This window comes from Paucisalibacillus globulus (genome assembly GCF_900184735.1).
GTDB lineage: Bacteria > Bacillota > Bacilli > Bacillales > Amphibacillaceae > Ornithinibacillus > Ornithinibacillus globulus_B.
This window is the reverse complement of the sequence record NZ_LT855399.1, coordinates 230,686-281,857: the sequence shown is the minus strand read 5'-3', so window position 1 is coordinate 281,857 and position 51,172 is coordinate 230,686. Positions and strand designations below refer to the sequence as shown.

Sequence of the window (51,172 nt, the reverse complement as noted above, 5' to 3'; positions counted from 1 at the left end):
CCCCGGAAGAGCTTTAGCTCTGAGGAGGCTCACCAGCCGCCCGTGGAAAGCGTAGTATATTTCCGGAGCGGGTCTATGCGCTTTTCATGTTCGTTCGGATTTTAATCAACTAAAACTCTTTTGTCCCTGCCTCTTTATATATTATTATCCTTGTTGAGAACCGTATAGTTCCTCTAAAGGCTTGGTAATGATTTGGCTTAATTCATTAATGACCATATTTAAGCGTTGTTCTTGCTCCATAAGTGAAGAAATACCTTCATGTTGTTGCACCAACTCTACAACTTTACGAGCTTTTTCAACTTCTTCTTCCGTGATATCTTGACCCTGCATTTGTTTTTGTTGCAGTTCCATTTGTGTATCTCGGAAATCCTCGAATGTTTTTTTAGCTGTAGGATCGCTCATTACTGCATCAAATGCAGCTTGTAATCCTTTAAATTCTTCACTCTCACGAATTGCCTTTTCTAAATCATAGGCACTATCATACATATTTGACAAAACAAATTCCTCCTTGGATAGGTTACTACTCACTATAACAAACGAAAAGCTTGATGTATACTGATATCTTTGTCGCTTTATAAAATAGTGATTCTATTGATATAATGAAGAAAACATTGAAAAATGGGGTCTTTCTATTGATTGATAAGCTTAAGAAGTATTTCCCGTCTCTTCAACATTATGAAACAGTTCCTACAGATATAAACCTTGATTTTAAATGGTTTCAAATGGATAATGGACAATTGGTCGGAATTCATCCATCTGAACTTGAAGAAAAAGATCTTGTACTTTTGCATACATTATTAAAACCGTATGAGAATCACTTTCCTATATTGACTGAAGACGAACAAAGATGGAAACAATGGATTAAGATGAAAGATGGGCACCCAAGACTTAACAGAAGTTATCGTTTGGTCTACTTTAAAATACCATCTAATCAAATTCAACCACAAGAGTTCAAGGAAGCGATAAATCAGTTGTTTGAAAAAGAGACAACAATATTATGGGAAAATAAATCGGAAGGTGTTATTGTCGAATACCTCCGTAGTGATTTAGAAGAAGAAATTTCCTACACTGAAATAATCGATATATTAATGAGTGATCTATATATTAATATTCAATTTTTTGTTGGTCCGTATCTTTCCACATTAGATGGAATTAAAGAACACTATGAACAACTTATTTCAGGAGCACTCACTGCATTAACATACTCTGAAAAAAGTGTTGTATCCTATATAGAAGCAATTCCCTATCTCTTAATGGAGCAAGTTAGTCCGCAATTTAAAGAAGAATTAAATCATTTAATCCTTCAAGATTTCACTGATGATGTTGAATTCATTAAAATGATAGAAGTATTTCTTGAAAGCAACTTAAATATATCCGTTGCTGCCAAAAAGTTGTACATGCATCGTAACAGCTTACAATATCGAATTGATAAATTCCACGAAAATACTGGCATTGATATCCGTGTATTTCAACAAGCACTTACCGTATATCTAGCCCTTATTTCAAGAACAAAATAGCAATTCTAGTAAACATGCACAAAGTCCCTCTTATTCTTTGTGCATGTTTACTATTTAGCCCAGTTTATGATTTCAGTATAATAAAGGTATAAATAAAACGCTTTAAAAAATCGAGGGGGAAGAATTCATGGCAGAATTACGCTTAGAACATATCCAGAAGAAATATGACAAAGATGTTGTTGCAGTTAATGATTTTAACTTGCACATCCAAGATAAGGAATTTATCGTTTTCGTAGGACCATCAGGTTGTGGTAAATCAACAACACTTCGTATGATTGCTGGTCTAGAGGAAATTACTGAGGGTGGTCTTTTCATTGATGATAAAAAGATGAACGATGTCGCCCCTAAAGACCGTGATATTGCTATGGTATTCCAAAACTATGCATTGTACCCACATATGAATGTGTATGATAACATGGCATTTGGATTAAAATTACGTAAGTTTAAAAAAGACGAAATTGATAAACGTGTTCAAAACGCGGCTAAAATATTAGGTCTTGAAGCATACCTAGATCGTAAACCGAAAGCACTTTCTGGTGGGCAACGCCAACGTGTTGCATTAGGTCGTGCCATTGTCCGTGATGCTAAAGTATTCTTAATGGATGAACCTTTATCAAACCTAGATGCTAAATTACGTGTACAAATGCGTGCTGAAATCCAAAAACTTCATAAGCGTCTTCAAACTACTACTATTTACGTAACACACGACCAGACAGAAGCGATGACCATGGCTACACGTCTTGTTGTTATGAAAGATGGAGTGATTCAACAAGTCGGTGCTCCAAAAGAGGTATATGACAACCCGAATAATGTATTTGTTGGTGGATTCATTGGATCACCAGCAATGAATTTCCTTACAGGAGCTATTAAAGATTCAGATTTTGTAATGGGTGATATCAAAGTTAGAATTCCTGAAGGGAAACTAAAGTTACTAAAAGAAAAAGGTTATACAGGTAAAGAAGTAATTCTAGGTATTCGTCCAGAAGATATTCATGATGAATTAGTATTTATCGAATCCACTCCAGATACCAAAATAACTGCCCATATTGAAGTTGCAGAATTAATGGGTGCAGAAACTTACCTTTATTCAAAAGTTGCAGATCAAGATTTCATTGCACGTATTGATTCTCGTTCTGATATACAAGGTGGAGAAACACTTGACTTAGCTTTAGATATGAACAAAGCACACTTCTTTGACGCAGAAACAGAAGAAAGAATTTACTAATTTCATCTTAGAAAGAGGGAAAAAAATCCCTCTTTTTTTAATTGCACTACATTTTTTTGTGATACAAGAAAGAAACATTTTTGTTAATTAAAGGGAATTATTTCTATAAAGTTGTAAATAATACTGATATCAATATTTTAAAAGGGAAAGCAATTAAGCTTTCCCTTTAAAGTAGCCATCCATATTCAATTATTTACCAGCAAATTGTTGTTGAGCAGCTTGAACTAGACGCTTCGTAATCTCTCCACCAACAGATCCGTTAGCACGGGAAGTTGTGTCAGCACCAAGATTTACACCAAATTCAGAAGCAATTTCATATTTCATTTGGTCTAAAGCTTGTTGTGCTCCAGGTACTAATAATTGATTTGAGTTATTTGAATTATTGTTTGCCATGTTGTATGACCTCCTGATTGATTAGAGTCTTACTCTATTGTTAGATAAGTTATTATTGAGGGACTATATCCCATGACATATACTTACTTATTTACCGTTTAACTGTTGTTGTGCTGTTTGAACTAGACGCTTCGTGATTTCTCCACCAACAGATCCATTAGAACGTGATGTGTCATCAGCACTAAGGTTTACACCAAACTCAGAAGCGATCTCATATTTCATTTGGTCTAGAGCCTGTTCTATACCAGGTACAAGCAATTGATTAGAATTTCTGCTTGCCATATTATCACCTCCTGTATGAATATTGTGAGCAGAACGAGTTGTTCTTATCACAAGAAATCATTGGTAATTCATATATTTAAAGGTTTCTCCTATTCATTCTGCATCTGCCTTAGATTAGAAGATTCACATGATCTTTATTTAGCAAAAAAGGGGACATAAAAGGGAAAGTCAAGAAGACTTTCCCTTTGTATAAGGGTTTTTTTACCCTAAGCCATCATTATTGAATTTGTCCTGACATTTGTTGTTGAGCAGTTTGAACTAGACGCTTAGTGATTTCTCCACCAACTGAACCGTTAGCACGAGAAGTTGTATCAGCACCAAGGTTTACGCCAAACTCAGAAGCGATTTCATATTTCATTTGGTCTAAAGCTTGTTGTGCACCAGGCACTACTAATTGGTTTGAATTGTTGTTGTTAGCCATGTTTTATCACCTCCTGTGATATATATTGTGAACAGAATCAAAAAACTTATCACAAAAATCTATTGGTAAATTGTGGGTAGTTTTTGAGATTACCAAACAAGGTTTAAACACTTTCTCTATATTCCTCTAATAAAAAAAAGAATCCTACAACACTGCAGGATTCTTTTAATAGTTATTTAGGATATGTCATTTCTCTAGGATTTACATATTGATCAAATTCTTCAGCCGTTAGTAACCCTAGTTCAACTGCCGTTTCTTTCAATGTAGCATTATCTGCAAATGCTTTTTTAGCAATCTTTGCAGCATTTTCATAGCCAATATGTGGGTTTAAAGCAGTAACAAGCATCAGGGAATCATTTAAGTTCTTTTCAATTTGGTCAAGATTTGGTTCAATTCCTTGTGCACAGCGTTCATCAAATGAAAGAATGCTATCTGCTAGTAACTCACATGATTGTAAAAAGTTATATGCAATTACAGGTTTAAATACGTTTAATTCAAAGTTACCTTGACTAGCCGCAAAACCAATTGCTGCATCATTACCCATTACTTGCGCCGCTACCATGGTTACAGCTTCGCTTTGAGTTGGGTTCACTTTCCCTGGCATGATAGAACTTCCTGGTTCATTCTCTGGGATTGTAATTTCACCAATTCCACAACGTGGACCACTTGCTAACCAGCGAACATCGTTGGCAATCTTCATTAAGTCAGCTGCTAGTCCTTTTAGAGCCCCATGAGCAAAGACCGTTTCATCATGGCTTGTTAAAGCATGGAACTTATTTGGTGAAGACACAAATTCTTTACCGGTGAACTCACTGATTTCTGCACATACACGGTCAGAGAACTCTGGATGTGCATTTAGTCCTGTTCCAACAGCTGTTCCCCCGATTGCTAGCTCCTTTAAATAAGGTAAGCTAGATACAATCATACTTTCCGATTTTTCTAGCATGCGATGCCATCCACTAATTTCTTGTCCAAGTGTTAGTGGTGTTGCATCTTGTAAATGCGTACGTCCAATTTTAACAATATCTTGAAAAGCGTCCATTTTCGTTTTAAAAGTATCTTTTAAAGTGCGTAAAGCAGGTAACAACACATCTTCAATTTTTAATACTTCTGCCACATGCATCGCAGTTGGGTAGGTATCATTCGAGCTTTGTGATTTGTTTACATCATCATTAGGGTGAAGTACAAGATCACTGCCTTGTTCTTTTAACCATTCATTCCCGACATATGCAATTACTTCATTAACATTCATATTAGACTGCGTACCACTTCCAGTTTGCCAAACTACTAATGGAAAATGGTCGTCTATTGTACCCTCGATAATTTGTTTAGCTGCATACTCAATAGCTTTAGCTTTTGTAGCATCCATTAATCCTAAATCACTATTTGCTTTCGCTGCACTCATCTTTAGAATTGCAAACGCTTTTATTATTTCAGTTGGCATTTTTTCATTTCCAATTGGAAAGTTTTCCTTACTGCGTTGTGTTTGTGCCCCCCAGAACTTGTCCGCTGGAACTTTTACTTCGCCAAGTGTATCATGTTCAATACGAAAATCCATATGTATTTCCTCCCCTTTGTTGATAGTAATTTCAATCCCCTTCTATTGTATCAAATTTTTATAAAATGAAAATCAAATTCAACTATTCCTCGGGCAAAATATTCCCATTTTCTAATAAAGTAAGTTAAATTCACAAAATTGTAATGCCAAGTTATATGTTTTACCATTATACTAGTATGTATCATTAGTTTGTTAGGAGGACTTTAATATGCCTAATATATGGACACATATGCTTTTTTGCGAAGATGTGGTAGACACGATTGGAATTTCAATGTCTATACCAAAGCATAGTTATATATTAAACTTAGGTGCTCAAGGTCCAGATCCATTTTTCTACTTTAATTTTTGGCCTTGGATGGAAGATGGTCCAGTTAATCATATCGGAAATTTGCTCCACACTGAAAAATGTGGGGAATTTCTTATGGATTTAATTGACGATGTTAGAGATAAATCAGATGAATTAAAATCATATGTTTTCGGCTTTGTAACACACCATATCCTTGATCGTAATGCACATCCATATATTCATTATCGTGCAGGTTATGAAGGAAATAAACACTCAAAATTGGAAATCATTATCGATACGTTGATGATGGAACGATACAAAAACCTTAAGACTTGGAAAACTCCAGTTCATAAAGAAATTCAACTTAGCCGGAAAATTAAAATTGAAATTGCAGAGTTACTACATCGAACAATCAAAAAACATTTTCCAGATATTAATCAAAACTCTTCTAAAAATATCATGAAAGCATTTAATGACATGAAGTTAGCACTAAAACTATTAGCAGATCCACATGGGTGGAAAAATAAATTATTACATTCAACGGTGTCCTCTTTTTCACATCAACCAATTGTTGACCATACAGATTATCTTAACCTGGAACATGCAACCTGGTACCACCCAGCAACTAGGGTGCCAAGTTCGAAGAGTTTTATCGATTTATATGAACAGGCAAGAATTGAAAGCATTGATATTATGAAGAATGTACTGGAATTTTGGCGTAAGGATGGAACAAATCGTAAGGAATTAGAGAAGGTACTTGGAGAAATATCTTATGATACTGGTTTACCACTTAGTTTAAATAGAAACAATAAATACAGTGAACCTATTATATAATGATCTGAAAAAGCTTAGTTATTCACTAAGCTTTTTCCGTCTATCTTTGGATTAGGATTTCAATTTCATCCTCATTTTCATCTACTAAATCATCTAATAATTGGTTAGCCCGAACAGTGTATGTATCATCACTAGTTTGTTGTTCGCCTAACTTTTGTTTAATATAAGCAACTACATAGATGCTTATTTTTTGAGTTTCTTCGTAATACTTTTCATAATACTCTTCCACTTCCATATCAAACTTTTCAGCTTGGGATTCTACAAATTCCTTTAACTGTGCAGCCATGGGATTGTTTACATCAGCATTAAGAAAATTATTGGTTAAATACTCTTTATCGACATCCATTTCTTTCAATTCCTCAGATAAATCGATATTCATTTTATTAACCTCTTGAATGGCAAGTGTTGCCTTAATGGTTCCATCTAAATTATCCAAAATCTTATTATCTGGATAGAGAAAGCGTAATTCACCTACGGTAATTTCTTCTCCACGGACAATAGCGGCGATGTCGTCGTTATCATACGATTTAGAACAACCAATCATACTTATAGTGCAAATCACAACAACTAAGAGCCGTATCTTTTTCATTTTCCTCACCCACAATTATTATAGTGCTTTTTCATTTAGAGAAATTCTAATAATAGCATTTATTACGGACTCCAATTCTTGACTATCCTTAATATGAAATAAATAATCTGCTTCCTCTTTGGTCGGGCTTTTGACATCTTCTCTTGCGTCATCTACTTGTTGACGTAGAAGAACCTGTTCAAAGTTTGTTGCACTTCTAAAAATAGTGGTTCTACGTTCACTTTGATGGACCCTAGCTTTCAGAATATAATCAGGAATATCAAAATGTACAAGGATCCGAGTGAAATCTTTAGCAGGAAATAATTCGTTTAAGAGATAATTTCGATCATGAATACTTCGATTAGAATTACAAATAATCAAATGATAATCAGTATTTTCTTTCGTATAGTCAACAATTAATCTTGATAAAGCGTGCTTTAATGTATTCGGACCTGTTTTTGGTTGTATCTTTTTATAATATGTATTAATGAATTCTGCATGATTATCTTGGTCCATTACAATAGAGTTGTCCAACTTCTTTTCTAATGCTTTTGCAAATGTTGTTTTGCCACTATGTGTTTTCCCAACAGTAATCACTACTAATCGTTTCATGCACTATAATCCTCCAGATATGTTTAAAACCGCACAGATAATTGGCTCTGTGCGGTAATTTTATTGAATAATAATTAATCTACGGTATGGTTTTTCGCAGCTTCCACACCTTTTTGTACGTTTACAAAACTTAAAATAATAATTCCAGCTATAAAGAAGAAAATCAAAGAAAGTATTCCGTATCTACTGTTTCCAGTCAATTGCCCAACAAATCCAAATAAGAACGGTCCAAACACTGCAGAGAATTTAGATGAAATTCCATAGAACCCAAAGAATTCACCTTTCTTATTTGCCGGAACCATCCTTCCATAAATGGATCTACTAAGTGCTTGAGCACCACCCTGAACAAGCCCGACTATCGTTGCTAAAATGTAAAAGTGAAGTGCAGAATTCATAAAGTACCCTATTATAACAATCCCTAAGTAGACAAACAGTGTAATCAACAATGCCCTTTTCGGTGAAATCTTGCCTGCTAACCAACCAAAGAAGAAGGTAGACGGAATTCCAACAAATTGTGTGATTAAAAGAGCAACAATTAAATCATTCTGACCAATTCCTATCTCTGTACCATATATGGTCGCCATTCGAATAATCGTAGATATACCATCATTAAATAACCAGAATGCAAATAAGAATAGGAGTAATTGCTTAAATTGTCTTATTTCCTTAAACGTATGTCCAATTCTAGAGAAACCAATTGCAATGTATGCTTTATCACGTTTAACAGGCTCTCTTTTTTCGTCATGGATGTTTTTTAATAATGGGATAGAAAAGATTAGCCACCAAATTCCAACCATTGCAAAGGAAACTTTCATTGCTCCAATTACATCTAAGCCAAACATTGCTGGTTTTAAAATCATCACAACATTAATTAATAGTAAAATTCCTCCACCAACATAGCCAAGAGCAAATCCTTTTGATGAGACTTTATCTATATCATTTTCATCTGCGACCTCAGGTAAAAATGCGTCATAGAAAATATTTGCTCCTGAAAAGCCAATGGATCCGATAATAAATAACACAGCAACAAAGATATAATCCCCTTCGCCAGTAAAAGCTAATGAGACACTCGCAACCATCCCCATAAATGCGAAGAATCGAAGAAACTTTTTCTTAGCAGCTGAGAAATCAGCAATTGCTCCAAGTATTGGTGCTAAAATAGCCACGATTAGTACAGCAATAGAGTTTGCATAGCCCCAATAACTTGTTGCTAAGCCATCATCAATATTGTTTGCAGCAACACTTGAATAAAAAATTGGAAGAATTGCGGCTAACATGGTTGTTGCAAAGGCTGAATTTCCAAAATCGTAGAGAGCCCAGCTCAATTGTGTTTTTTTATCCTTTTTCAAATACAAACACTCCCCTCATCTTTAGCATAGCAAATTAAATCAATTGAATATGTTAATTATTCGTAAATATCATTATGCTTTCTCTAAAGATGCAGCTGCTTCATTTGTAGTTTCAATAGCCTGGACTAAAATGCTCATACGGTTTACCTGCTCATCCACCATTGCTTCTAATTCTTCAATTGTTGCCGTAGTTTCCTCGATAATTGAAGCTAATTGATCTACGGATTGTTCTATATTTCCTGACGAACCTTTAATATCATTAGCTTGCTTATTTAAATACTGTAAGTACTTAATAAAGCTTTGTAATTGAGTAGTAATAATCTCAAAATTATCTCTTGATGCTATTGTATGCTCTGTACTAATTGATAATTTCTCTTTATTATTATTTACTTCAACTTGAGTACTTTTCGCATCATGCTCAATCATTTCCAGGTTTTCACGCATCTGTTTTGCAGTTATTTGAGACACTTCTGCTAATTTTCGAATTTCTGCTGCAACAACAGAAAATCCTTTTCCAAATTCACCTGCTCTTGCTGCTTCAATACTAGCATTCAATGCTAAAAGATTGGTTTGTTCCGCAATATCTTGGATTTTTTCTGTATTAGAATTATTTTCATCAATACGTTGAACTAAATTTTCCATATTCAAAGTTAACTGGTCGAAAGATGATTGGAAGTCTTGAATCGTATCAGTCAAAGTATCCATGGATACTTTGCCCTTTGTAGATAAGTCAATTAAATTCTCACCATCAGCAACACTTTTTGAGAAGGACACAATCATTTTGTCTAGTGCCTGATTAGTAGAATTAGTGGCTTCTGAAATTTCTGAAGCAGACTCAGCTTGCTGTTGGCTTGCCTTAGCAATTTCCTGAAACCCTTCTAACATTTCTTTCATTTGATGCTGATTTAAACTACTATCTTGTTCGATTATATTCATTTGGTTACGAACTTCTATCGCACCAGCTTGTACGAGTTTGGATCTCTCCGTTTCACTTTGAGACTTTTCCTCAATTTCTATAAGGCTTTGTTGCATAGTCGTGATAAAACCTCTTGAAACACGAATTTGTATAAATAACACAAGAAATATCAATGTAAAGAATACGAGTGTTATAGCTGCTGAGCGTGTATCAAATCCAACAATATCCCCTTTTATTGCGATAAAAAAGCCCAATAGTGATATCCCTAAGACCGCACCTGTCGTCAAAACTGCTTTAGAAAGCGATACAGCCGCTACAGCTAACAAAAAGAAAGTAAATAACATGTTAGTGACATAATCAGAACTTAACATGATAATAAGTGATACACCTGATAAGCAAACAATAGCAAGATAAGGAACTACATGACTTAGGATTCCTTTGTAGCTGAAGTATGCCATCAATCCCACACAAAAGACTCCACCAAATCCAATTGCCAACATATTTTCTATTGGTGCGCCAACAACAATTTCAGCACCCAAACCGAGAGCCATAGCAAATAATAATATGTAGATTAATATTCGATTCTGTCGTTTTAAGATAGCCCCATCTATTCTCATAAAATCCCCCTATTGATTCGGTAAAATCATACATGAAAATAGCCTTACCAAACATAGGCAAGGCTAAATGAAGATTGCGTACGATTATTCCCAAATATATTGTAAATATTCTTTGCGAACACTTGCAAATTCTTCTTTATTTCCCTTTTGTATGGATCGATCTATTCTTTCCTCTAACATCTTTTTATTCCAATTAAAACATATCTCATCAAGTATTAGTCGTGAAGTTAATCGAATCTCAAAGGATAATTCTCTTCTAGCGTTTAGGACCTTTCCATCATACGGATAAAAGCGGTAACTTACCTTTTCCTTTTTCATTGGGATACGCCCCTTCTGCTCCTTTATTACTATTATCCTAAATTTTGCGAATAATTGCAATGGAAATTTGATGTAATTTATTCCTTAGAACTTGCTCATATTTATTGGACACAGGAAACATACTTATAACATGTCAATTGATATTCGCTTGCGCTTCTCTTTTTCTCTAGACCCACCATATCTCACTTTGTTATAGTAATGTAGTTATCGGAAAAACTGGAGGCAATAAAATGGATCATATAAATAATATGAAACGCGGAGAAAAAGGCGCATGGATAAGTATTATTGCCTATCTCTTCCTTGCAGGATCAAAGCTAATAATAGCTTACATAGGAACATCAGATGCTTTATGGGCAGACGGGCTAAACAACTCAACCGACGTGGTTGCTTCTATAGCAATACTAATCGGACTCAGGATCTCTCAAAAGCCACCTGATCAAAACCACCGTTATGGACACTACCGAGCAGAAACCATTGCTTCCTTATTAGCTGCTTTCATCATGGTTGCTGTTGGATTACAAGTCCTATTTTCAACCATCACGAAAATGTTTGATGGGAACATAGCGAGGCCAGATATGATCACTGCATGGACGGCTCTTGGTGCTGCTTTAGTCATGTATGTGGTTCACCGCTACAACCTTTCACTATCACGCAAAATAAATAGTAGTGCCTTGTATGCTGCATCGCAAGATAATCGTTCTGATGCCCTGGTGAGTATAGGGGCATTTATTGGTATTATTGGTGCTCAGTTTGGCGTGTTCTGGTTAGACCCATTGGCAGGCTTTATCGTTGGAATCATTATTTGTAAGACAGCATGGGATATTTTTAAAGACTCCACTCTTATGTTAACGGATGGTTTTGATGAAGAACGTCTAAAGAAAATAAAAGAAGAAATTTCTAAATTCCCTGAGGTCAAACTAGTTGAGGATATTAAAGGTCGTGCTCTCGGTAACCAATCCGTGTTGGACGTAACGATTAAAGTGAACCCAGAGCTTAATGTAAGGCAGAGTCACGACATCACGGTCTATATTGAAGAAGAATTAGCAGCAAAGCATGGAATTTTGTACACCCATATTCATATTGAACCTTACAATGAATAAATGACTATCACTACATGTCCTAAAATTGCACTAACAAAAAGAGGAGCAGTCCATAGTGCACTGTTCCTCTTTATAATAAAGTAGTTAATAAAAAGACTGACAAAATGGCTCCAATTACCACAAAAATAACATTTAAACCAACATATGCAAGTATAATAGCAACAAATCCTCCAATTAACCCGATATGTGGTTTATCAGCATTAATCGAGAGAACACCAGGAAAAATAAGTGCTCCTAACGCTGCATATGGTATCGCGTTAAGCCAACGATTTACCCAATCCTTAAATTGCAATTTATCCACTATAAAGGCAGGAATTACTCTTGGAAGCATCGTCACAACAGACATCCCAATAATGATTAGTAGAATTATCATCTGCGCTCCTCCTTTAATAAAAACACTCCACTTAATCCTCCAAGAACCGTACCAGCAACAATTGCCCATCCACTACTCATAAATTGTAAACAAATAACGTTTATCAACATTGCGATTACTGCAATCAATCCCACTCGTAATTCTTTCTTCACAGATGGAACTAATAAACCGATAAACATTGCATAAAGAGCAATTCCCATGCTTTGACTTAAAGTTTCCGGAATCACTTTACCTAATACTCCACCTAAGAAGGAACCAATCACCCAGGAAAGATATGCAGTTAAGGTTAGAGCACCATAGAATAGAAAACCCTTTTCTTCTTTTGCTTCATTCGTATGTAAGGAAGAGACGGCAAACGTTTCATCTGTTAATCCTAATGAAAGTGGAAACTTCCATTTCAAATCTACTTCACGCAATCGATTCATAAAAGAAAGACTCATAACAAAATGGCGAAAGTTTAAGACAAAGGTAGCAATAATTATTTCAACTGCTCCTGCACCTAGTGCAATCATATTTGCACCCATGAATTGACTAGCTCCAGCAAATACAAGAACACTCATTAACGTAAGTTCCATAAGTGATAAACCAGCTTGCTTTGCCAGCACACCATAGGTTATGGCAATTGGAATATATCCAAGCATAATTGGAAAGCCAACCGCTAAACCACGCTTAATCATCAACATGGATGAGAAATAGTTTTTTTTATTTTCACTGACAGTATCCATATACGTCTCCCCCATCTAAATTTCTCATAATTATAACTGATTTTTAGTGTTGTGAGAATACATGAGACTTAAAATTGTTAATTTTATTTCGTTTTATGGAATGTTGGTGATGGATTTATCTACTGGGAGGATACTCCTCGATTTCAAAGGCAGTTTTTGAAATGATTGTTGCTTAGTTTTTTTACAGTTGATAGAAACTGTGCGGTAACTACTGTCAATTTTCTAAATCAATTGCAGTGTATAGTGGTACAACACCGCTCCGGCAGAATACTTCGCTTTCCGCGGGCACTGCCTCAGCCTCCTCGAGGAAAGTTCGCCTCTGCGGGGTCTTCGGACACGTGCTATTCCCGCAGGAGTCTAAGTATTCTGCCTGCGCTGGTTTAGTTTTCTAATTAATGTTAGAGGTTAAATTACGTATTTTAATAATTAAATGCTATTAAATTTATTCATTTACTTCTTACTAGCGAAGGAAATACACGGAGACTCCTGCGGGAGGATAGGCATCGGTGAGACCCCGCAAGAGCTTTAGCTCTGAGGAGGCTCACCAGCCGCCCGCGGCAAGGTAGGCACTGCGACGGTTCTTTCGAGCAGATGTCGCCCCTGTGCTGACAGTAAAAGCGGAGTGTATTTCCGTAGCGGGTATGATGCACTACCATAATGCTTAGTTACCGCGCAGTTTCTTTAAATTATGTAATTAACAACTTTCTTTAAGCAAATAACCCCAAAAAAAGAACCCGCACCTATCGTACAGATTCTTCTCTAGAACTATTTATCTTGTTCCGTTAAAATAATGGGATCCCCATCCGTAATTACAATAGTATGTTCATATTGTGCAGAGCGGCCGCCATCTACTGTTCTTGCAGTCCATTCATTACTGTCTAATTTACTACGCCAATCCCCTTCGTTCAACATTGGTTCGATGGTAATTACCATTCCAGGCTTTAAACGAAGACCTTTATTTGGTAAGCCAAAATGTGGTATATGCGGATCTTCGTGAATCGTAGGACCAATGCCATGACCAGTGAAGTCCCGTACAACAGAAAATCCTTCCCCTTCTGCATAAGTCTGTATCGCATGGCCGATATCTCCAATACGGTTACCTGCTTTTGCTTGTTCAATCCCAACATACAGTGATTTCTTAGTAACTTCCATAAGACGTAGCCCTTTTTCATCTACATTCCCCACCGCATAGGTCCAAGCAGAATCGGCTAAGCCTCCATTAAGGTTTACTACCATATCAATAGTTACAATATCTCCGTCCTTTAACTTCTCTTCTCGTGGAAAACCATGGCAAATTTCATCGTTAATAGAAGCACAAGTTGCATATGGGAAGCCATTATACCCTTTTTGTTCTGGAGTTGCGCCATGTTTTTCTAAAAAACGATCAACAAAAGTATCAATTTCCATGGTACTAATTCCAGGCTTAATTAGTTTTGCAATTTCTTTATGAATCTCAACTAATAGGTCAGCAGCCTTCTGCATTTGCTCGATTTCTCGCTTACTTTTTCTAGTAATCATATAATCGTCCTTTCTATTTATCAGCATAACTGTTAGCTATTATATAGTATTTTCCATTTCATAAGTGTACCACATTTTTACTGCACTTTCATTTAAGTAAAATACCACCGTGCTATATGTACAACTACCCATATTAAAATACCCAAATTCAAGCCAGTCCATCTGTACATTCGCCCTGTCACCTAATGAATCCACACATACATTGTAACTAGAGGAGGTGGCAATTCATGAGTAATGAATATGGATATGGTAAGGGCTTTGCTTTAATCGTTGTTCTTTTTATCCTGTTAATCATAGTAGGTGCTAGTGGATATAACAATGGTGGTGGCTATGGTTATGGATACGGTGGAGGTTGGAATTATTAATTTCCAACTTTCAATAATATAACTACATTTTAGGAGGTGATATAATGGGCCGTGGATTTGAAGGTGGATTTGCGTTAATCGTAGTTCTATTCATCCTGCTAATTATTGTTGGTGCAGGTGGTTATGGTAGAGGATACTACTAATATAAAAGAAATAAGGCCTTGAGGAGATCGTTCTCTTCAAGGTCTTAAATTATGTTTACTCAAATATTAAAAGTACTCATTAACATTATAAATTTTTCCATTCTCGATACTTGCTTCATCATTTAAAATATCAATCAAAATTCCACCAACTGTATCCGTATCACGCAATTGTTTATTTTCTTTGTACCCTTTAAATTTATCTATTTCAATAAAAGAATCTTTTGAACTAGAACGAATCGTCTGTTGCATGTTGGTATCCATTATTCCAGGATTAAATGCAACTATCTTATGTCCTGTTTTTAATGTATCTTGCTCAAGTGCTGCTGTTTTCGTATACATATTTATACTTGCCTTTGAACTGCAATAGGCCCCCCAACCATAGATTGGTCTCTCGGCTGCACCTGATGTTATATTAACTCCTATAAAGGCATTATTTGAGTTAGTGGAAAATTGAAGCATCGAATTCATTAATATGATTGGTGCTAGAGTATTTATTTGAAAATGATTTGTCAACTCTTGATTGCCAATTAGGGTGACTTGGTTTATCGGCTCGACGACAGCTGCATTATTAATCAAATAAAAAATCGTTGGACTGTACCGTTCCACATCTTCTTTTATTTTTTTAACCGTTTTTTCTATCTCACTAATATTTCCAAGGTCACACGGATAATGTTGATAATTAACATTATTTTTTTGAGCAATTTTCCCTAAGCGATTATTGGGATTCCTTGATATACCAAGAACATGGATACCAGATTCTAAGAACAATTTCGCTATAGACTCACCTAAGCCCTTCGAAACGCCAGTAATTAAAGCTATCTTCATGGTTTACCACCCTCTAGTCCTTTATGTACTCGGTACAATTGCATGATTACTTTCAATTCGTTCTTTAATTTCCTTCATTTTCTTCTGCAACCGTTCATCACGATCTTCTGGTGATATTTTTTTATTTAATGCTGCATATAAAGTTAGATCTCGAACCCTCAAGAATAATGGTATTAATGCTTTCCAACCTTTAGGAGGTGTCATCTCTTTACTATACCCTTTCATAAAGGCGTTCATAAATCGTTCTGCAAATTGTGTTTTTTCCTCTGAAGTTGTCTTGTCTGTAAATCTAGAAAAGCAAGTATAATACAGTGGAATTGCAATGTCCGATACATTCCAAAAATAGCATGCATCATCGAAATCGAAAATATAGATCGCATTTCCATCAAAAAAGAAATTTCCACTATGAACATCGTTATGGATTAACCCAAAATTATCTTTTGAAAGCTTATTCAATTCGTTCATTATTTCTTTAGCACGTTCGATTACTATTAATTCCTCAGGTACATATTTCTCCATCTCAAATAAATCATCTTCATACCAATATTTACGAGCCTGCTCCTCTGGTTGATAATTTTTAGTTATTCGATGTAACTTTCCTATTTCTTTCCCCCAACATTCAAATAACGTCTCATTAAATTCATCCTCAGTAGACCGAATTGGTTTCCCTATTACTTTTGAAAAAAGGCAAGCATAAAAGATGGTTTGGTCTGACGTGACTTGTTTTTCAACAAGGTTGTGTTGATTCGATGGGTAGACAATGGAAACATTGGCACCATGTTCATGCAAATAATTAATCCAATCTAGCTCACCTAAGATTTCATTCTCACTTCGATGGGAACTATGGGTGATTCTTAATATATATGGCTTTCCCTCTTTCGTAACCTCATACACATAATTTTCAAAGTCACCTAATAATTTATAGGATGCGTCAAGACCGTAAGCATCGAGAAATCTCTCAATAATTTCTTGATTATATACTGCTTCTACAACTTTCTCCATCGTATTCCCCCTTAACTTTCCCTGTCTATTTAATAATCTGTTCTTAAAAATGTTTGCCCGCATTTATTTCACGGTTTGTTAGAAACTGCGCGGTAACTAAGCATTATGGTAGCGCATCATACCCGCTTCGGAAATACACTCCGCTTTCCGCGGGCGGCTGGTGAGCCTCCTCAGAGCTAAAGCTCTTGCGGGGTCTCACCGATGCCTATCCTCCCGCAGGAGTCTCCGTGTATTTCCTTCGCTAGTAAGAAGTAAATGAATAAATTTAATAGCATTTAATTATTAAAATACGTAATTTAACCTCTAACATTAATTAGAAAACTAAACCAGCGCAGGCAGAATACGTAGACTCCTGCGGGAATAGCACGTGTCCGAAGACCCCGCAGAGGCGAACTTTCCTCGAGGAGGCTGAGGCCGTGCCCGCGGAAAGCGAAGTATTCTGCCGGAGCGGTGTTGTACCACTATACACTGCAATTGATTTAGAAAATTGACAGTAGTTACCGCACAGTTTCTATCAATTGTGTATTTAACAACAATTTCTTAGAGAAGCATTCATTTAAAAAATCATGACGTACTACTTTATTTCGTTCCAATAATAAACCAACGTCTCCATTCCTTTATCATAGCTATCTAATGGAAAGCTTTCATTTGGAGAATGAAGTCTATCATCTGGTGTACCAAAACCTAGTAATACAATCGGGATATTGTATATATCTTCTATCCACTCTACTACTGGAATAGAACCCCCCATCCGTACATATACAGTCTCTTTACCAAAGGCTTTAGTATAGCTATCAGCAGCTTTTTGTATGAGTGGATGGTTCGGTTCAACTTTATAAGCTTTAGCAGATAGTTTTTCTTTTTTCACTTTAACCGTAACACCTTTTGGTGCGACTTTTTTCACATGTGCTTCCAAAGCTTCTTGAATCCTATCTGGTTCTTGTCCTGGTACTAATCGACAGGTAATTTTTGCTGTTGCAGATGTTGGAATAATCGTTTTTGTCCCTTCCCCTTGATAACCACCGTATATTCCATTCACCTCAAAAGTTGGTCTGGCCATTGTATGTTCTTTTGCAGTGTACCCTTTTTCTGACACCGTTTCCGTAATGCCAGTTGCTCTTACAAAATCTTCACTTGGTACTTGTTCAATCAAATGTCTTTCCTCTTCAGTCAAATCTTCCACACCATCATAGAATCCGTCTACTGTTACTACTTCATTTTCATCTTTCATGGATGCAAGGATATGGGAAAGTGCCATGATTGGGTTTCTTACTGCCCCACCATACATACCCGAATGCAAGTCATGGTCTGGACCTGAAACCGTAATCTCAATACCTGTGAATCCTTTTAATCCATAAAGAATCGTTGGTTGATTTTTAGCCACCATACCGGAATCTGAGATGACAGCAAAATCTGCCTGGAATAATTCCTTTTTCTCCTGTAGAGTACGGTAAAGATTCTCACTACCAATCTCCTCTTCCCCTTCTAAACAAACCTTTACATTAAGAGGAAGTTTACCTTCTGTTTTCATCAATGCTTCAAATACAGCTAAATGCATGAATACTTGTCCCTTATCATCACTAGAACCTCGAGCATACAAACGTCCATCTCTTACTTCAGGCTTAAATGGTTCGCTTTTCCATAGCTCAATCGGGTCAACTGGTTGAACATCATAATGGCCATAAAGAAGTACTGTTGGGGCATTTGGTCCTGCTTTTGTATACTCCGCATAAACGATTGGGTGTTTTTTAGTCTCGATTTGTTGTACATTCTCAAAACCTGTGTCCGCTAAATATGTCTCTAGAAAACTCGCTGCATTTCTTACATCTTCTTTATGTACACTATCCGTACTAACACTTGGAATGGATAAAAAATCATTTAACTTTTCTAGTAAGCGATCTCTATTTTCAGTTAGATATGCTAATGCTTTTTCACTCATAATGTAACATCCCTTCTTTCTAATATTGTGTTTATTCTAGCATATTTTAGACTGGTTTAATATTAGTTTTTAGATAGATGGGAAAAGTGAATCATTTTCTATAGGTTCCATACTTTGAGCGATAAGACAAATGTAATATATTTGTGTATGCTTCACGCTAAAGGTAGTATTTTTCTGGTCCTCGGGCACATGATTTACAATATCGGTAGCATCTTTATGATTCTCGGGCTCATGATCCTCTCTAACGGGAGCATTCTTCTGGTCCTCGGGCTCATGATCCTCACTATTGGGAGCATCCTTCTGGTTCTCGGGCTCATGATCCCCTCCAACGGGAGCATCTTTCTGGTCCTCGGGCTCATGATCCTCACTATTGGGAGCATCCTTCTGGTTCTCGGGCTCATGATCCCCTCCAACGGGAGCATCTTTATGGTCCTCGGGCTCATGATCCTCACTATTGGGAACATCTTTATGGTTCTCGGGCTCATGATCCTCACTAACGGGAGCATCCTTCTGGTCCTCGGGCTTATGATCTACACTATTGGGAGCATCTTTCTGGTCCTCGGGCTCATGATCCTCTCTAACGGGAGCATCTTTATGGTCCTCGGGCTCATGCTCCTCACTACCAGCCATATCAATCCAACAAAAAAAGGCAGCAATCTAAGCTGCCTTTAATCAATCACCTAAAGCCTGTTCTAAGTCCTCTATTAAATCCTCTGCATCCTCTATACCAACCGAAATTCTAATCAATCCATCTGTAATTCCCAATTCTGCTCTTCTTTCTGCTGGTATCGAAGCATGTGTCATTTTTGCTGGTAGGGAAATCAGGCTTTCTACTGCTCCAAGGCTTTCTGCTAAGGTAAAATATTTAACCCGTTTTAGAACATCCTCAGCCAAATCTTCGCTACCTACATCGAATGAAATCATACCACCAAACCCATTGGATTGGCTTTTAGCAATCTGATGACCTGGATGAGTTTCTATTCCAGGATAGTAGACAGAAGATACTTTCGGATGTGAAAGTAGGTATTCCACCAATTTCTTACTATTAGCCTCAATGGCTTCCATCCGTAGTGCTAATGTCTTTATCCCACGCATCAGAAGCCACGAATCTTGTGGTCCCAATACAGCTCCAACTGAGTTTTGTAAGAAGTGAATCTTCTCCGCTAGTTCCTTTGTCTTTACTGCAACCACTCCAGCAACTACATCACTGTGTCCACCAATATACTTCGTTGCACTGTGCAATACAATGTCAGCTCCTAAATCTAATGGTTGCTGCCAATAAGATGTCGCAAACGTATTATCAACAATCAATAACAAATTATGCTTTTTTGCTATTTCTGCCATTTTATTTAAATCGGTTATTTTCAGTAATGGATTGGTTGGTGTTTCAATAAATAATGCTTTCGTATTTGATTGGATTGCATCCTCGACGTTAGCCGGTTTACTGGTGTCTACAAAAGTGTGATTTAACTCAAAGCGATTTAGGACTTTAGTCATTAAGCGGTAGGAACCGCCATAAACATCATCCGTTAAAATCACATGCTCACCTGCATGGAGTAGCATCATAACCGTTGTAATTGCTGCCATACCAGATCCAAATGCAAATCCATGTTTTCCATTTTCTAAATCTGCAATTACTGTTTCTAGTGCATGACGGGTTGGGTTTCCTGTTCGGGAGTATTCATATCCACGGAAATCACCAACACCATCTTGTTTGTAGGTACTCACTTGATAAATCGGTACAGATACAGCACCTGTCTGTTCATCACGTGTTATACCCCCATGTACCATTTTAGTTTTTGAACGCATGTTATATCTCCTCAACCTTCACTTCAGGATATATATGTTTACTTAAATAGCGATCGCTACTATCAGGAAAAATGGTAACGATGCTTGATCCTTCTTTAGCAAATTTAGCCTCTTCTAGAGCCGCATACATCGCTGCACCGGAAGAACTTCCCACTAATAACCCTTCGTTTCTAGCTAGTTTCTCCACCATCTCAAACACATGATTATCCTTTACCGTATAAATTCGATCGAAAAATTTAGGATCTACAAAGGAAGGTAAAAATTCCATACCAATTCCTTCTGTTCGATGTGGACCAGATTCACCACCAGCTATAATAGACCCCTCAGGTTCGACAATCATTGTTTTTATATTTGCATTCTTTTCTTTAAAATATCTTGAGCACCCCATAAAGGTGCCACCCGAACCAGCTCCGGCAATAAAAATATCAATCTCTCCTTCAAGGTCTTTCCAAATTTCAGGTGCAAGAGATTTATAATATGTGTCTGGATTAGCTGGATTAGCAAACTGTCTTGGAGAATAGCTATTTGGAATTTGCTTCAACAACTCCTCTGTCTTTTCAATTGCTCCAACCATTCCGGCTACTTTTGGTGTATGAATAATGGTCGCACCAAGAGCTTGCATGAGTATTTGTTTCTCCTGACTAAAATGCTCGGGAACAACAAAGATAACCTTTAGACCTTTTTCTTTAGCAGCCAACGCCAAGCCAATACCAGTATTACCTGCAGTTGGTTCAATAATGGTACCTCCAGGACTAACTTTTTCCGTTCTAAGTGCGTCCGCTATAAGTTCAACTCCTAAGCGGTCTTTAATACTCCCACCAGGATTGTAATATTCTAGTTTGGCATATACTTTTACATCATTCGGAATATCAAAGTTATGAATCCTTAAGAGAGGAGTTTGGCCAATTAGTTCATGTAATGATTGATATAATGCCATTACGTCACCCCATTAATTAAAAGACATCTCTCCACTCGTCCTTTTTAGCAAGCATCTCTTTCGCAATGTTCTTCGCGCCTTCTAAGCTATGATTAGCAGCCCATCCACATTGAACTTCATTACAAGCTGGTACTTCACTTGCATCTAGTACATCCTGTAAAGTCTTTTCCAATGTCACAAGGACCTCATCATAAGAATCATTGTTAATAATGGACAAATAAAAACCTGTTTGGCAACCCATTGGGCTAATATCTAATACATTATCCATATGATTTCGAATGTTCTCTGCCATTAGATGTTCTATAGAATGTAGTCCATCCATTTTCATATGTTCTTTATTAGGCTGCTTAAACCGAATATCGTATTTATAGACTTTATCCCCATTAACACCTTCCGTTACACCTACAAGTCTTACATATGGTGCCTTTACTTTTGTATGATCTAAATTAAAACTCTCAACATTCATCTTCTTCATTCTCCAGACTCTCCTTTATCCTTTTATATAGTTAGCTATGATTAACCAAACAAATTCATTCATCTGTTTGAAATTAATAGTAAAATTATTTTCTACAAATATTTTTTCGATTGTTTGAGTCAGTGGATAATATTCCCGCCTTAAGTCTTCGGCCAAGTTTGTATACCCTACTTCAACCGCTTCATCAATTTTCCTTTGCATTGCTTGAGCAGACTCAAACATGGTATCTGCAAAAACTACCTTACCACCCGTATTGAGTAGCGTTGAGAATTGCTTTACTGCCAATTCCTTTTCAGCATCTGTCAAATGATGAAAGGCATAGGTACTCACAATAGTATTAATTGGTATATCTGGTTTTGGGTAATGAAGAAAGTCCCCATCCAAAACAATTGCCTCTGGCAGCTTTACTTTAGTAATTTCACGCATAGCTATAGAGGGTTCAATTCCTATGACTCGATGTCCATTGTCTACTAGTTTTTCTGTAAGATTTCCAGTCCCTACACCAAATTCAAGAATATTACCAAAAGAGTTATCCGTTACAGCTTGTAAAATGGATTGATAATCCCGAAAAACTTCTATATATTCAGGATCCATTCCTGTTACAGTCTTATCATAATCCTCTGCCCATTCCTCAAAAATCTCAAGAAATTCACGCCCCATTTGCACTCAACCCCATGTTAACTTAAATTCATAGTAAAACACTATGTTTAATAAGGATTATATGTAATAGACTAACATATGTTGAATCATTTATAAATAGTAAATAGGAATCAATAAAAATCGACAGGTGCCTGGCACCTGTCGAATAATAATGATTTATTTAATTATTTATTCTGGGGAAAGATTCGTTCAATCATAGTTCCAAATTCTTCAAAAAACCCTTCTACTGGTTCACCATTGTCTATATCGTTTGCATAGTTATTGGCTAAGTCCATAAAATCTGGGTTGGTTGAAACATAAACATTATCAATATCATGGTCAACGGATTTAACAATAGCTGCTATTTGTTCTTTGACTTCATCTGTTAAATTATCACCATTATTATTTCGTTCACCATTATCTGTATCTAATTCTGCAGCAACATATGCATTATTGTCAGTTGTTATGACATACGCATTATCGATTACTTTAATTTTCTTCTCAATAATATCTGCAGCCTCATTTGCAACATCATATTCATCTGCACTTTGATTTGAATCCCCATTATCTGCTCGATTATTTGTGTTATTTATATTTTGTGTATTAATGTCTGTTCTTTTGGGCTCTTCCATGTCACGTTGAAGTGTGTAATTACGGTTTTGATCAAGTCCATCAGGATGGTTTTGATACCTGACTGGCTCGATATTTTGATTGGTAGTCCCTTGTTGACCTTCTTCATTTTCTGCACCACATCCAGATGCAACTATCAAAGCTGCTGCAGCAACTCCTAGTATGGTTTTTTTCATTAAATATCCCTCCCTTTTGTTTTTTTAGTATGGTTCAGATAGAACTGTTTATCCTAACTAAAGCTCGCCTTAAATTGGAAAGAACACCAAAATTGTTAAGGGAAAATATATATATAATACGGGGAAGCTATTACTACCCTTGTAAGTTTTTAAGGAGGGGAATTCAGGATGGATATACCAGACTACGACAAGGCTTTGTACTATACGTTATGGGGACAATGGGATGATTTGCTCGTATTAATGGTCCGCACAAAGGATGACTTGTTATCCAAAAGAATACAGAATTTCCTACACGCTTACCATTATTCTTTAGATGACAAAAAAATAGTCGAATCACATGAAAACCTTCTTTATTATATTGACCATGCAATGAAATACACGCCATCGGCTATTATGGAAGTTTAATGAAAAGGGCTTAACTCTGTATTGAGTTAAGCCCTTATTATATCGTTATTTATATAGTGGGAAAATATAGGAGTAATCATCATCTTTATTCTTTCCATTGTTACTATTTCCTTTTTTATCATGGCCTTTTCCATTATGCTTCCCATGGTCGCCCTTCCCATTATGACCTTTTCCATTGTTACCTTCTCGTTTATCCTTTTGATGATGATCTCTCTTATGATGGTCTTTCTGTTTAGACTTTTCTATATTTTTATTGTTATTTTTCCCATTATTTTCGTTGTCCCAATTGTGACCTTTCCCATCATTCGCTTTACCATTATGATTACGATTGTCACGGTTGAACTTATCTTGCTGTTTATCTTTATGGTGTCCTTTTGCTTTACCGTTCTCATGACCATTTCCATTTTTTTTCGAGTTAATTTCGCCATTTTTAGCTTTCAACTCACTAGGATGTATGTCTTCTTTAAACGTTTTATCCTTTTCATTGGTAATAGCTGGGATACGTTTTTTCTGTGAATCATCCGTTATTTCAACTTCAGATTTTTCTTTATTAAAAAATGATTGCAATACCTCTTTATCTTCTTCTGTAATAATTGATTTTACCTGATTATCTGACTGTCCTGTAACCGCATTTGCTAACGTTTTATTCATGGACTGTTGTTTTTCTTCTGCTGTTTCTCTTACTTCTTCAGGAATGACGACCGCAACAACTTCCCAATCCGTTGTCTTTTTATTGAAATGTTCTTCAATTGTCTTAATAATTGGGTCCTTTTCGTCATCTTTCAGATAGTGAACCCCAATCAATACGTTTTTGGTTGGATTAATAAGTCCTTTTTCTTCACTTGTTTTGATAATGATATCAATAGCATCCTCAATATTCTTACCTTCTAATTCGCCTATTTGATCTAGAATCTGTTTAGCGTCATCATTAAAAGGTGTTATGCCAGATACTTCTAAGTCACTATCAATTTCAAGTTCCATGCTAGGATTGATATCAATATCTACATATGCATAAGTTTCATTACTAGTTATTGCCATATAGAGAGGCAATAATGCAATAAGGAAAATACATGCTAAGGCCGCAACACGCATCGTGAAAATTTTCTCTGTTAAGGCTGTTTGCCATTGTTTTTTTACAAATGGCTCATAGTTGACCTCAATACCAATATCAGTATTTTTAATTGGATGAGCTTTTTCAATTAAACCATCGGTTGTCATCACAATGGTAAATTTTCGATGTTGCTCCATTACAATCCCTTTTTTCACTGGCCCACCCCTTTCAAATAATCATTTAGAAATACATAATCTTCTCCAAGAACAATAAATATTGCTAGGATAAATTTTCTATTACGTTCCAACGTTTTTTTACTAACATCTACTTTTTTGGCTAATTCCTTAATAGGAAGTTTTTTCTTTTGCTCGACAAAATCCCGAAGTTTCGAATCCTCTCGAAGTACTCTGGCTATTTTCACAGCACTTTCTCGAGCATCTCGGTGTTTAGGTGCAACTTCGGAAAGCTCTAATAATGTCAATTTATACGTAGCTAGCTTATCTTTAAACTCCAGAATTTCCTGCCTACGATACCAGGCTTCTTGTTCCTGCTGATAGATGTCTTTTACTGCTTCTATTTCTGTTGGATTCTCCATTTTTTCTACATCATAGGTTTCATCCAATGAGATAGCTGTAGGATACTTACTCTGTGATCGTATATAGTCAATAACTTTTCGTTTGATAACCAAATTAGCAAACGTTAAAAAGGAACTTCCTTTTTCTTTTGAAAATAAGCGAATCGCTTCGTTAAATGCGGATAATCCAATACTAAATTCATCATCTCGCTCTGGGTCTATATATCGCTTGCAGACTTCCGAGACACATTTAGCTATAAAAGGTTGATAATTTTTTAATAGGAAGTCTTGAGCAGTTTCATCACCTTCTTGAGCATTTGTTATTAATTCATCTAGAGGGATGTCTTTTAAAAGTTCACGTGTCAAAGAAGACCACCCCAATCACTCATATATTTCGATTGTGTTACAATTTTTTTGGGTGTGTCGAATATTAATTTTATCAAATTATCGTATATTGTATATAAACAGGTCATGATTAACCCACCATTACTTTAATATTTTCCATTTTCATGAATATGACTATATTACCGTACAAGTATTACAGAGAGTGTCACGAGAGGATTACAATTTGTTTAAAAGTAGGTATCATCACCCATAAAATTTCTCTTTTCACGTAATATATCCTCTTGCCCTACTTTTATGAAGTAAATTAACCCTCTTCTATACTATCGGTTGATGATCACATTTAAGAAGTATTATTTCATTTTGTATAGATGGAAATAGTCGATTGGGATAAATAGCCCCACTTTTCCGTGGGTATCATGATTTAGTGTAGCAAAGATTACTCCGATAACCTCGCCCTTTTGATTAATAATTGGGCTTCCACTGTTCCCTCTGTATACTGGCGCTTCAATCATCAGTACAGGTTTGTCCCAGCTATCTAATTGTGTATAGCCTATAATAGTTCCTTGGTTTGCAATCCCATTAAAGGCAAGTGGGTTCCCGATAAATGATATTTGCTCATTTGCATCAAATAGGCTTTGGTCAGCTAAGTTCAGATAAGGGAGTTCTATAGTACTATCCGCTTTTATTAAGGCTAAATCTACATCCGGGTATTCTTCTATTATTTCCGCGCTAAATAATCCTTCCTCAGGAAAGGCTACTGCTAAACTGCTTCCCTCATCAATAACATGATAGTTTGTTAAGATAAAACCATCGCTTGATATAGCAAATCCTGTCCCTTTACTTTCCCCCGTCTCAATGACAACGACTGCTTCTTTATAGGTTTTAATTTCTTCATTGGTAGATAATTTAGCTGATGTGATTAAAAAATCAATAGCTGGAATGGAGAAAGTAGATGGTAATATTGCTATGACGTTTAACATCATGGCAATAGCAATAAGCCAAAACACCCATTTTGGAAATGGACGCTTCGGCTTTTTATCACTGTATTCTATAGTAGCTTTTATGAGTGCATCTTTTCTTGCTTGTTCTACAATCTCATAAAGCTCTTCATCGTCGAACTCTTCATATAAATCTTCATCAATAATGTCAGGTTTTTGCTTTTCATCTTTTTCCACTAGCTAGACACCCCACATTGTACTAGATTAAATAGCTTTCTGGGAAATTCCTTGTTGCATTTTGTACATTTGATAATACGTACCTTTTTCGGCAATTAATGCTTCATGGTCCCCTTCTTCTATAATCTTACCATGTTCTAGTACAAAAATGGTATTAGCTTGTTGAATGGTAGATAGTCTATGAGCAATAACTAATGTCGTTCTACCCTGTTTTAATACATCTAACGCATGTTGAATGACCATCTCGGTCTCCGTATCAATATTTGCCGTCGCCTCATCCAAAATTAAGATAGCTGGATCAAACGCTAAGGCGCGAGCAAAGGAGATTAACTGTCTTTCCCCTAATGAATAGGTACTTCCACCCTCTGTAACCCGTTCATCATACTTTTTCGGTAATTTCTCAATAAATCGATCAGCACCAACTGTTTTTAACGCTTCTATAGCTCTTTCTCGAGAAATCTTCGGATCATTCATGGTAACATTGGTCAAAATTGTACCTGAGAATAGAAATGGATCCTGTAACACAATTCCCATATGACTTCTTACTTGTTGTCTGGACCATTTACTAGTGTCATTTCCGTCAATGGTAATGGTTCCTTTTTGCGGATCATAAAAGCGGAATAACAGGTTCATAATCGAACTTTTCCCTGAACCAGTATGACCAACAAAAGCTACTGTTTCACCAGCGTTTATCGATAAGGATAAATCCTTGAGTACATACTCATCCTCTTCATAGGCAAAAGAAACACGTTCAAACTTAATATTTCCTTGGTAACGTTTGATTTCCTTCTGATTGACTTCTTCCCCATCTAAATCCAATAATTCGAAAACACGGCCCCCAGCAACTCTTGCTTGCTCTAATAGTGGTAATTGATTCACGATGTCACTAACAGGTTCAAATAATCTAGTTAATAGATCAACAATAGCATACAACATCCCAATGGAAATGATACTTTCTAAGTTCAAAGATGCCGAGCCAAAATACCATATAAAAGCTACAAACGCGATATTACGAAATACCGTTACAAGATTATATTGTGTTAGAGCACTGAGCTTTAATAGTTTACGTTGATACTTGAAATGCCTTGTATTTAACTCTTCAAATTCTTCCTTCGTTTGCTTTTCTCGTCGGAATGCTTGTATAATGGTCATCCCTTGAATGGCCTCGTTAATCTTACCGTTAATCTCACTTATTGTAGAACGAATTACTTTATTATATTTTGTTCCATAATATTTATATAGCTTCATCCATACGATGATTAAAGGTATTAAGAGTAAAAACCAGATTGCAAGCTTGGCATTTAAGATGAATAAGGCAACAAAAATTCCCGCCATATAAATGGCACTTGTAATAATAATACTTAGTACTCGTTCGTAGAGATCGCGAATTGCCTCTGTATCGTTCGTAACACGAGCAACAATCTTACCTGCTGGTTGATTAACATAGTAGTTAATTGGAATTCTTTGTGTATGTTCAAAAATATCATTACGCATCTTTTTCACTATCTGATTAGATGCTTGTTGTAATAGAAATGTCTTGTAAAACTGGAAAATACCCGCAATTAATAATAACCCGACATATAATCCTAACAATAATAAAATCGGACGTTGCTCTGGTTGGAAGAAGCTATAGATGTTAGTAACAGATATCTTCTGACCTGTGAATGACGTCTCTTCAGAACCAGATACTACCATAATCGTATTCCCATCTGCCTTACGCTCCCCTAGTAATGGTACCTCTCCCTCTACTAGGTAGTACGCTCTTCCAATTTGCAACAATGTTGTTGTACCGATAATCTCATCATTTTCTTTCACACGGTCGGCACGTTTATAATAACGGTTATTAAATTCAACCGTATTACGATCGTCATTTTCACTTAACTCATACCATGTGCCTTCTACCCCGACAACATGTTCATCAATAATCGTCTTCGCAATTAATGGTCCAGCCAATTCTAGTGCAGTTGCAATCATGAGAAAAATAATACCGATGATAATTTTTTTCTTAAACTGTAAAGCATATTGAAATAATCTTTTCTCTGTCGTCTTCTTTTTCATTAGGAGATCGCCTCCTCGTCATCTTCTAGCTGCTGTTGTTCATACTGTTCTTTATACCATGCACCATTTTGCATCAGTTCTTCATGTGTGCCTTCCTCGACGATATTTCCATCTTCAAGCACAATAATATGGTCGGCATGAGTTACAGCAGATAAACGGTGTGCAGCAATAAATGTTGTTTTATTTTTTCTTTCTTCTCGTAAATGCTCAATAATTTTTGATTCTGTTTTCCCGTCTACTGCAGATAAAGAATCATCTAATAGTAGAATTTCCGGATCCTTTATAAAGGCTCTTGCCAATGCAACTCGTTGTTTCTGTCCACCGGAAAGTGTTACACCACTCTCCCCTACTTTCGTATCCAGGCCTTTTGGCAATTGCTTAATATCCTCTAAGAAATGGGCAAGCTCCATGACCCGATAAATTTCTTCATCCGTCGCATCACTTTTACCAAATTGAATGTTCTCTCTCACACTTTTCGAAAACATGATCTGATCCTGTGGTACATAGCCAATCCAGGAACGGACTTGGTCTAGGCTCATTTTTTCGATATCGACATTAGACATTTTAATCTTTCCGTCTACCCCAGGATATTGACGAAGCATCAACTTGAACAAGGTAGTTTTACCAGATCCAGTTTTACCAACAACTCCAATTGTCTGCCCCTTAGAGATAGTTAGATTGATTTTCTCTAATTGATTGATCTTTGTTCCAGGATAGGAGAAAGATATTTCTTCAAATTGAATGGAGTTCACGTTAGAGACCGAGACTGGATTCTCCGATTCTTTTACGTCTGCCTCATATCCAATTGTTTCATTTACTCTGTCTAAAGATGCGTTACCACGTTGTAATACATTTATCAATTCCCCAACTGCAAACATTGGCCAAATCAACATCCCTAAGTAAACATTAAATGAAACTAAGTCACCTAAGGAAATGACATTTTGAAAGACAAGCATCGTTCCATATCCAAGACCAATCGTATACGAGAGTCCAACTAATATTTTCATTGTCGGTTCAAACATTGCATCTATTTTGGCAACGGCAATATTCTTCTGGTATACATCTTCTGTCATAGCCTCGAAACGTTCTTTATCTTGCTTCTCCTGAACGAAAGCACGGATGACTCGAACTCCCCGAATCGATTCCAATACGTCATTATTCATATTTCCGAATGCAGCTTGAGCCTCTGTAAAGCGAGAATGGATAGCAGCACCGTATTTATTCATAATAATAGCCATTATTGGTAGTGGAATTAATGCTGCAAGGGTTAGCTTCCAACTAATCGTAAACCCCATAACTGCAATTAACATAAACATGAATGTTGTGGAGTCTACTAATGTTAAAACCCCGAAACCTGCAGTTTGTGCGATAGCCTTCAAATCATTTGTACTTCTGGCCATTAAGTCCCCTGTTTTGTATTTACCATAAAAAGTGGGTGTCATTCTTAGAAAATGATTAATTAACTTTGAACGAGTCCATCTTTCTAGGATTACTGCCCCACTGAAAAGTGTATAATCCCAAATAAATGAAATACTATAATGGACAATTATCAATACAAGATAGCCAACAATAATAATCGTAAGTAGTTGAGATGTTAATGTCTCAAACTGAATATGATCAATGGCATATCCTAGAAGCCGCGGTGGTATTAAACCAATTGCACTTGCCATAATTAGCGTTATGATTGCAAATGTATACCGCTTCCAATAATGTTTAAAAAACCAATCTAACTTTTTAAAAACTGAAAACACATGAATCACCTTCTCTATCTCTTTGGTTGTTTTAATTGGCTGTTTTCTTTATTGGTGTTAAATTACATTACTTATAGAGACTGTGTGCTAACGACTGTTAATTAATGAGAGTAGTATAAATATACCGCTCCGGCAGAATACTCCGCTTTCCGCGGGCACGGCCTCAGCCTCCTCGAGGAAAGTTCGCCTCTGCGGGGTCTTCGGACACGTGCTATTCCCGCAGGAGTCTCCGTATTCTGCCTGCGCTAGTTTGGGTCTTCTAACTTTAAGTTAGCAAGTAATTATTGTGTTGGTTTTAATTGCCTATATTTTTTTCACTCAATACTAGCGAAGGAAATACACGGAGACTCCTGCGGGAGGATAGGCTTCGGTGAGACCCCGCAGTGCGTAAGCGCGAGGAGGCTCACCAGCCGCCCGCGGAAAGCGGAGTGTATTTCCGTAGCGGGTATGTTGCTCCCAAATAAAAAATATTCACCGCACAGTTTCTATCAATTATGAGACAATTACTACTAACATTCAGAAAACAAGCCATTTAATGAAGAAAACCGTTCAGGTATGGCATAGAAATAATTAATTAGTCAGACCAAAACACAAAAAATGCATGCGCCATTGACGCATGCATGTAAAATTAGGGACCGGAAAATTGATATAAATCCCCCATATATTACAAAAAGGCCACAGCACATGGTGACCTTTAATAAACAATAGAATTATGTACTGATTTTTAGAACACACTTCTCCGCTTATCAGAGGTCACATGAAATATAAAGTTGTATCCAATTCCTTTTACAATTACGTTTTCCATTTTCATGCCCTCCTTTACGTTTTTTAAATACCTCATCATTATAAATTGGTAAAAATAAGAAGTCAATACATTTATTAAAAATAAATAGTTTTCTAACATTTCAATGTTTCATGGATGTATTAGATTGCCGGAAGAACTCGATGGTCCGTTCAACACAATCAAGTGTAAGGCTTGTTTCTTGTGAAATTTCTTCTAATGGTGCATAGGGATGTTTTTTTATATAAGCACTTACCTGATCAAGCTCACGTAGACAACTGTTGCACATGTAAAAAGCACTGTAAGACATAGTATTTTTACATAATTTACAAATTCGTACATTGTTACTCATCGATTCCCCTCCCCCAATAATTATTTTTTATTTTATATATTGTTCGATTACTGCTATAGTTTTTTATGGGGTATCTTAAGTTAAAAGGAGTGGAAAAATATGCATCTTGATGATATGCTTGCCTTTAATGAAAAGTTTGTTGAAGGAAAAGAATATGAAAAGTATGCTACTGATAGCATCCCTAACAAGAAAATGGTTATCTTTACTTGTATGGAATCTCGTTTAGTTGAACTGTTACACCGGGCTTTGAACATCGAAAATGGTGATGTGAAAATGGTCAAAAATGCAGGTGCTATTATCCGTAAACCTTTCGATAGTATTATGAAAGGGATTCTTGTTGCTATCTTTGAATTACAAGCTGAAGAAGTAACGGTTATTGGTCATCATGATTGTGGTATGTCACGAGTGGATACGAAAGAACTCACGAATAAAATGATACAAAAAGGGATTGACACGGAAACAATTAAAACGTTGGAACATGCGGGCATTGATTTTGATTATGAATTTCATGGATTTGAAACCGTGGAAGAGTCAGTTATCCAAAGTGTTAATGTGATTCGAAATCACCCTTTACTACCACCATATGTAAAAGTGCATGGATTAGTAATTGATCCAGGAACAGGTAAAGTAGATGTCGTCACAAGAGGCGATTAATAGATAGTAAGATGAGACGAGCATATTAGTGCTCGTCTTTTTAGTTTCCCAATTAATAGCGATTGCTTATATTTTTTCCATTCATACACATACTAACTCTGAGTAGCTTTATCCTTGGAGGTTCATATGTGGAGAAGAAAGAAAACGGAAAAAACTAACCAAAGTGAAACAAATATATTCCCGTTAAAGGTAGATGCATTAGAGAAATTCTTCAAAGAAAAATTTAATTATCATGACGACTTAAAGTTTACCAAGTATACAGTAAACAAGAAAAAAGTTGCAGTATTTTATATTGATTATTTAATTGAGGGTAATAAATTAGGGCAAATAATTGAACCATTAGTTGATCTAAATCCAGAAATAGATCTTACAAACAAAAATTTACTAAATGAACTTCCATATAGTTCCGGAACCAGTACCAACACAATAGAGGACATACATAAGAAATTAATTATTGGTTTTGTATTTATATATATAGAAATGGAAAAAGCCGTGCTAGCTTATCCATTTTCCATGAAAGAAACCCGTTCGGTTGAAAAGGCTGAAACAGAATCTCTCGTTCTCGGTTCTAAGATTGCATTCTCAGAATCCATCCTAATAAATATGAACGTAATTAGATGGCAAATCAATTCAACAGACCTTGTATTTGAAAAATTCACAGTAGGTACTCAAGCCCCTCGGGAAGTAAGAATTGTCTACATGAAGTCTATTGCAAATGAAGATGATGTCAATACAATGCGTCAACGGATACAAGAGTTAGATGTTGATCAAATTGAAGGTACAATTGTTTTAAAACAATACTTAGAGGACTCCCAAATGAACCTTTTCCCCCAGTTCGATGAGACGGAATTACCTGACCGGCTTGCTTATAATGTCACAAGAGGAAAAATAGGAGTCTTAGTAGACGGAAGCCCAACTTCTTTTACTGCTCCTGCAACGCTGTTTAGTTTCTTAGAATCAACAGAAGATCTTTATATGAGATGGCAAGCTGGTTCATTTCTACGTATTTTGCGATTTTTGGCAATGATTTTTTCGATTTTAGTTACACCTACTTATGTTGCTGCAGCGACGTATCAGTATGCTATTATACCAAGTCAGTTACTTATATCCATTGGACAATCAAGAGCAGCAGTACCTTTCCCACCAATATTTGAGGCATTATTATTGGAATTCTTAATAGAGCTCTTGCGTGAAGCCGGTGCTAGATTGCCAACCAAGGTAGGTCAAACAATGGGTATTGTGGGTGGTATAGTAATTGGGCAAGCAGCAGTAGAGGCAGGACTAACAAGTAATATCCTAATTATCGTGGTTGCTATGAGTGCACTATCTTCATTTACTACTCCTAGCTATTTATTTGGAACTACAATACGATTAATTCGCTTCCCACTTATAATTTTGGCAGGTTTACTGGGTTTAGCTGGAATCGTATTTGGTTTATGTTGGCTAATCATTCACGTTTTACGCTTAACATCATTAGGACGACCATATCTAGTTCCAATTTATCCGTTACGATTAGCAGACTTTAACAAAGTATTTTTTAGAACACCCTTCAGCTTTGTATCGAAGCGTGCAAAGTCGTATCGTCCAAAAGATTTACTCCGCTTTAATAAAAAAGATGCTAAACAAAAACGTGATATTGATGAGTAGGTGAAATATGGATATTAATGTAACAGTTAAATCAAATCTCCAGATACGGGCCTTTTATCTGTTTTTTATTATTGCAGGTGTTCAAATAGGTGTTGGGATCATAGGAGCACCAAGGTTTGTATTCTTGGAGGCAGAACGCGACTCGTGGTTAGCAATTCTTATTGGTTTTTTGTTTATATGCATTGTTGTAGGGGCTATGTTTATGATATTGCAGCAATATGAGAATGCAGATTACTATGGTATTCATATTGACTTATTCGGAAACTGGTTAGGTAAATTAATGGGGACCATCCTCATCTTGTTCTTGGCCGGGAGCTTTCTTTCCATTCTGATGACCTATATCCAGGTTATTCAAATCTTTTTATACCATGGTCTACCGAATTGGATTATTACATCACTCATACTGATTTTAGCTCTTTATACTGTTTTGGGAGGTATAAGAGTTGTTGTAGGTGTGACGTTCGTATTTTTTATCATTACAATTTCACTACTAGTAGTACTTTACGATCCATTATTACGACTCAATATGTATAACTATCTTCCAATGTTCCAAACTCCTTTACCTGATTTATTAAAGGGTGCCAAAGCAACTGCTTACACGTTTTCAGGGTTTGAGATATTAATGTTTATTTATCCATTTATCAAGGATAAACAGAAGGCAAAACTTCCGGTTTATCTTGGTCTGACTTTCACAACCATAATTTTTATTTTAATTACGATGATTTCAATAGGTTACTTTAGTGCATTAGGATTAAAAAATATTGACTGGGCTTTATTGATACTTGTTAAGAGTGCCTCTTTTACATTCTTAGAACGTTTAGATTATATAGTAGTTATTACATGGATTATGGTGATAATCCCAAATTTAGTATTACTTATGTGGGCAATTGCTTATGGTATAAAACGTCTATATAATTTTCAACAAAGAAAGACCCACTATATCTTTGCAGGCATTATTCTAATCGTAGTCAATTTTTTTCACTTTGATTATCAGATTACGAAACTTACGGACACGATTGCTAGGATTAGTTTTTGGGTAGTTTATATATACCCACTACTACTCCTTCCAATCGTGTTAATCAAGAAGAAACGGAAGAGTCAAGGAGGGGACAACGCATCATGAGAAAAATCACTTTGATGATTCTGTCAATGATACTTTTCTTATCTAGTTGTGTTCAGACCTTCCAGTTAGAAGATCTTGGAATTATCACTTCCCGTGGAGTGGATCGAGCAGACAATAATGACATTGAGATTACTATGTCTGTATTACAATTTCAAGCAAATTCTACTAAACCTACCATAATAGTTTCAGGTGTTGGCAGTACGATTAAAGGAGCAGTAGAAGATGCAGGAAAAAAAGTTAGTCAAGAATTAGTTCCAGGAAAGTTAGAGTTAGAAATGTATAGTAGGGAACTAGCAGAAGATGGCCTAAAATCGTATATTGATACCCTTAAAAGAGATGCAAATATTCCCGATACTGTACGTTTAGCAGTAACAGAAGATAACAGTAGAGAAATCTTACATACCCAAGAAGAACATATTTCGACTAACGTAGGTGAATTTCTTCATGGCCTTGTTCAACCTGGTGCTGAACAAAGACTCTTCCCAGAAGTATCTCTACAAAAATTCGCTAGAATTATAAATGATGAAGGAATAGATCCAATCCTACCTATTATTGGTCTAAGGGAAGAAACTCCAGTAATTACAGGTATTGCGCTCTTCAAAGATGACAAAATGAAAGGGCAATTGCCGATTAAGGATGAGTATTACTTTACTATTATTGAGGGGTTGACACAGGAAGAGCTCATAGAAATAGAAATTCCAACAGATAGCGTAGAAAAGTACTTAATACATGGTAATGGAGGTGAAGAACAATTAAAAATAGTCCTGTTAATTGAAAAAGGAACTGGAGATATTCAACTGACGGACAAAGATAAACTTCACTTCGATACCAACATAAAGATTGAATTAAGTCTGTTAGAAATATCAAGAGAATATAAATTAGATGATGCTAAAGCTTTGAAAAAACTAGAACAAGAAATAGAAAAGGTCATAACATCCCGATACGAGGAAATCTTTAGTTACTTAAAAGAAGTGAATACCGATGTTTTCGGTTATGGAGAGAAGTACCGTATAAAAAAGAAGGGTGGTAAATTGTCAGATAAGGAATGGGATAAAAGTTTCCCTACCATACATTCAAATTTTAATGTCAACGTCAATATTATCCGCCACGGTACTGTGAATAGATAGAAACGTTCAATATTGTAAAACAGAAAGGGCATATGAAATCTAGCTTGATTCCACATGCCCTTTCAAGTTGTTCTAGACAAATATTCTTAGTCTGTATCTATCTCTATTTACTTAATAATAATACTCATTACTTTCTTCTATATCATCTGAAACCAATCCAGAAAGTACATGAACCCGTAGAATAAAACCAATTAATTTATCTTCATCATTTACTACTGCTAACGGATATTTCGACTCTAATGCTTTCGGAATCAAATCATTAATATACTCCTCTTTTTCTACAACAGCATAATCATCACGTAATATATCCGATAAGGATTTTTGTTCTTTCTTCGCCTGAATAGCATCATCTATCGTAACAATTCCTTTTACTCTACGCCCACGATCCACTACAAATACGCTAGAAATCCCATTCTCTTCCATTTCCTTAATCGCTACATTTAGTCCATCCTTTAATGACACTAAGGCATTTGGCTTAATCATGATATGCTCTGCCTGGAATACTTTGGAACGATCAATGTCCTTAATAAACTCAGAAATATAATGATTTGCCGGTGACTCAATAATTTCTTCCGGTGTTCCAACCTGGACAACATGACCATCTTTCATAACCGCAACTCGGTCCCCTAACTTAAACGCTTCATTGACATCATGCGTGATAAAAATAATGGTCTTCTGTAAACGGTCTTGGATATCTAAAAGCTCAAGCTGCATCTCACGTCTAATAAGCGGATCAAGCGCACTAAATGGTTCATCCATTAACAGGATATCTGGATCATTTGCAAGTGCGCGAGCAAGACCAACACGCTGTTGCATTCCGCCAGAGAGTTCATCTGGATACTTATCCTCATACCCTTTCAATCCTACTATTTCAATATTTTTAAGTGCTATCGCTCGGCGTTCGTCTTTTGACACGCCACGTATTTCTAACCCATACTCCACATTTGCTAAGATGGTACGATGACTAAACAAGCCAAAGTGTTGGAAAACCATTGCTATTTTTTCTTGTCTAACTTTTTTTAGATCTTGCTTTTTATATGTTACTATATCCTCGCCATCAATATAAATTGAACCGTCTGTAGGTTTGTTCAATAAATTGAAGCAACGAATTAAGGTAGACTTCCCACTGCCAGACAATCCCATTATGACAAAGACTTCCCCCTTCTTAATATCAAAGGAAGCATCATAAACTCCAACCGTATGTCCTGTCTCCGCTAGGATTTCATTTTTTGTTTTTCCTTCTTTAATTAATGGAATTACCGATTTCGGTTTTGGTCCAAATATTTTGGAGACATGATCAATTTTAATCTTCGTTTCCATTATTTAATCCCCCTTTGGAACTTAGCTGCAATTCCATTTGTAACCCGGTCAATAATAATGGCTAAAAATACAATACTGATCCCCGCTTCAAATCCTAAAGCAATATCAATACGGTTTATAGAAACAAGCACTTGCTCTCCAAGCCCTTTTGCTCCTACCATGGAAGCAATAACAACCATGGAAAGTGCCATCATTGTTGTTTGGTTAACACCTGCCATAATAGTAGGAAGTGCTTGAGGCAACTGTACCTTTCTAAGCATCTGTCCTCTTGAAGAACCAAAAGATTGAGCCGATTCAATCACTTCCTGATCCACACCACGAATTGCAAGCTCTGTTAAACGAATGACCGGAGGCAAGGCATATATTAAAGTGGCAAAAATCGCAGAAACATTACCTAATCCAAAGAAGAAGATTGCAGGTATGAGATAAACAAAACTTGGCATGGTCTGCATCGCATCAAGTAATGGGCGCATCACATTTGAAAAACCTTTACTAAATGCCATCCAAATACCAACTGGTATACCGATTAATAGACAGATAATAACTGCGGTTAATATAATAGCTATTGTTGTCATCATGTCTTCCCATAATCCAAAACTTCCAATTAGGAAAATAAATAAACTATATAATATCCCAGAGAACACGGATTTAAAATACCATCCTAACAGGAAAATGATAAGTACAAAACACCACCAAGGCATGGTAACTAATAAATCATCTAAAAAATTAATGGTTCTGGAAGAAATGAAAAAAATAAAATCAAAAAATCCTTCTAATGTTGTATCTAAGAAATCAACAAATTGTTTAACATAATCACCTAAGTTTGTTCGTATATCAGGAAAACTTCCCATAGTTAGGCTGCCTAATAACAGCCCTTCACCTCTCTTTTATCATTTAAATTAAAGGAAAGAAAAGCAGCTAACCAAACAGGCCAGCCGCTAAACGTTCATTACTTTAAAGCATCTTTTACCTTTTCAGCGATTTCCTCATCTACCCAGCTAGTCCAAATATCCTCATGTTGCTCCATCCACCAAATTGCAGCCTCTTCCGGTTCAGCACCATTTTCATCCATATAATTTAATGCTTCCTCTGTTAGTGCACTGCTAGTTTCATAGTTACTTAAGAAATCATAAACATCTGGTGCTTGTTCTGGAAAATCTTTATGAACAGCAACTACTACATCATTTGGAGGAAATTCTGTTGCTTTTGTTTCATTCCAAACTTCCTCTTCATAGGCCGGTTCTTCTAGTAATGTTAAATTATACTTTGCTGTTATAGCAGTTGGTGACCAATAATAGCCAACCCATGGCTCACCAGCCTCGTATTTGTCTACTAGATCAGCTACTGCTGCAGCATCTGAACCAGGCATAAAGTTATTCATCGTTTCATCTAAACCGTATGCTTCAAACTTCGCATTAATTGCGTCTGCTACAGCCCAGCCACTTGGAGCATTAAGAATACGTCCACGCCCTGGATCTTCTGGATCAGCAAAGACATCTGGATACTTTTTCAAATCCTCTACTGTTTTTAAATCAGGGGCTACGGGCTCAATCCCTCTTTCTTCATCCCCCTCAATTACATAAGTAGGAACATATAGCCCTTGTTCATTATCATCAAAGTTAACAGAAACCGTTTCAAAATCTCCTGCTTCGGTTGCTTCTTCATATACTTCTTTAATATTGTCTGTCCAAATTTCCATATATACATTTATATCGCCTTGGCGCAAACCTTGAACGGTTGCTGCTGTGGAACCAGAAGTAACCTCTGTTTTATAACCAAAACCTTCCTCAATAATTGTTTGAGCAATGCTGTTGTGAACACGAATACTGTCCCAACCAGCATCTGCTAGTACAATAGTTTCTAAGTCCCCACTAGACTCCGAACTACAGGCTGATAATATAATTAGAAAACCTATAATTAATGCAACACCTATTTTTTTCATCCATAAATCTCCTTTTGTTAAAATAAATTACCTTCCCAAGATATTCATGATAAAACCTTCCCATAAAAATTCCCAATAATCCAAAAATTGATTGCACATACATTGTAAAAAAATTAGCGCTAATATGTTTATTGGTAAAAAGAACACGATATGTATGAAGAATAGTAATTGATTTATTTGGGGGTTAAGAAAGGGTTTTTCATAAACGCAACACATTTAATGTTACAGAACAATTTAAAATCTATCAAACTACGTATAGAGGAATATTCGAAGATTATCTATGAGAATCCACCCTCTACTATAATAAAACTTATCTATCTAGCTTTATTACCTATAATCCTCCATATAACTCTCGAATTCTTAGTATTTAATAATGGCGAGACTCCATCATTTTCAATTATCAGTTGCATCATTTACTTTGCATGTAATCTGTTTGTAATTAATTCTTTGGATTATCATCTCCTTATCAATTCATAATGATACTTACCCAATCCTCACCCCTGTTAAACTAAAAATAATTGGAAATAATAATTGCGACATTCTAAATATCCTGTTATGATAATATAGTTCACAAGGTGAACTATTTAATAGATGAACTATTTATGTTTGGGGGTGCCCATATTTCAATGGAATTAAAAGAGCTTATCGAACGATATCAAACTGCGATTAACCAAGTTTATCGTCGGGTTAATCTCATCCTAAAAGATAAAATACATTCCGATATCACAACGGATCAATTCTCCACGTTGCATTACATTATTAAAAACGCAAAATGTACTAGTACGGATGTTGCGAATGAATTTGGCATTGGGAAAAGTGCTGTAACAGCGCAAATAAATCGTTTAGTCGATAAAGAACTAATTGAAAGAGAACGTGATGAAGAAGATCGCCGTGTTGTTTATCTCCACGTAACAGAAAAAGGAGTTAATTTCGTGAATTATACAGAAAAAGCTCTATATGAAGTACTAGGGGATTATTTAAAGAACTTTGAAAAAGATGAAATCTACACATTCATTCAATCACTAGAGAAGCTAGCAAAGATAATGAATGATGAATAAAGGGAGAGATTACGTATGAAACATATCATCCGCTTCAGATGGTTGATTGCTGTATTGTGGATTGGTGCAGCTGTTTCATTATTTGTATTTGCACCAAATCTGCAAGATCTTGTTAGAGAAAAAGGACAAATTGCTGCGCCAGAGGATTCACCATCTGTCCAAGCACAACAATTACTAGAATCGATGCAAGAAAATCAAAAAGGCAATCAAACTAGTGCCGTTCTTGTTTTTCACGAGGCTGATAGTTTTGATAGCGCAGAAAGAGAAAAAGTAGCCGAGTCCATTTCGATTTTAGAGGAAAAGAGTGAGGCACTAGGCATCTCTAATATCCTTAGTTTTATGGATGATCCTGCCATTGAAGAACAAACTGTATCATCTGATGACAAAACTATTATTGTTCCTTTTCAGGTATCATTAGAAAATCAAGACATTGATGAAGCTCGTGAGACTATATATTCAACACTTGAGAGTATTGATGTGGAGCACTATCTTACTGGTGAAGCATTTATTTCCCAGGATATTATTACCAACTCTGAAGAAGGGTTAAAGAAAACAGAAATTATTACAGTAGGCTTAATTCTCGTTATTCTATTTATTGTATTTAAATCCTTTGTAGCTCCATTTATTCCGTTATTAACAGTCGGTATTTCATATTTGGCTGCACAAGGGATTGTATCCATCTTGGCAGATAAGGTTGATTTTCCTCTTTCGACCTTCACACAAATATTCATGGTTGCCGTTATGTTTGGAATTGGAACCGATTATTGTATTTTATTGATTAGTAGATTTAAAGAGGAACTTGCAGGTGGTACTTCCATTAAAGATGCTGTCATCCGCACGTACAAAACAAGCGGTAAAACGATTCTCTATGCAGGTATTGCTGTACTAATAGGTTTCTCTACCATTGGACTTTCAACCTTCTCCCTCTATCAATCAGCAGTAGCTGTAGCAGTTGGTGTTGCGGTTGTACTAATTGCCCTTGCAACATTAGTACCATTTTTCTTAGTTGTTCTAGGGAAAAAGTTATTCTGGCCATTTGATAAATCGGTTTCTCATAAAGAGAGTAAATTATGGGGTACTGTTGGAACATTCGCATGGGCAAGACCACTAATTGCTCTACTGATTGTTGCTGTAATAGTTGTCCCTGCTCTAGTAAGCTATGATGGTGATAAATCCTATAACTCACTTGAAGAAATAGGAGATTCTTATAAATCAGTGAAAGGATTTAACTATATTTCTGATAGCTTTGGACCAGGACAAACAATGCCAACTACAGTCGTATTGGAATCAGAAAATCCAATCGACACCGCAGAAGAGTTCCAGCAAATGGAACGGATTGCCGAATCACTTGCAAAATTAAATGGAGTAGAACAAGTGAGAAGTGCAACCAGACCAACCGGTTCCATTATTGAAGACTTTAAAGTGGATACCTTCACTGGTCAGCTAGCTGATGGTGTTGGTAAGAGTACAGACGGAATAACAGAAGTACAAAGTGGCTTACAAGAAGCTTCTAGTAAATTAGAAGAATCAGGACCACAGTTAGAGGAAGCAAAAGACGGAGTTGACCAATTACTTGACGGAACAGAAGCTGCTCGTACCGGAGTGAGTGATATCCAAGCTGCATTAGAGCAAATTGAAAATGGTATTGAGTCTGGTGCTATGGGTGCAGGTGAAGTTAAGGAGAACTTACAAACCATTAAAGATAATTTAGATCAAACGATTGCCGGTAATAAAGAACTACTAAATGGATATCAGCAATTAGCCCAAGGGTTATCAGACATAAACAGTCAACAATTTGATAGTCTAAGTCAACTGCCAAGCATAATAAATCAAGTGTACAGTAGTCTAAGTACTGTCCTTTCGAATCATCCCGATTTAGAGAAAGATCAGGATTTTATGACTGCATACGTTACGTTAGAAAATATATCTAAACAAGTTGAGCCGCTATCTGGCATTCAACAACTTATGGAAACACAAGTTATTGCTCCATTCAATGCGCTTAACGAAAAGAATGAGCAGTTTAATTTAGCAAAATCTATTTCCGCACAAGAACAACTTTCTGCAGGAATTGGTGATTTAATCGCTGGAGTTGGTGAACTGGAGTCAGGTTTAAATCAAGCAGCAGATGGTCAAGACAAAGTTGTTACTAATATACCTAGCCTACAGGAAGGTTTATCCGAAATGTATGGTGGCCAGGAACAATTAAAATCGGCATTCCAGGAAATGCAAGACCAACTTGGACAATTATCATCAGGATTAACAGAGGGTGCAAATGGGCTACAACAAATTGGAAATGGATTATCAGAGGTGCAAGGGTATCTATCCGAAATCGAAACTGACGAAAATAATCCAATTGTCATGATTCCAGAGGAAGCCTTAGAAAATGAAGCGTTTATGGAAGGTGCTAATATGTACCTTTCCGAAGATAAGACCATAGCCAAATTTGAAGTAATTCTTGAATATAACCCTTATTCAACAGAGGCATTAACAATGGTTGATTCCATCCGTGAGAAGGCAGATGAGGTAAAACAAAATACTATTTTTGAAAATAGTGAAGCCTTACTAGGCGGGATTAGTAGTACCAATAATGACCTTCAAAATGTTTCAGATGAGGATTATTCAAAAACTGTATTATATATGATCATTGGTATCTTCATCATCTTAATAATTTTACTACGTTCCATTATTATGCCTATCTATCTAATTGGTTCACTAGTATTAACTTATTTCACATCCATGGCAATCAGTGAAATTATCTTTGTTAATATTATGGGTTATGATGGGTTAACATGGGCCGTACCATTCTTTGCCTTTGTTATGTTAACTGCACTCGGTATTGATTACAGTATTTTCTTAATGGACCGCTTTAATGAATATCGCGATGTGAATATTAAGGAAGCCATGATTACTTCGATGAAGAAAATGGGAACAGTTATTATCTCGGCAGCAGTTATCCTAGGTGGTACTTTTGGGGCGATGCTCCCATCTGGCGTATTATCCATTTTACAAATTGCGACAGTTGTATTAGTTGGGTTAGCACTATATGCTTTCGTAATGTTACCTTTATTCATACCAGTTATGGTAAAACTATTCGGAAAAGCTAATTGGTGGCCGTTCCGTCGTACTCACTAAACTACAATTAGAAGAAAGCTAACTTTTAGCTTTCTTCTTTTTTTCTAGCTAATTGATTTCGATTATTGGTACCCGGTGGTTGCTCAAGCCAACTATTTTTTATCATGATATCTGCACCACTTTTCGAATACCTCGCAACCTCTAATGATAACCTCTCATAGTTAATCATTAGATCACTCCGTTGACTAGCTGCTGCTGCTGTTGCATAATTTCCTATCCCAGCCTGCATTAACAAGGACACCTGAAACATCATCATTTTATCGGAAAATGTCCATGTGGTAGAATCACTTACCGCAATATCTGGCAATCTCGGGGCATCAATGTCATTGTCCATTAATATATCGACAAATAGTTTTATATGTTTTTTGGCTATCTCTTTTCCCCTCAACATATACTCCTGCACTTCTTTATTTGGGGAAGTTTGCGCATAAGATAAACAAATTTTCATTCCTAATGAATTGGTCATAATATTCATATACAGATAAGAAATCTCTATTGCATTCAATGGTCGCTTCTCGTGAAAAGGATTTAGACCACTTAAATAATCCTTACTATCAACAAAATCCGTTTCCTTTGGTACCGTAATGTTAGGATGTCTTGCATTAATTCCTTTTACAAGTTGGAGATCCAATGTCCGATTATATAGTTCAGTTGTCATTTTTAAGGCTTGCGTATAAAAATCACGTATATCCTGTCTCGTGCACATGGTAAGGAAACCAGTATATGCAATCATCCCCACTCTTGCCATATGGTTCACATATGTTAAACAAAAAGTATCCGTGTATAGCCAAGGTGCTTCCATATTAACATCTTCTTCCCCAAAAGCCTTTGGGATTGCAAATTCTTCTACTTCGAATATTTTTGTAAAATCATTCAAATGTGCATTAGACATGTCACGTGCGTACTGAACAATTGGGAGTATTTCATTATCCTTAATATCTTTTATCATAAAATTTAAGATCAATTTAGACATACTATCATTCATATAATTTGTCCAAAGTGAGGCAATCTCTCCTGATGTTAATCTAATATTAGATGACATGTTGTTCCTCCTAAGCAGTATCATAGCTAGTTTTATTGTTTCCTATCTTTGCCATATTTATCAGCAGGAATTAAAAATGTTCTTGCTTCGATTATGAAACAAGAACATTCTCCATCTAATATTTTGTAGATTCTTTTATAATCTGTACTACTCGGTCGCGTGATTTCTCACTGTGATATCTTTTCATTTTGTCTACTATTACTGGTGCTTGCTGTACTAATTTTTCAAGTTCTTTCACAAGCTTTTCTTCCGTTAATTCCTCTTCTTCTAGTACCCTGGCATAGTTCTTTTCACGGAAGGATTTAGCATTAATAATTTGATCTCCTCTACTAGCTTCTCTCGAGAGTGGAATTAATAACATAGGAATATGCAAAGCCAGAAATTCAAAGATAGCATTAGAACCTGCACGTGATAAGACAAAATTGGTGGCAGCAAAGATATCTTTTAATTCCTCGTTGACATACTCAAATTGAATATAGCCCTCTCTTTGAATTGAGTTGTCAATTTTTCCATTTCCACAAATATGAACGATTTGAAACTGGGTTAGTAATTCATCCAAGCTTTGACGAACTGTTTCATTAATTTTTTGGGAACCACCACTCCCGCCCATAATTAGAAGTACGGGTTTATGATTTTGGAATCCACATAACGCAAGACCCTTCCCTTTATCCCCCTGAAATAACTCCTCCCGAATAACTGCTCCAACATACTCGGCTTTATTCTCAGGTAAGTATTCCAAAGTCTCTGGAAAAGTTGCTAGTACTTTTTTTGAAAAAGGAATGGCTAACTTATTCGCTAAGCCAGGAGTATAATCTGATTCATGAATTACTGCAGAAACACCACGCATTTTCGAAGCTAGAACAACTGGAACTGACACGAATCCTCCTTTTGAGAAAATCACAGATGGTTTTCGCTTCCCAATAATTCTCCAAGCTTGAAGTGTTCCCTTCACTACTTTAAATGGATCCTTTAGGTTCTCTAACGACATATACCGTCGTAACTTACCTGTAGAAATTGGATAATAAGTAACATCTTCTAATTGTTCTATTAAATCACGTTCAATTCCATTTTTCGAACCAATATAATCAATTTCCCATCCTTCACGTTGGAAAACAGGAATTAATGCTAGATTAACAATCACATGGCCCGCAGTTCCTCCGCCAGTGAAGAGTATTCGTTTATTTTTCATTACTTTTGTGGTCCCCTCTTTCCAATTACACAACATCAAGCGTATAATAACTTCTATATGTGTAATTCTGTTACCTCTCTATCCTATTAAAAATCAACAGAAAAAGGAAGCATTATATATGTATCAAACAACTTCAATAAAAGAAAAGATTAAATTATTTATCATGATATTCTTTCCAATACTCATTACTCAGGTAAGCTTAAACCTAATGACGTTCTTTGATACGGTAATGTCCGGTCGAGCAGGTGCACAGGATTTAGCTGGCGTGGCCATTGGTTCAAGTCTATGGGTACCTGTATTTACCGGAATTAATGGCATCTTATTAGCTATTACACCGATAATCGCCCATTTGCTTGGTGCTAAAGATAATATTTCCATAGCGAAGAAAGTACAACAGGCCATTTACCTATCCATTGGACTTGCAGGCATTATTCTTTTATTAGGCGTATTTGCATTGAATCCTATTCTAAATACAATGGATTTAGAAATGGAAGTACGACATATTGCCAAATACTATCTTATTACCTTAGGTGCTGGGATTATTCCTTTATTTATTTTTAATACCTTACGTTGTTTTATGGATGCTTTAGGCCAAACTAGAATTTCTATGTTTATCATTTTAATTGCCTTGCCTATTAATATCGTTTTTAATTATATCTTTATTTTTGGCAAATTTGGTCTCCCTGCCATGGGAGGAATTGGTGCTGGGATTGCAACTGCGCTAACCTATTGGATGATTTGCATTTTTGCAGTTGCCATATTAATTCGATTAAAACCATTTCGTGATTATCAGATATTTTCTACTTGGGTTAAACCAAAGATTTCAGACTGGTTGGAACAATTAAAGATAGGAATTCCAATTGGTTTTGCCATTTTCTTTGAAACCAGTATTTTTTCAGCTGTAACCTTATTAATGAGTGAGTATAGCACCAACACCATTGCGGCTCACCAAGCAGCCATGAACTTCTCAGCTTTACTATACATGATTCCATTAAGTGTGGGAATGGCGTTAACCATTACAGTAGGATTTGAGGTCGGAGCAAGAAGGATGGTTGACGCAAAACTATATGGATATATCGGGATTACAGGTGGTATTTTTATTGCTATATTTAACGGTATCATTCTTTATGTATTTAATGATTTCGTAGCTAGCTTATATAATGGAGATCCAGATGTAATAGCGCTAACCGTTCAGTTTATCGGCTATGCTATTGTTTACCAGCTTGCTGATGCCTTTGGTGCACCGATTCAAGGAGCACTGCGTGGGTACAAAGATGTGAACACGACATTGATAATCGCACTTATTTCTTATTGGGTTATCGGCCTCCCAACCGGCTGGATCCTAGCAAATCACACAAACCTTGGTCCATTTGGTTATTGGGTTGGAATTATTACTGGACTGAGCTTCGGTGCTCTACTCTTATTAATAAGACTGTTGCATATTCAGAAAAAATATCGTTTAATAGTACAACAAAACTCATCCACAATGTAATATTGTAGATGAGTTTTTTATGTGGGACAATCCTCCATCATATTGTGCTACAAATTTAGATAAATAACCCTGCAATTGTTGCAGAGAGGATCGAGGCAAGAGTTGCACCCAGCAATAGCTTTAGTCCAAAACCGGAAACTTCTCCACCCTTCTCTCGATCAATTCCTTGAACCGTTCCAGCGATTATTCCAATCGAAGAGAAGTTTGCAAATGAAGTTAAAAACACGGTTACTATTCCCGTTGTTTTTTCGGAAACTTTACCTAGCATGTCTTGAAATTCTAACATCGCCACAAATTCATTTGTAACAATTTTGGTTCCCATTATACTTCCTGCATCAATTACTTCACTTGTTGGAATTCCCATAAGAATTCCGATAGGAGATAAAATATATCCCAGTATTTGCTGTAGTGTTACCCCAGCAAATACGGCTTGAATAATCCAGTTTATAAGCTCAAGTGATGCAATAAAGGCAACTAGCATCGTTCCCACAATTAAAGCAATTTTTCCACCTTCTAGAGCTCCATTTCCCATCGCTTCGAATATACTTTTCTCATTTGAAACATCCGCAATATCAACTCTATCTTCTTCTTTTGGTACTTTTACAGGGGCAATAATAGATGCAACAATTAACGCACTAAACATATTTAATGGTAACGCAACTAATACATATTTCGGCGGCAACATTTGCATATAAGCCCCAACAATTGATGCCGATACAGACCCCATTGCTGAAGCACTAACAATATACAATCGATTAGCAGTTAAATGATGAAACTGAGAGCGAACTGCAAGTAATGCTTCCGATTGACCAAAGAAAATACTATTTACTGCATTAAAAGATTCAACTTTTGGTAGACCAGTTATTTTAGAGATGATTCCACCAATATACTTAATAATAATCGGTAAGATCTTTAAATACGTAAGGACTTGTAGTATCGTTGCGAAAAAGATGATAAGTAGAAGTACGTCAAAGAAAAATATCCCACCTTCTCCTCGCATAACACCACCAAGTATAAAGTTAACACCAGCCGTACCAAATTCAATTAACTTATCAAAAACAGCTGATATTCCATTAATTATTGCTTCTCCAATCGTAGTAGAAAACATGAACCACGTTGTAAGGAGTTGAGCCAGAATCATAATCCCAATTCCTTTGAAATTAATGATTTTACGATTGTTGGATAAAAGATATGAAAGTCCAATGACTACAATGATGGCAAGTATACCGAGAATAATACTCATAGATGTGCCTCCTAAGTTAGTTAATGATTACCCTATTAGTAATACCCAAATTGTGATTGAATAATAGGATTCTTGAAATATTGTTTTTATATGTGGACGGACTCCGTTTTTCATTTTATACAAAAGTAGATATAATAATCCAGTATAAAGGCATATGACTTTATATTCAGGCAACGAAAAGACCAAAGAAGGACTTTTATATCCGTCTTCGGTCAAGTTTTTCAATTATTCTTATTTGATTTGCAAAAGGAACATAGGATAATAAATGCTGATACATTATTAACCTAAACAAGGAAAGCCCCGCTTGAGCGGGGCTTCCTTCATATATTAACCTTCTAATAATAAATCATATGGATCTTCAAGTAATTGTTTCACACGTACAAGGAATTGTACTGCTTCTTTACCATCAACAATTCGGTGATCATAAGAAAGTGCAAGGTACATCATTGGACGTACTTCAATCGAATCATCCGGCATTGCAACAGGACGCTTAATGATGTTGTGCATTCCTAGAATACCAACTTGAGGTGCATTCAAGATTGGTGTAGATAGCATAGAACCAAAAGTTCCACCATTTGTTATCGTGAATGTTCCGCCTGATAAGTCATTCAAGCCTAATTCCTTATTACGGGCTTTTTTACCTAAGTTAGCAATTTCGCGTTCTACTCCAGCGAAGTCTAAACGGTCAGCATCGCGTACTACCGGAACTACTAGACCATCATCTGTAGATACTGCAATACCAATATCATAGAACTTCTTAACTAATAGATCAGTTCCTTGGATTTCAGCATTTAGTAGTGGGAAGTCTTTTAATGCTCCTACCACTGCTTTAGTAAAGAATGACATGAATCCAAGTTTTACTCCATGTTTATCTAAGAATTTATCTTTTCGTTCACTACGTAGTTTCATAACATTTGTTAAATCTACTTCGTTAAAAGTAGTTAACATTGCTGCAGTCTGTTGAGCTTCAACTAAGCGTTTTGCAATGGTTTGACGACGACGAGACATCTTCACCACTTCAACTGGCTTATTAGGTTCAGTTGTTACAGCAGCTTTTGGCTCTTCTTTCTTGGCAGGAGCAGCTTGTTGTTTTGGTGCACTTGCAGCGGCCTCAACATCCTCAGGACGAACACGACCTAGTGGATCACGAGTTGCTACTGTACTTAAATCAATGTTTAATTCACGAGCACGCTTTCTAGCTGCTGGTGAAGCAATGACATCACGGTTTGAAGCTTCTTCTTCATGCTTAGCAGCTGGTGCTGGTGCAGCTTTTGGCTCTTCTTTAGGTGCTTCTTCTTTTGCAGCTGGTGCTTCCTCTTTTACAGGCTCAGGAGTAGCTCCACCTTCTTCACTTGCTAATGCGATGACGTCACCAACCACAACATCTTCGCCTTCTTCTTTCACAATTTCAGTAATTACACCAGAAACTTCTGAGTTCACTTCAACATTAACCTTATCCGTTTCTAGTTCAACAACTGGGTCACCTTTTTCAACTTTGTCCCCTACTCTAACTAACCATTCTGCTATCGTTCCTTCTGTAATAGACTCTGCAAGTTCTGGTACTTTAATTTCACTCATTTGGATTCTCCTCCTAATGTCGGGTTAATTGCTTGTTGTATGATTGTCTCTTGTTCGGCTTTATGGACATTTGGATCCCCAACAGCTGGTGCTGAGCGATCTGGACGGCCAATATAGCGTAATGTTTGACCCGGTTTTAATAGATCACGTAAATAATCATCTACGAAATCCCATGCTCCCTGATTTTTAGGCTCTTCTTGTACCCAAACTATTTCTTCAAGATTTGGAAGCTCTTTTAGAACTTTCTCCAATTCTTTTGTTGGGAATGGATATATTTGTTCAAGACGAACAGCGCGTAGCCAATCTAATTTCTCATCTGAACCATCAAGTGCTTCCTCAATATCAATCATGACTTTACCAGTTCCAATTAGTAAGCGCTTTGCATTCTTCTTGCTCACTTTTAAGTTTGGTTGGTTACGTAGCAACTGGAATTTTCCTTCTGTAAATTCTTTTGCCTCTGAAGCAATACGTTGATTTCGAAGCAAGCTACTTTTCGGTGTCATTAACACTAACGGACGAGCTTCTTCTTTTCCACGTAATGCTGCTTGACGACGAATTAAATGGAAGAATTGTGCAGATGA

General features: G+C 36.3%; 50 protein-coding genes (1 of these 50 cut by a window edge). 14 read left to right on the top strand and 36 right to left on the bottom strand.

The annotated features are described in order from the left end of the window. Window positions 1-144: 144 nt before the first annotated feature. Window positions 145-495, bottom strand: coding sequence for a YlbF family regulator (locus tag BN999_RS18030; protein ID WP_096273746.1), 351 nt, complete (start codon window positions 493-495; stop codon window positions 145-147). A gap of 137 nt (window positions 496-632) precedes the next feature. Here BN999_RS18030 and BN999_RS18025 point away from each other — a divergent pair, with 137 nt between their 5' ends. Continuing rightward, window positions 633-1,517, top strand: a complete 885-nt coding sequence (locus BN999_RS18025; protein WP_217988500.1) for a PucR family transcriptional regulator — start codon at window positions 633-635, stop codon at window positions 1,515-1,517. Window positions 1,518-1,644: 127 nt separating this feature from the next. Then, window positions 1,645-2,742 carry an ABC transporter ATP-binding protein gene (locus BN999_RS18020; RefSeq protein ID WP_096273742.1) on the top strand — a complete coding sequence of 366 codons (1,098 nt, stop codon included), beginning with the start codon at window positions 1,645-1,647 and terminating at the stop codon, window positions 2,740-2,742. Window positions 2,743-2,931: 189 nt separating this feature from the next. On the opposite strand, the gene BN999_RS18015 is transcribed toward BN999_RS18020, so the two are convergent. The 4 genes from BN999_RS18015 to fumC form a co-directional block, all read right to left on the bottom strand. Further along, entirely contained in the window at window positions 2,932-3,135 is a 204-nt protein-coding gene (locus BN999_RS18015; protein WP_096273740.1) for an alpha/beta-type small acid-soluble spore protein, read from the bottom strand. 87 nt (window positions 3,136-3,222) lie between these two features. Continuing rightward, on the bottom strand, window positions 3,223-3,417 hold the full coding sequence (locus tag BN999_RS18010) for an alpha/beta-type small acid-soluble spore protein (protein ID WP_096273738.1): 195 nt from the start codon (window positions 3,415-3,417) through the stop codon (window positions 3,223-3,225). Window positions 3,418-3,634: 217 nt separating this feature from the next. Continuing rightward, window positions 3,635-3,838 (bottom strand): alpha/beta-type small acid-soluble spore protein, encoded by a 204-nt coding sequence (locus BN999_RS18005; protein WP_042149226.1) that lies wholly within the window; start codon window positions 3,836-3,838, stop codon window positions 3,635-3,637. A 172-nt stretch (window positions 3,839-4,010) separates the two neighbouring features. Beyond that, a complete protein-coding gene (gene fumC, locus BN999_RS18000; protein WP_096273736.1) occupies window positions 4,011-5,396 on the bottom strand; it encodes a class II fumarate hydratase in 1,386 nt (461 codons plus the stop codon). A gap of 208 nt (window positions 5,397-5,604) precedes the next feature. Here fumC and BN999_RS17995 point away from each other — a divergent pair, with 208 nt between their 5' ends. Continuing rightward, window positions 5,605-6,516, top strand: coding sequence for a zinc dependent phospholipase C family protein (locus BN999_RS17995; RefSeq protein WP_096273734.1), 912 nt, complete (start codon window positions 5,605-5,607; stop codon window positions 6,514-6,516). Window positions 6,517-6,556: 40 nt separating this feature from the next. On the opposite strand, the gene BN999_RS17990 is transcribed toward BN999_RS17995, so the two are convergent. The 5 genes from BN999_RS17990 to BN999_RS17970 form a co-directional block, all read right to left on the bottom strand. Further along, window positions 6,557-7,105 carry a hypothetical protein gene (locus tag BN999_RS17990; protein ID WP_096273732.1) on the bottom strand — a complete coding sequence of 183 codons (549 nt, stop codon included), beginning with the start codon at window positions 7,103-7,105 and terminating at the stop codon, window positions 6,557-6,559. Between the two features lie 18 nt (window positions 7,106-7,123). Next, a complete protein-coding gene (locus tag BN999_RS17985; protein WP_096273730.1) occupies window positions 7,124-7,696 on the bottom strand; it encodes an AAA family ATPase in 573 nt (190 codons plus the stop codon). A 74-nt stretch (window positions 7,697-7,770) separates the two neighbouring features. Beyond that, window positions 7,771-9,045 (bottom strand): MFS transporter, encoded by a 1,275-nt coding sequence (locus tag BN999_RS17980; protein WP_096273728.1) that lies wholly within the window; start codon window positions 9,043-9,045, stop codon window positions 7,771-7,773. A gap of 72 nt (window positions 9,046-9,117) precedes the next feature. Beyond that, the gene (locus BN999_RS17975; RefSeq protein ID WP_096273726.1) at window positions 9,118-10,578 is read right to left on the bottom strand and encodes a methyl-accepting chemotaxis protein; all 1,461 of its coding nucleotides are present in this window, start codon (window positions 10,576-10,578) and stop codon (window positions 9,118-9,120) included. 84 nt (window positions 10,579-10,662) lie between these two features. After that, a complete protein-coding gene (locus BN999_RS17970) occupies window positions 10,663-10,896 on the bottom strand; it encodes an IDEAL domain-containing protein (protein ID WP_096273724.1) in 234 nt (77 codons plus the stop codon). A 230-nt stretch (window positions 10,897-11,126) separates the two neighbouring features. On the opposite strand from BN999_RS17970, the gene BN999_RS17965 reads away from it, so the two are divergent. Continuing rightward, a complete protein-coding gene (locus BN999_RS17965; protein WP_096273722.1) occupies window positions 11,127-11,996 on the top strand; it encodes a cation diffusion facilitator family transporter in 870 nt (289 codons plus the stop codon). A 70-nt stretch (window positions 11,997-12,066) separates the two neighbouring features. On the opposite strand, the gene BN999_RS17960 is transcribed toward BN999_RS17965, so the two are convergent. From BN999_RS17960 to map, 3 genes are all read right to left on the bottom strand, one after another. Then, the gene (locus tag BN999_RS17960) at window positions 12,067-12,366 is read right to left on the bottom strand and encodes an AzlD domain-containing protein (protein ID WP_096273783.1); all 300 of its coding nucleotides are present in this window, start codon (window positions 12,364-12,366) and stop codon (window positions 12,067-12,069) included. After that, entirely contained in the window at window positions 12,366-13,094 is a 729-nt protein-coding gene (locus tag BN999_RS17955; RefSeq protein WP_096273720.1) for an AzlC family ABC transporter permease, read from the bottom strand. The genes BN999_RS17960 and BN999_RS17955 overlap by 1 nt, the downstream gene beginning before the upstream one ends. Window positions 13,095-13,859: 765 nt before the next feature. Then, window positions 13,860-14,612 carry a type I methionyl aminopeptidase gene (map, locus tag BN999_RS17950; protein ID WP_096273718.1) on the bottom strand — a complete coding sequence of 251 codons (753 nt, stop codon included), beginning with the start codon at window positions 14,610-14,612 and terminating at the stop codon, window positions 13,860-13,862. Between the two features lie 227 nt (window positions 14,613-14,839). On the opposite strand from map, the gene BN999_RS21160 reads away from it, so the two are divergent. Together BN999_RS21160 and BN999_RS17940 are read left to right on the top strand one after the other, a co-directional pair. Further along, window positions 14,840-14,977 (top strand): YjcZ family sporulation protein, encoded by a 138-nt coding sequence (locus tag BN999_RS21160; protein ID WP_096273716.1) that lies wholly within the window; start codon window positions 14,840-14,842, stop codon window positions 14,975-14,977. A 44-nt stretch (window positions 14,978-15,021) separates the two neighbouring features. After that, entirely contained in the window at window positions 15,022-15,120 is a 99-nt protein-coding gene (locus BN999_RS17940; RefSeq protein WP_081755976.1) for a YjcZ family sporulation protein, read from the top strand. 66 nt (window positions 15,121-15,186) lie between these two features. On the opposite strand, the gene BN999_RS17935 is transcribed toward BN999_RS17940, so the two are convergent. From BN999_RS17935 to BN999_RS17895, 9 genes are all read right to left on the bottom strand, one after another. Beyond that, window positions 15,187-15,945 carry a (S)-benzoin forming benzil reductase gene (locus BN999_RS17935; RefSeq protein ID WP_096273714.1) on the bottom strand — a complete coding sequence of 253 codons (759 nt, stop codon included), beginning with the start codon at window positions 15,943-15,945 and terminating at the stop codon, window positions 15,187-15,189. A 21-nt stretch (window positions 15,946-15,966) separates the two neighbouring features. Continuing rightward, window positions 15,967-16,947 (bottom strand): phosphotransferase enzyme family protein, encoded by a 981-nt coding sequence (locus BN999_RS17930; protein ID WP_176482029.1) that lies wholly within the window; start codon window positions 16,945-16,947, stop codon window positions 15,967-15,969. 574 nt (window positions 16,948-17,521) lie between these two features. Then, the gene (locus BN999_RS17925) at window positions 17,522-18,886 is read right to left on the bottom strand and encodes a dipeptidase (RefSeq protein WP_096273710.1); all 1,365 of its coding nucleotides are present in this window, start codon (window positions 18,884-18,886) and stop codon (window positions 17,522-17,524) included. A gap of 69 nt (window positions 18,887-18,955) precedes the next feature. Beyond that, a complete protein-coding gene (locus BN999_RS20910) occupies window positions 18,956-19,516 on the bottom strand; it encodes a hypothetical protein (protein ID WP_096273708.1) in 561 nt (186 codons plus the stop codon). Between the two features lie 42 nt (window positions 19,517-19,558). Continuing rightward, on the bottom strand, window positions 19,559-20,695 hold the full coding sequence (locus BN999_RS17915; protein WP_096273706.1) for a bifunctional cystathionine gamma-lyase/homocysteine desulfhydrase: 1,137 nt from the start codon (window positions 20,693-20,695) through the stop codon (window positions 19,559-19,561). Window position 20,696: 1 nt separating this feature from the next. Then, window positions 20,697-21,632, bottom strand: coding sequence for a PLP-dependent cysteine synthase family protein (locus BN999_RS17910; protein ID WP_096273704.1), 936 nt, complete (start codon window positions 21,630-21,632; stop codon window positions 20,697-20,699). 16 nt (window positions 21,633-21,648) lie between these two features. After that, window positions 21,649-22,107, bottom strand: a complete 459-nt coding sequence (locus BN999_RS17905; RefSeq protein WP_096273702.1) for an S-ribosylhomocysteine lyase — start codon at window positions 22,105-22,107, stop codon at window positions 21,649-21,651. A 15-nt stretch (window positions 22,108-22,122) separates the two neighbouring features. After that, window positions 22,123-22,767 carry a class I SAM-dependent methyltransferase gene (locus BN999_RS17900; protein WP_096273700.1) on the bottom strand — a complete coding sequence of 215 codons (645 nt, stop codon included), beginning with the start codon at window positions 22,765-22,767 and terminating at the stop codon, window positions 22,123-22,125. 164 nt (window positions 22,768-22,931) lie between these two features. Beyond that, window positions 22,932-23,552, bottom strand: a complete 621-nt coding sequence (locus BN999_RS17895) for a YhcN/YlaJ family sporulation lipoprotein (protein ID WP_096273698.1) — start codon at window positions 23,550-23,552, stop codon at window positions 22,932-22,934. 168 nt (window positions 23,553-23,720) lie between these two features. On the opposite strand from BN999_RS17895, the gene BN999_RS17890 reads away from it, so the two are divergent. Beyond that, window positions 23,721-23,957, top strand: a complete 237-nt coding sequence (locus BN999_RS17890; protein ID WP_096273696.1) for a YhdB family protein — start codon at window positions 23,721-23,723, stop codon at window positions 23,955-23,957. Between the two features lie 45 nt (window positions 23,958-24,002). Here BN999_RS17890 and BN999_RS17885 read toward each other — a convergent pair whose 3' ends face one another. The 6 genes from BN999_RS17885 to BN999_RS17860 form a co-directional block, all read right to left on the bottom strand. After that, window positions 24,003-25,223, bottom strand: a complete 1,221-nt coding sequence (locus BN999_RS17885; protein WP_096273695.1) for an anti-sigma-I factor RsgI family protein — start codon at window positions 25,221-25,223, stop codon at window positions 24,003-24,005. Continuing rightward, window positions 25,220-25,948, bottom strand: coding sequence for an RNA polymerase sigma-I factor (sigI, locus tag BN999_RS17880; protein WP_096273693.1), 729 nt, complete (start codon window positions 25,946-25,948; stop codon window positions 25,220-25,222). Before sigI ends, BN999_RS17885 begins: the two co-directional genes overlap by 4 nt. Window positions 25,949-26,277: 329 nt before the next feature. Continuing rightward, window positions 26,278-27,102 (bottom strand): S1C family serine protease, encoded by an 825-nt coding sequence (locus BN999_RS17875; RefSeq protein ID WP_096273691.1) that lies wholly within the window; start codon window positions 27,100-27,102, stop codon window positions 26,278-26,280. 27 nt (window positions 27,103-27,129) lie between these two features. Further along, entirely contained in the window at window positions 27,130-29,160 is a 2,031-nt protein-coding gene (locus BN999_RS17870) for an ABC transporter ATP-binding protein (RefSeq protein WP_096273689.1), read from the bottom strand. Continuing rightward, window positions 29,160-30,911, bottom strand: coding sequence for an ABC transporter ATP-binding protein (locus BN999_RS17865; protein WP_096273781.1), 1,752 nt, complete (start codon window positions 30,909-30,911; stop codon window positions 29,160-29,162). Before BN999_RS17865 ends, BN999_RS17870 begins: the two co-directional genes overlap by 1 nt. A 905-nt stretch (window positions 30,912-31,816) precedes the next feature. After that, a complete protein-coding gene (locus BN999_RS17860) occupies window positions 31,817-32,044 on the bottom strand; it encodes a hypothetical protein (RefSeq protein ID WP_096273687.1) in 228 nt (75 codons plus the stop codon). A gap of 99 nt (window positions 32,045-32,143) precedes the next feature. Here BN999_RS17860 and BN999_RS17855 point away from each other — a divergent pair, with 99 nt between their 5' ends. The 4 genes from BN999_RS17855 to BN999_RS17840 all read left to right on the top strand — a co-directional run bounded on the left by BN999_RS17855 (window position 32,144) and on the right by BN999_RS17840 (window position 36,595). Next, on the top strand, window positions 32,144-32,698 hold the full coding sequence (locus BN999_RS17855) for a beta-class carbonic anhydrase (protein WP_096273685.1): 555 nt from the start codon (window positions 32,144-32,146) through the stop codon (window positions 32,696-32,698). A 126-nt stretch (window positions 32,699-32,824) separates the two neighbouring features. Beyond that, window positions 32,825-34,345, top strand: coding sequence for a spore germination protein (locus tag BN999_RS17850; RefSeq protein ID WP_096273683.1), 1,521 nt, complete (start codon window positions 32,825-32,827; stop codon window positions 34,343-34,345). Window positions 34,346-34,352: 7 nt separating this feature from the next. Then, window positions 34,353-35,468, top strand: coding sequence for a GerAB/ArcD/ProY family transporter (locus BN999_RS17845; RefSeq protein WP_096273681.1), 1,116 nt, complete (start codon window positions 34,353-34,355; stop codon window positions 35,466-35,468). Next, the gene (locus tag BN999_RS17840; RefSeq protein WP_096273679.1) at window positions 35,465-36,595 is read left to right on the top strand and encodes a Ger(x)C family spore germination protein; all 1,131 of its coding nucleotides are present in this window, start codon (window positions 35,465-35,467) and stop codon (window positions 36,593-36,595) included. Before BN999_RS17845 ends, BN999_RS17840 begins: the two co-directional genes overlap by 4 nt. A 111-nt stretch (window positions 36,596-36,706) precedes the next feature. On the opposite strand, the gene BN999_RS17835 is transcribed toward BN999_RS17840, so the two are convergent. The 3 genes from BN999_RS17835 to BN999_RS17825 form a co-directional block, all read right to left on the bottom strand. After that, complete coding sequence (locus tag BN999_RS17835; RefSeq protein ID WP_096273677.1) at window positions 36,707-37,915, bottom strand: quaternary amine ABC transporter ATP-binding protein; 1,209 nt, start codon at window positions 37,913-37,915, stop codon at window positions 36,707-36,709. Then, window positions 37,915-38,766, bottom strand: a complete 852-nt coding sequence (locus BN999_RS17830; protein ID WP_096273675.1) for an ABC transporter permease — start codon at window positions 38,764-38,766, stop codon at window positions 37,915-37,917. The genes BN999_RS17835 and BN999_RS17830 overlap by 1 nt, the downstream gene beginning before the upstream one ends. Window positions 38,767-38,864: 98 nt before the next feature. Beyond that, complete coding sequence (locus tag BN999_RS17825; protein ID WP_096273673.1) at window positions 38,865-39,857, bottom strand: ABC transporter substrate-binding protein; 993 nt, start codon at window positions 39,855-39,857, stop codon at window positions 38,865-38,867. 575 nt (window positions 39,858-40,432) lie between these two features. Between BN999_RS17825 and BN999_RS17820 the strand changes: the two genes are divergently transcribed. Both BN999_RS17820 and BN999_RS17815 read left to right on the top strand, forming a co-directional pair. Then, window positions 40,433-40,915 (top strand): MarR family winged helix-turn-helix transcriptional regulator, encoded by a 483-nt coding sequence (locus BN999_RS17820; protein WP_255247517.1) that lies wholly within the window; start codon window positions 40,433-40,435, stop codon window positions 40,913-40,915. A gap of 15 nt (window positions 40,916-40,930) precedes the next feature. Beyond that, window positions 40,931-44,047 carry an MMPL family transporter gene (locus tag BN999_RS17815; RefSeq protein WP_096273669.1) on the top strand — a complete coding sequence of 1,039 codons (3,117 nt, stop codon included), beginning with the start codon at window positions 40,931-40,933 and terminating at the stop codon, window positions 44,045-44,047. A gap of 25 nt (window positions 44,048-44,072) precedes the next feature. On the opposite strand, the gene BN999_RS17810 is transcribed toward BN999_RS17815, so the two are convergent. Together BN999_RS17810 and BN999_RS17805 are read right to left on the bottom strand one after the other, a co-directional pair. Continuing rightward, window positions 44,073-45,089, bottom strand: coding sequence for a DUF3231 family protein (locus BN999_RS17810; RefSeq protein WP_096273667.1), 1,017 nt, complete (start codon window positions 45,087-45,089; stop codon window positions 44,073-44,075). Between the two features lie 115 nt (window positions 45,090-45,204). After that, window positions 45,205-46,278, bottom strand: coding sequence for an undecaprenyldiphospho-muramoylpentapeptide beta-N-acetylglucosaminyltransferase (locus tag BN999_RS17805; protein WP_096273665.1), 1,074 nt, complete (start codon window positions 46,276-46,278; stop codon window positions 45,205-45,207). Window positions 46,279-46,396: 118 nt separating this feature from the next. Here BN999_RS17805 and BN999_RS17800 point away from each other — a divergent pair, with 118 nt between their 5' ends. Then, on the top strand, window positions 46,397-47,770 hold the full coding sequence (locus tag BN999_RS17800) for an MATE family efflux transporter (protein WP_096273663.1): 1,374 nt from the start codon (window positions 46,397-46,399) through the stop codon (window positions 47,768-47,770). Window positions 47,771-47,825: 55 nt separating this feature from the next. Here the strand turns inward: BN999_RS17800 and BN999_RS17795 are convergent, their stop codons facing one another. The 3 genes from BN999_RS17795 to BN999_RS17785 form a co-directional block, all read right to left on the bottom strand. Then, on the bottom strand, window positions 47,826-49,013 hold the full coding sequence (locus BN999_RS17795) for a NupC/NupG family nucleoside CNT transporter (protein WP_096273661.1): 1,188 nt from the start codon (window positions 49,011-49,013) through the stop codon (window positions 47,826-47,828). A 327-nt stretch (window positions 49,014-49,340) separates the two neighbouring features. Then, window positions 49,341-50,591, bottom strand: a complete 1,251-nt coding sequence (gene odhB, locus BN999_RS17790; protein ID WP_096273660.1) for a 2-oxoglutarate dehydrogenase complex dihydrolipoyllysine-residue succinyltransferase — start codon at window positions 50,589-50,591, stop codon at window positions 49,341-49,343. Further along, window positions 50,588-51,172 carry the 3' portion of a 2-oxoglutarate dehydrogenase E1 component gene (locus tag BN999_RS17785; RefSeq protein ID WP_096273658.1) on the bottom strand. It continues 2,271 nt past the right edge of the window, so 585 of the gene's 2,856 nt are visible here — the last part of the coding sequence; the start codon falls outside the window, past its right edge — the gene reads right to left on this strand; the stop codon is at window positions 50,588-50,590. The genes odhB and BN999_RS17785 overlap by 4 nt, the downstream gene beginning before the upstream one ends.

Coding starts and splice junctions, on each gene's coding strand:
- fumC (WP_096273736.1), bottom strand. CDS start 5,396: ATGGATTTTCGTATTGAACATGATACACTTGGCGAAGTAAAAGTTCCA.
- BN999_RS17910 (WP_096273704.1), bottom strand. CDS start 21,632: ATGGCATTATATCAATCATTACATGAACTAATTGGCCAAACTCCTCTC.
- BN999_RS17835 (WP_096273677.1), bottom strand. CDS start 37,915: ATGGAAACGAAGATTAAAATTGATCATGTCTCCAAAATATTTGGACCA.
- BN999_RS17940 (WP_081755976.1), top strand. CDS start 15,022: ATGGGCCGTGGATTTGAAGGTGGATTTGCGTTAATCGTAGTTCTATTC.
- BN999_RS17890 (WP_096273696.1), top strand. CDS start 23,721: ATGGATATACCAGACTACGACAAGGCTTTGTACTATACGTTATGGGGA.
- BN999_RS17955 (WP_096273720.1), bottom strand. CDS start 13,094: ATGGATACTGTCAGTGAAAATAAAAAAAACTATTTCTCATCCATGTTG.
- BN999_RS17990 (WP_096273732.1), bottom strand. CDS start 7,105: ATGAAAAAGATACGGCTCTTAGTTGTTGTGATTTGCACTATAAGTATG.
- BN999_RS17805 (WP_096273665.1), bottom strand. CDS start 46,278: ATGAAAAATAAACGAATACTCTTCACTGGCGGAGGAACTGCGGGCCAT.
- BN999_RS18015 (WP_096273740.1), bottom strand. CDS start 3,135: ATGGCAAACAATAATTCAAATAACTCAAATCAATTATTAGTACCTGGA.
- BN999_RS17795 (WP_096273661.1), bottom strand. CDS start 49,013: ATGAGTATTATTCTCGGTATACTTGCCATCATTGTAGTCATTGGACTT.
- BN999_RS17925 (WP_096273710.1), bottom strand. CDS start 18,886: ATGAGTGAAAAAGCATTAGCATATCTAACTGAAAATAGAGATCGCTTA.
- BN999_RS17825 (WP_096273673.1), bottom strand. CDS start 39,857: ATGAAAAAAATAGGTGTTGCATTAATTATAGGTTTTCTAATTATATTA.
- BN999_RS17915 (WP_096273706.1), bottom strand. CDS start 20,695: ATGCGTTCAAAAACTAAAATGGTACATGGGGGTATAACACGTGATGAA.
- BN999_RS17965 (WP_096273722.1), top strand. CDS start 11,127: ATGGATCATATAAATAATATGAAACGCGGAGAAAAAGGCGCATGGATA.
- BN999_RS18010 (WP_096273738.1), bottom strand. CDS start 3,417: ATGGCAAGCAGAAATTCTAATCAATTGCTTGTACCTGGTATAGAACAG.
- BN999_RS18005 (WP_042149226.1), bottom strand. CDS start 3,838: ATGGCTAACAACAACAATTCAAACCAATTAGTAGTGCCTGGTGCACAA.
- BN999_RS17800 (WP_096273663.1), top strand. CDS start 46,397: ATGTATCAAACAACTTCAATAAAAGAAAAGATTAAATTATTTATCATG.
- BN999_RS17845 (WP_096273681.1), top strand. CDS start 34,353: ATGGATATTAATGTAACAGTTAAATCAAATCTCCAGATACGGGCCTTT.
- BN999_RS17930 (WP_176482029.1), bottom strand. CDS start 16,947: ATGGAGAAAGTTGTAGAAGCAGTATATAATCAAGAAATTATTGAGAGA.
- BN999_RS17900 (WP_096273700.1), bottom strand. CDS start 22,767: ATGGGGCGTGAATTTCTTGAGATTTTTGAGGAATGGGCAGAGGATTAT.
- BN999_RS17995 (WP_096273734.1), top strand. CDS start 5,605: ATGCCTAATATATGGACACATATGCTTTTTTGCGAAGATGTGGTAGAC.
- BN999_RS17860 (WP_096273687.1), bottom strand. CDS start 32,044: ATGAGTAACAATGTACGAATTTGTAAATTATGTAAAAATACTATGTCT.
- BN999_RS17935 (WP_096273714.1), bottom strand. CDS start 15,945: ATGAAGATAGCTTTAATTACTGGCGTTTCGAAGGGCTTAGGTGAGTCT.
- BN999_RS17850 (WP_096273683.1), top strand. CDS start 32,825: ATGTGGAGAAGAAAGAAAACGGAAAAAACTAACCAAAGTGAAACAAAT.
- BN999_RS17855 (WP_096273685.1), top strand. CDS start 32,144: ATGCATCTTGATGATATGCTTGCCTTTAATGAAAAGTTTGTTGAAGGA.
- BN999_RS21160 (WP_096273716.1), top strand. CDS start 14,840: ATGAGTAATGAATATGGATATGGTAAGGGCTTTGCTTTAATCGTTGTT.
- BN999_RS17830 (WP_096273675.1), bottom strand. CDS start 38,766: ATGGGAAGTTTTCCTGATATACGAACAAACTTAGGTGATTATGTTAAA.
- BN999_RS17985 (WP_096273730.1), bottom strand. CDS start 7,696: ATGAAACGATTAGTAGTGATTACTGTTGGGAAAACACATAGTGGCAAA.
- BN999_RS17970 (WP_096273724.1), bottom strand. CDS start 10,896: ATGAAAAAGGAAAAGGTAAGTTACCGCTTTTATCCGTATGATGGAAAG.
- odhB (WP_096273660.1), bottom strand. CDS start 50,591: ATGAGTGAAATTAAAGTACCAGAACTTGCAGAGTCTATTACAGAAGGA.
- BN999_RS17810 (WP_096273667.1), bottom strand. CDS start 45,089: ATGTCATCTAATATTAGATTAACATCAGGAGAGATTGCCTCACTTTGG.
- BN999_RS17895 (WP_096273698.1), bottom strand. CDS start 23,552: ATGAAAAAAACCATACTAGGAGTTGCTGCAGCAGCTTTGATAGTTGCA.
- BN999_RS17840 (WP_096273679.1), top strand. CDS start 35,465: ATGAGAAAAATCACTTTGATGATTCTGTCAATGATACTTTTCTTATCT.
- BN999_RS17905 (WP_096273702.1), bottom strand. CDS start 22,107: ATGAAGAAGATGAATGTTGAGAGTTTTAATTTAGATCATACAAAAGTA.
- BN999_RS17975 (WP_096273726.1), bottom strand. CDS start 10,578: ATGAGAATAGATGGGGCTATCTTAAAACGACAGAATCGAATATTAATC.
- BN999_RS20910 (WP_096273708.1), bottom strand. CDS start 19,516: ATGGCTGGTAGTGAGGAGCATGAGCCCGAGGACCATAAAGATGCTCCC.
- BN999_RS17870 (WP_096273689.1), bottom strand. CDS start 29,160: ATGAAAAAGAAGACGACAGAGAAAAGATTATTTCAATATGCTTTACAG.
- BN999_RS18020 (WP_096273742.1), top strand. CDS start 1,645: ATGGCAGAATTACGCTTAGAACATATCCAGAAGAAATATGACAAAGAT.
- map (WP_096273718.1), bottom strand. CDS start 14,612: ATGATTACTAGAAAAAGTAAGCGAGAAATCGAGCAAATGCAGAAGGCT.
- BN999_RS17815 (WP_096273669.1), top strand. CDS start 40,931: ATGAAACATATCATCCGCTTCAGATGGTTGATTGCTGTATTGTGGATT.